This is a genomic window from Pseudomonas subflava (genome assembly GCF_023823685.1).
GTDB classification, from domain to species: Bacteria; Pseudomonadota; Gammaproteobacteria; order Pseudomonadales; family Pseudomonadaceae; genus Aquipseudomonas; species Aquipseudomonas subflava.
Window position 1 is genome coordinate 1 of sequence record NZ_JAMXBF010000002.1, and the last position, 50,535, is coordinate 50,535.

56 protein-coding genes and 1 tRNA gene are annotated in these 50,535 nt (G+C 68.0%); 30 read left to right on the top strand and 27 right to left on the bottom strand.

Features of this window, described 5'->3' with window-relative positions; genetic code table 11:
- Positions 1-1,397, bottom strand: a 1,397-nt coding sequence (locus NF616_RS03160; RefSeq protein ID WP_252271604.1) for a methyl-accepting chemotaxis protein, incomplete at its 3' end; no start/stop codon positions are given.
- Positions 1,398-1,571: 174 nt separating this feature from the next.
- Entirely contained in the window at positions 1,572-2,261 is a 690-nt protein-coding gene (locus tag NF616_RS03165) for a crotonase/enoyl-CoA hydratase family protein (protein WP_252271605.1), read from the bottom strand.
- Between the two features lie 191 nt (positions 2,262-2,452).
- Here NF616_RS03165 and NF616_RS03170 point away from each other — a divergent pair, with 191 nt between their 5' ends.
- The 3 genes from NF616_RS03170 to NF616_RS03180 all read left to right on the top strand — a co-directional run bounded on the left by NF616_RS03170 (position 2,453) and on the right by NF616_RS03180 (position 3,636).
- Positions 2,453-2,647 (top strand): hypothetical protein, encoded by a 195-nt coding sequence (locus tag NF616_RS03170; RefSeq protein WP_252271606.1) that lies wholly within the window; start codon positions 2,453-2,455, stop codon positions 2,645-2,647.
- A 92-nt stretch (positions 2,648-2,739) separates the two neighbouring features.
- Positions 2,740-2,829, top strand: a tRNA-Ser gene (locus tag NF616_RS03175).
- Between the two features lie 315 nt (positions 2,830-3,144).
- Positions 3,145-3,636 carry a hypothetical protein gene (locus tag NF616_RS03180; RefSeq protein ID WP_252271607.1) on the top strand — a complete coding sequence of 164 codons (492 nt, stop codon included), beginning with the start codon at positions 3,145-3,147 and terminating at the stop codon, positions 3,634-3,636.
- A 135-nt stretch (positions 3,637-3,771) separates the two neighbouring features.
- Here the strand turns inward: NF616_RS03180 and NF616_RS03185 are convergent, their stop codons facing one another.
- The 5 genes from NF616_RS03185 to napE are packed head-to-tail and all read right to left on the bottom strand — an operon-like array spanning position 3,772 to position 7,838.
- Positions 3,772-4,371 (bottom strand): cytochrome c3 family protein, encoded by a 600-nt coding sequence (locus NF616_RS03185; RefSeq protein WP_252271608.1) that lies wholly within the window; start codon positions 4,369-4,371, stop codon positions 3,772-3,774.
- Between the two features lie 7 nt (positions 4,372-4,378).
- On the bottom strand, positions 4,379-4,855 hold the full coding sequence (locus NF616_RS03190) for a nitrate reductase cytochrome c-type subunit (RefSeq protein ID WP_252271609.1): 477 nt from the start codon (positions 4,853-4,855) through the stop codon (positions 4,379-4,381).
- A gap of 11 nt (positions 4,856-4,866) precedes the next feature.
- A complete protein-coding gene (gene napA / locus NF616_RS03195; protein ID WP_252271610.1) occupies positions 4,867-7,371 on the bottom strand; it encodes a nitrate reductase catalytic subunit NapA in 2,505 nt (834 codons plus the stop codon).
- The gene (locus tag NF616_RS03200) at positions 7,352-7,663 is read right to left on the bottom strand and encodes a chaperone NapD (RefSeq protein WP_252271611.1); all 312 of its coding nucleotides are present in this window, start codon (positions 7,661-7,663) and stop codon (positions 7,352-7,354) included. The genes napA and NF616_RS03200 overlap by 20 nt, the downstream gene beginning before the upstream one ends.
- Positions 7,664-7,676: 13 nt before the next feature.
- A complete protein-coding gene (napE, locus tag NF616_RS03205; protein WP_252271612.1) occupies positions 7,677-7,838 on the bottom strand; it encodes a periplasmic nitrate reductase, NapE protein in 162 nt (53 codons plus the stop codon).
- Between the two features lie 235 nt (positions 7,839-8,073).
- Between napE and NF616_RS03210 the strand changes: the two genes are divergently transcribed.
- From NF616_RS03210 to NF616_RS03225, 4 genes are all read left to right on the top strand, one after another.
- On the top strand, positions 8,074-8,514 hold the full coding sequence (locus tag NF616_RS03210) for a CopD family copper resistance protein (RefSeq protein ID WP_252271613.1): 441 nt from the start codon (positions 8,074-8,076) through the stop codon (positions 8,512-8,514).
- A gap of 247 nt (positions 8,515-8,761) precedes the next feature.
- Complete coding sequence (locus NF616_RS03215) at positions 8,762-9,253, top strand: hypothetical protein (protein ID WP_252271614.1); 492 nt, start codon at positions 8,762-8,764, stop codon at positions 9,251-9,253.
- A gap of 60 nt (positions 9,254-9,313) precedes the next feature.
- Entirely contained in the window at positions 9,314-9,712 is a 399-nt protein-coding gene (locus tag NF616_RS03220; RefSeq protein WP_252271615.1) for a cupin domain-containing protein, read from the top strand.
- 73 nt (positions 9,713-9,785) lie between these two features.
- Entirely contained in the window at positions 9,786-10,337 is a 552-nt protein-coding gene (locus NF616_RS03225; RefSeq protein ID WP_252271616.1) for a YdeI/OmpD-associated family protein, read from the top strand.
- A gap of 111 nt (positions 10,338-10,448) precedes the next feature.
- Here NF616_RS03225 and NF616_RS03230 read toward each other — a convergent pair whose 3' ends face one another.
- Both NF616_RS03230 and ytfE read right to left on the bottom strand, forming a co-directional pair.
- Positions 10,449-12,728: a nitric-oxide reductase large subunit gene (locus tag NF616_RS03230; protein WP_252271617.1), complete on the bottom strand. Its 2,280-nt coding sequence runs from the start codon at positions 12,726-12,728 to the stop codon at positions 10,449-10,451.
- The gene (ytfE, locus tag NF616_RS03235) at positions 12,721-13,404 is read right to left on the bottom strand and encodes an iron-sulfur cluster repair protein YtfE (protein ID WP_252271618.1); all 684 of its coding nucleotides are present in this window, start codon (positions 13,402-13,404) and stop codon (positions 12,721-12,723) included. The genes NF616_RS03230 and ytfE overlap by 8 nt, the downstream gene beginning before the upstream one ends.
- 137 nt (positions 13,405-13,541) lie before the next feature.
- On the opposite strand from ytfE, the gene norR reads away from it, so the two are divergent.
- Positions 13,542-15,071, top strand: a complete 1,530-nt coding sequence (gene norR, locus NF616_RS03240; RefSeq protein WP_252271619.1) for a nitric oxide reductase transcriptional regulator NorR — start codon at positions 13,542-13,544, stop codon at positions 15,069-15,071.
- A 2-nt stretch (positions 15,072-15,073) separates the two neighbouring features.
- Here the strand turns inward: norR and NF616_RS03245 are convergent, their stop codons facing one another.
- A complete protein-coding gene (locus NF616_RS03245) occupies positions 15,074-15,283 on the bottom strand; it encodes a tautomerase family protein (RefSeq protein ID WP_252271620.1) in 210 nt (69 codons plus the stop codon).
- A 70-nt stretch (positions 15,284-15,353) separates the two neighbouring features.
- Positions 15,354-16,088 carry an SDR family NAD(P)-dependent oxidoreductase gene (locus NF616_RS03250; protein WP_252271621.1) on the bottom strand — a complete coding sequence of 245 codons (735 nt, stop codon included), beginning with the start codon at positions 16,086-16,088 and terminating at the stop codon, positions 15,354-15,356.
- A 116-nt stretch (positions 16,089-16,204) separates the two neighbouring features.
- Between NF616_RS03250 and NF616_RS03255 the strand changes: the two genes are divergently transcribed.
- The 4 genes from NF616_RS03255 (at position 16,205) to NF616_RS03270 (ending at position 19,510) form a co-directional block, all read left to right on the top strand.
- The gene (locus NF616_RS03255; protein ID WP_252271622.1) at positions 16,205-17,131 is read left to right on the top strand and encodes a LysR family transcriptional regulator; all 927 of its coding nucleotides are present in this window, start codon (positions 16,205-16,207) and stop codon (positions 17,129-17,131) included.
- Between the two features lie 200 nt (positions 17,132-17,331).
- Entirely contained in the window at positions 17,332-17,856 is a 525-nt protein-coding gene (locus tag NF616_RS03260) for an HvfA family oxazolone/thioamide-modified RiPP metallophore (RefSeq protein ID WP_252271623.1), read from the top strand.
- Between the two features lie 69 nt (positions 17,857-17,925).
- Positions 17,926-18,771 (top strand): HvfB family MNIO-type RiPP peptide maturase, encoded by an 846-nt coding sequence (locus NF616_RS03265; RefSeq protein WP_252271624.1) that lies wholly within the window; start codon positions 17,926-17,928, stop codon positions 18,769-18,771.
- Complete coding sequence (locus NF616_RS03270) at positions 18,764-19,510, top strand: HvfC family RiPP maturation protein (protein ID WP_252271625.1); 747 nt, start codon at positions 18,764-18,766, stop codon at positions 19,508-19,510. The genes NF616_RS03265 and NF616_RS03270 overlap by 8 nt, the downstream gene beginning before the upstream one ends.
- Before the next feature lie 61 nt (positions 19,511-19,571).
- On the opposite strand, the gene NF616_RS03275 is transcribed toward NF616_RS03270, so the two are convergent.
- From NF616_RS03275 to NF616_RS03290, 4 genes are all read right to left on the bottom strand, one after another.
- A complete protein-coding gene (locus NF616_RS03275; protein ID WP_252271626.1) occupies positions 19,572-20,063 on the bottom strand; it encodes an HvfX family Cu-binding RiPP maturation protein in 492 nt (163 codons plus the stop codon).
- Between the two features lie 7 nt (positions 20,064-20,070).
- Positions 20,071-20,721, bottom strand: a complete 651-nt coding sequence (locus NF616_RS03280; RefSeq protein ID WP_252271627.1) for a ferric reductase-like transmembrane domain-containing protein — start codon at positions 20,719-20,721, stop codon at positions 20,071-20,073.
- Positions 20,722-20,841: 120 nt separating this feature from the next.
- A complete protein-coding gene (locus NF616_RS03285) occupies positions 20,842-22,149 on the bottom strand; it encodes a sensor histidine kinase (RefSeq protein WP_252271628.1) in 1,308 nt (435 codons plus the stop codon).
- A complete protein-coding gene (locus NF616_RS03290; protein ID WP_252271629.1) occupies positions 22,146-22,886 on the bottom strand; it encodes a response regulator in 741 nt (246 codons plus the stop codon). The genes NF616_RS03285 and NF616_RS03290 overlap by 4 nt, the downstream gene beginning before the upstream one ends.
- A gap of 190 nt (positions 22,887-23,076) precedes the next feature.
- Here NF616_RS03290 and NF616_RS03295 point away from each other — a divergent pair, with 190 nt between their 5' ends.
- From NF616_RS03295 to NF616_RS03305, 3 genes are read left to right on the top strand one after another with little or no spacing between them, the layout of a single operon-like run.
- A complete protein-coding gene (locus NF616_RS03295; RefSeq protein ID WP_252271630.1) occupies positions 23,077-23,331 on the top strand; it encodes a DUF2790 domain-containing protein in 255 nt (84 codons plus the stop codon).
- A gap of 41 nt (positions 23,332-23,372) precedes the next feature.
- A complete protein-coding gene (locus NF616_RS03300) occupies positions 23,373-24,131 on the top strand; it encodes an alpha/beta fold hydrolase (protein WP_252271631.1) in 759 nt (252 codons plus the stop codon).
- 58 nt (positions 24,132-24,189) lie between these two features.
- Entirely contained in the window at positions 24,190-25,413 is a 1,224-nt protein-coding gene (locus NF616_RS03305) for a cytochrome c biogenesis protein DipZ (protein WP_252271632.1), read from the top strand.
- Positions 25,414-25,420: 7 nt separating this feature from the next.
- Here NF616_RS03305 and NF616_RS03310 read toward each other — a convergent pair whose 3' ends face one another.
- Positions 25,421-26,446: a hypothetical protein gene (locus NF616_RS03310; RefSeq protein ID WP_252271633.1), complete on the bottom strand. Its 1,026-nt coding sequence runs from the start codon at positions 26,444-26,446 to the stop codon at positions 25,421-25,423.
- A gap of 63 nt (positions 26,447-26,509) precedes the next feature.
- The gene (locus NF616_RS03315) at positions 26,510-27,718 is read right to left on the bottom strand and encodes an NAD(P)/FAD-dependent oxidoreductase (RefSeq protein WP_252271635.1); all 1,209 of its coding nucleotides are present in this window, start codon (positions 27,716-27,718) and stop codon (positions 26,510-26,512) included.
- Positions 27,719-27,844: 126 nt separating this feature from the next.
- Here NF616_RS03315 and pdxR point away from each other — a divergent pair, with 126 nt between their 5' ends.
- The 3 genes from pdxR to NF616_RS03330 all read left to right on the top strand — a co-directional run bounded on the left by pdxR (position 27,845) and on the right by NF616_RS03330 (position 30,381).
- On the top strand, positions 27,845-29,356 hold the full coding sequence (pdxR, locus tag NF616_RS03320; RefSeq protein ID WP_252271636.1) for a MocR-like pyridoxine biosynthesis transcription factor PdxR: 1,512 nt from the start codon (positions 27,845-27,847) through the stop codon (positions 29,354-29,356).
- Between the two features lie 135 nt (positions 29,357-29,491).
- Positions 29,492-30,160, top strand: a complete 669-nt coding sequence (locus tag NF616_RS03325; RefSeq protein ID WP_252271637.1) for an FMN-dependent NADH-azoreductase — start codon at positions 29,492-29,494, stop codon at positions 30,158-30,160.
- Positions 30,161-30,222: 62 nt separating this feature from the next.
- Positions 30,223-30,381 (top strand): hypothetical protein, encoded by a 159-nt coding sequence (locus NF616_RS03330; protein WP_252271638.1) that lies wholly within the window; start codon positions 30,223-30,225, stop codon positions 30,379-30,381.
- A 38-nt stretch (positions 30,382-30,419) separates the two neighbouring features.
- Here NF616_RS03330 and NF616_RS03335 read toward each other — a convergent pair whose 3' ends face one another.
- A complete protein-coding gene (locus tag NF616_RS03335) occupies positions 30,420-30,941 on the bottom strand; it encodes a DinB family protein (protein WP_252271639.1) in 522 nt (173 codons plus the stop codon).
- A gap of 233 nt (positions 30,942-31,174) precedes the next feature.
- Between NF616_RS03335 and NF616_RS03340 the strand changes: the two genes are divergently transcribed.
- Entirely contained in the window at positions 31,175-31,384 is a 210-nt protein-coding gene (locus tag NF616_RS03340) for a hypothetical protein (protein WP_252271640.1), read from the top strand.
- A gap of 18 nt (positions 31,385-31,402) precedes the next feature.
- On the opposite strand, the gene NF616_RS03345 is transcribed toward NF616_RS03340, so the two are convergent.
- Complete coding sequence (locus tag NF616_RS03345) at positions 31,403-31,816, bottom strand: CBS domain-containing protein (protein ID WP_252271641.1); 414 nt, start codon at positions 31,814-31,816, stop codon at positions 31,403-31,405.
- A gap of 190 nt (positions 31,817-32,006) precedes the next feature.
- On the opposite strand from NF616_RS03345, the gene NF616_RS03350 reads away from it, so the two are divergent.
- Positions 32,007-32,966 carry a TIGR03885 family FMN-dependent LLM class oxidoreductase gene (locus NF616_RS03350; RefSeq protein WP_252271642.1) on the top strand — a complete coding sequence of 320 codons (960 nt, stop codon included), beginning with the start codon at positions 32,007-32,009 and terminating at the stop codon, positions 32,964-32,966.
- On the opposite strand, the gene NF616_RS03355 is transcribed toward NF616_RS03350, so the two are convergent.
- Positions 32,938-34,626, bottom strand: coding sequence for an alpha-amylase family protein (locus NF616_RS03355; protein WP_252271643.1), 1,689 nt, complete (start codon positions 34,624-34,626; stop codon positions 32,938-32,940). The genes NF616_RS03350 and NF616_RS03355 overlap by 29 nt on opposite strands.
- Positions 34,627-35,031: 405 nt before the next feature.
- On the opposite strand from NF616_RS03355, the gene NF616_RS03360 reads away from it, so the two are divergent.
- A complete protein-coding gene (locus NF616_RS03360; RefSeq protein WP_434091850.1) occupies positions 35,032-35,211 on the top strand; it encodes a con-10 family general stress protein in 180 nt (59 codons plus the stop codon).
- A 710-nt stretch (positions 35,212-35,921) separates the two neighbouring features.
- Here NF616_RS03360 and NF616_RS03365 read toward each other — a convergent pair.
- Entirely contained in the window at positions 35,922-37,088 is a 1,167-nt protein-coding gene (locus NF616_RS03365; protein ID WP_252271644.1) for a zinc-dependent alcohol dehydrogenase, read from the bottom strand.
- Positions 37,089-37,249: 161 nt separating this feature from the next.
- On the opposite strand from NF616_RS03365, the gene NF616_RS03370 reads away from it, so the two are divergent.
- From NF616_RS03370 to NF616_RS03385, 4 genes are all read left to right on the top strand, one after another.
- Entirely contained in the window at positions 37,250-37,753 is a 504-nt protein-coding gene (locus tag NF616_RS03370) for a hypothetical protein (RefSeq protein WP_252271645.1), read from the top strand.
- A 22-nt stretch (positions 37,754-37,775) separates the two neighbouring features.
- Positions 37,776-38,219, top strand: a complete 444-nt coding sequence (locus NF616_RS03375) for a DUF421 domain-containing protein (protein WP_252271646.1) — start codon at positions 37,776-37,778, stop codon at positions 38,217-38,219.
- A gap of 93 nt (positions 38,220-38,312) precedes the next feature.
- Positions 38,313-40,442: a catalase HPII gene (gene katE / locus NF616_RS03380; RefSeq protein ID WP_252271647.1), complete on the top strand. Its 2,130-nt coding sequence runs from the start codon at positions 38,313-38,315 to the stop codon at positions 40,440-40,442.
- A 148-nt stretch (positions 40,443-40,590) separates the two neighbouring features.
- Positions 40,591-40,800 (top strand): hypothetical protein, encoded by a 210-nt coding sequence (locus NF616_RS03385; protein WP_252271659.1) that lies wholly within the window; start codon positions 40,591-40,593, stop codon positions 40,798-40,800.
- 13 nt (positions 40,801-40,813) lie between these two features.
- Here NF616_RS03385 and NF616_RS03390 read toward each other — a convergent pair whose 3' ends face one another.
- Positions 40,814-41,155, bottom strand: coding sequence for a hypothetical protein (locus NF616_RS03390; RefSeq protein ID WP_252271648.1), 342 nt, complete (start codon positions 41,153-41,155; stop codon positions 40,814-40,816).
- Positions 41,156-41,330: 175 nt separating this feature from the next.
- On the opposite strand from NF616_RS03390, the gene NF616_RS03395 reads away from it, so the two are divergent.
- Positions 41,331-41,732 (top strand): NUDIX hydrolase, encoded by a 402-nt coding sequence (locus NF616_RS03395; protein WP_252271649.1) that lies wholly within the window; start codon positions 41,331-41,333, stop codon positions 41,730-41,732.
- A 14-nt stretch (positions 41,733-41,746) separates the two neighbouring features.
- Here the strand turns inward: NF616_RS03395 and NF616_RS03400 are convergent, their stop codons facing one another.
- Entirely contained in the window at positions 41,747-41,980 is a 234-nt protein-coding gene (locus tag NF616_RS03400) for a DUF2061 domain-containing protein (protein WP_252271650.1), read from the bottom strand.
- A 36-nt stretch (positions 41,981-42,016) separates the two neighbouring features.
- A complete protein-coding gene (locus NF616_RS03405; RefSeq protein WP_252271651.1) occupies positions 42,017-42,526 on the bottom strand; it encodes a ferritin-like domain-containing protein in 510 nt (169 codons plus the stop codon).
- 161 nt (positions 42,527-42,687) lie between these two features.
- Between NF616_RS03405 and NF616_RS03410 the strand changes: the two genes are divergently transcribed.
- Entirely contained in the window at positions 42,688-42,993 is a 306-nt protein-coding gene (locus NF616_RS03410) for a hypothetical protein (RefSeq protein ID WP_252271652.1), read from the top strand.
- Between the two features lie 92 nt (positions 42,994-43,085).
- On the opposite strand, the gene NF616_RS03415 is transcribed toward NF616_RS03410, so the two are convergent.
- From NF616_RS03415 to NF616_RS03425, 3 genes are all read right to left on the bottom strand, one after another.
- Positions 43,086-45,668 (bottom strand): PAS domain-containing protein, encoded by a 2,583-nt coding sequence (locus NF616_RS03415; RefSeq protein ID WP_434091851.1) that lies wholly within the window; start codon positions 45,666-45,668, stop codon positions 43,086-43,088.
- Between the two features lie 92 nt (positions 45,669-45,760).
- Positions 45,761-46,576, bottom strand: coding sequence for an aminoglycoside adenylyltransferase family protein (locus NF616_RS03420; RefSeq protein ID WP_252271654.1), 816 nt, complete (start codon positions 46,574-46,576; stop codon positions 45,761-45,763).
- A gap of 22 nt (positions 46,577-46,598) precedes the next feature.
- Positions 46,599-48,305 (bottom strand): amidase, encoded by a 1,707-nt coding sequence (locus NF616_RS03425; protein ID WP_252271655.1) that lies wholly within the window; start codon positions 48,303-48,305, stop codon positions 46,599-46,601.
- 187 nt (positions 48,306-48,492) lie between these two features.
- On the opposite strand from NF616_RS03425, the gene NF616_RS03430 reads away from it, so the two are divergent.
- From NF616_RS03430 to NF616_RS03440, 3 genes are all read left to right on the top strand, one after another.
- A complete protein-coding gene (locus NF616_RS03430; protein ID WP_252271656.1) occupies positions 48,493-48,879 on the top strand; it encodes a DUF2946 domain-containing protein in 387 nt (128 codons plus the stop codon).
- 51 nt (positions 48,880-48,930) lie between these two features.
- Positions 48,931-49,407 carry a copper chaperone PCu(A)C gene (locus tag NF616_RS03435; protein WP_252271657.1) on the top strand — a complete coding sequence of 159 codons (477 nt, stop codon included), beginning with the start codon at positions 48,931-48,933 and terminating at the stop codon, positions 49,405-49,407.
- A gap of 81 nt (positions 49,408-49,488) precedes the next feature.
- On the top strand, positions 49,489-50,448 hold the full coding sequence (locus NF616_RS03440; protein WP_252271658.1) for an arsenic resistance protein: 960 nt from the start codon (positions 49,489-49,491) through the stop codon (positions 50,446-50,448).
- The last annotated feature ends 87 nt before the right edge of the window (positions 50,449-50,535 follow it).

Genomic DNA, 50,535 nt, shown 5'->3' on the forward strand with positions numbered 1-50,535 from the left:
CTGGTGATCACCGAGAGAATCGACTCGATGTTGTGGCTGAGCTTGGCCAGCTCGTTGATGGCGTGGCCGGTGTCGTCCATCTCGTCGGCCAGGCGCTTGATCGCCGTGGTCGACTGGGACACCACACGCACGCCGTTCTCGGTTTCCTCGTTGGCGGCGATGGCGGCCTGGGCGGCGGCCTGGGCGTTGCGCGCAACTTCCTCGGCGGTGGAGGCCATCTCCTGCATGGCGGTGGCCAACTGGTCGAGCTCCTGCAGCTGCTCGTGCAGGCGGCTGGAGGCCTGGTTGGCCTCGCCCGAGGTCGAAGTGGTGCTTTCGCGCACCTGCCGCGAGCTGCCCATCACGTCGCTGATCAGCGTCTGCAGGCTCTGCAGGAAACTGTTGAATTCGCGCGACACCTCGGCGATTTCGTCGTTGCCGGTGGCCGGCAGGCGCCGGGTCAGGTCGCCCTGGCCGCTGTTGATCTCGCGCAGCGAGGCGTGCAGGTGGTCGAGCGGCTTGAGCAGCCGGACCATCAGCATGCCCAGGGCGATCAGGCTGATGACCACGCCGAGCACGGTGCCGATCACCGCGCGCCAGCTCAGGGTGTCGGCCTCGGCCATGACGATGTCCTTGTCCAGCACCACACCGATGTACCAGTCCATGCCCTGCAGGTTGGGCAGCGGGGTGAAGGACACCAGCAGGTTCTTGTCGCCGCCGCTGAGCTCCTGCAGCTCCTTGTTCAGCGCCGGGCTCTCGCCGTCGAACAGGGTGCTGTAGGACTTGCCGTTGAGGGCAGTGTCCGGGTGGGAAATGATGTTGCCGCTGCGGCTGAGCAGGAAGGCGTAGCCGGCGCCGCCGAAGTCCAGGGTGTTCACCGCGTCGGCCACGGCCTTCAGGCGGATGTCGCCGCCGAACACGCCGAGGAACTGGCCGGCATTACTGATCTTGGCCACGGCGGAGATGAGAATTTCGCCGGTGGTGGAGTCCACGTAGGGCTCGGTCAGCAGCGCCTGGCTGCCGCTCTTGCCGGTGCCGAACCAGGGCCGCTGGCGGCCATCCCAGTCGGCGCTGGGCTGCCAGCTGGGGTCGTTCTTGATCGGCTTGCCGTCGGCCTCCAACGCGCCGAACACCAGGATGAACTCGTTCTTCAGCAGCGGTGCGTCGATGACCTTCTGCATGTTCTCCGGGCTGTAGTCGCTGTCGATGGTCTGCGACATCAGGTCCATCAGCCGCAGCTTGGCGTTCAGCCAGTTCTCGATCTGGCGGGCGAGGGCGTTGCTGGATTCGGAGATGCTCGACTCGACCTGGCTGCGCAATGTGCTGCGTACCTGGCTGACCTGAGCGAGGGAGAGGAGGCTGGTGGTCAGGAACAGCACGGCTGCCGCCGCGATACCGACCTTGTGCGCAATTTTCATGGGTTTGGCTCCTGAACGCGACTACGAAAAACCACGGGAGCGCCACACGTCCATGCCTAGGCGACAGCCGTAAGGTAATACAGCCGGCGGCAAATGCCACGTGAATTGGCCATTATTTCGCCACTAAAACGACGAACCCGGCGCGAGGCCGGGTCCGGTGGGCGTTTCGGCGGCTCAGCCGAGGTGCTTCTGGTCCAGCTCGATGGCCTGGTCCAGGGTCTCCAGCAGCGCCTTGCGCACCTTGAGCTTGGTGTTCTTGTGCGCGGTCATGTTGATCTTCTTCAACTGCTGCGCGGCGGCGATGGCGGTGGCCTGCAGCTGCTCGGCCGGCACCACCTTGTCGAGGAAGCCGGCGTCCATGGCACCCGCCGGGTCGAAGATCTCGCCATTGATCACCGAACGGTGGAAGGCGGACTTGCGCAGGCGGTCACGGGCCAGCTCGATGCCGGCGTGGTGCATGGTCATGCCGATCTGCACTTCGTTCAGGCCGATGTTGAACGGGCCTTCCACGCCGATGCGGTAATCGGCCGACAGTAGGATGAACGCGCCCTTGGCGATGGCGTGGCCCGGGCAGGCGACGACGATGGGGTAGGGGTGGGCCAGCATGCGGCGGGCCAGGGTGGAACCGGCGGTGACCAGGGCCACGGCGTTCTGCGGGCTGGAGGTCATCACCTTGAGGTCGTAGCCGCCGGAGAGGATGCCCGGCTGGCCGGTGATGATCACCACGGCGCGGTCCTGCACGGCCTGATCGAGCGCGGCATTGAACGCGGCGATCACGTCCGGGGAGATGGCGTTCACCTTGCCGTTGTTGAGGGTTAGGGTGGCGATGCCGTCTTCGAGTTGGTAGCTGATCAGGTCGCTCATGGCGGAAATCCTAGTCCTGGTGGCGGGAATTGGCGCTGACGTTACCCAGCGCAGGCCCGAGGGTAAAGCGCTTTGGCTGACCGGAGGGTCACCCGCCCGTCGGTGGCCGGCTATCGTCATCATCGGCATCGCCAATTGGCTGCTATACCGAGCGGTGACTTAGGTTGGTCGCGAACCTGAGGAGCACCGCCATGACCCGTCTCATTCCTTATCTAGCTCCGCTGCTACTGGTCGGCCTGACCCTGCTGGCCGCCAGCCCCTACAGCCGCAGCCAGACCGGCGTGCTGCAGCTGTTCCTGTTCAGCACGTTCGCTTCCCTCGGCTTCCTGCTGTTCGGCGGCCAGCGCTTCGAAACGACCGAGCCGAAGGCCCATCGCTCCGCATAAGCGCATGAATCGACTGAAAAAAAGTTTGCATTCGAGAAAGCCTGCGGCTACATTAGCGCGCCTCGACGGACCAGACTGGTACGCCGAGATCCGGTGAAGTGTCCGAGCGGTTGAAGGAGCACGCCTGGAAAGTGTGTATACGGGAAACCGTATCGAGGGTTCGAATCCCTCCTTCACCGCCAGATCGAATTAACGCAAACCCCTGACTTACTAGCGAAGTCAGGGGTTTGTTGTTTCTAGAGCGGGGGTCAGTTACAAAGAAGCCAGTGTTCCGGGTGTCCTGCTGGCGCCAAGTACCCACCGCGCCTCTTAACGAACCTTCTTCTCACCTCCCGCTGTCCATCGACAGACGAGTCGGGAGGCGCCTGTTGAAAATTGCATGTCTCGGATGGGGTTCCCTGATCTGGAAGCCCGGCATTCTTCCGGTGCGCCGGCCGTGGCGGCGGGATGGGCCGGATCTGCCTATCGATTTCGCGCGTGAGGGCGACGGCGGGGAGTTGGCGGCGGTGCTGTGCGACTCGGCGCCGGTGGCGAGGGTGATGTGGGCGCTGCTCGATGTGCGCTGTGTCGAGGCGGCGCGCGAGCTGCTGCGCCGGCGCGAGCAGATTCCCTCGTCGCAGCCGCGCAGCGTCGGCAGTGTCGAGGGCTGCGCCAATCGCTACGAGTATTCCGCCGTCATTGCGCGCTGGGCGAGGGCGATGCGCCTCGATGCCGTGGTGTGGACGGCATTGCCTCCGCGCATCTTCGGTGAGAACGGCAGGGCGCCGACCATCGAGGAGGCCCTGGCCCATATCCGCGAGCTGCCGGAAGAGCGCCGCCGCCACGCCGAGTTCTACACCCGTTCCGCTCCGATGTTTATCGCAACGCCGATGCGAAGGGCGCTGGAGGAGACCTTCGGCTGGTGGCCCAACGACAACGCGGTGCCCAACCTCCGCACGCGGCTGGGCGCTCCGCAGCCGGGCTCGAGTCGGCGGCGAGTGGAGCAGTGATACCCGCTAACAAGGGCCTGCGCCGCTGAGTACGACGCGATGCAGCATTGCTCGATCAAATCGCCTTGCGAATGGCCAGAAAAAAGCCCCGATCTCGGGGCTTTCGTTTTCTTGGCCATCGATCCGTAGACCACGTCATTCCCACCCCTTCACCCCGCTCATATCCGGCAGGCGGTGGGCGATGCCCTTGTGGCAGTCGATGCAGGTGGCCTGGCCGGAGGCGAGGGCGGTGGAGTGCATCTGGCGTGCGCGCTGGCTCTGGCGGGTGAAGTCCATGAACTCGAAGTTGTGGCAGTTGCGGCATTCCAGCGAGTCGTTGGCCTTGAGGCGGGCCCATTCGTGTTCGGCCAGTTCGCGGCGCTTCTCGAGGAATTTGTCGCGGGTGTTGATGGTGCCGAAGATCTTGCCCCAGACCTCCTTGGAGGCCTGCATCTTGCGCGCGATCTTGTCGGTCCACTGGTGCGGCACGTGGCAGTCGGGGCAGGTGGCGCGCACGCCCGAGCGGTTGGTGTAGTGGATGGTGTCCTGCAGCTCGACGTACACGTTGCTCTCCATCTCGTGACAGGAGATGCAGAACTGCTCGGTGTTGGTCGCCTCCAGCGCGGTGTTGAAGCCGCCCCAGAAGATGATCCCGGCGATGAAGCCGCCGAGCGTCAGGAAGCCCAGGCTGTAGTGCACGCTGGGGCGACGCAGGATGGTCCAGTAGGAGCTCAGCCATCGGAACAGGGCTTTCATAAGCACCTCACTGCTGCTGGCCGGCGCGCTGCACTTCGTCCTGCAGCAGCTGGTCGATGGTGCGGAAGTCGTTGCCCACCAGCGGCTTCACTTCCTGCTGCGGCACGTGGCACTGGGTGCAGAAGTAGCGTCGCGGTGACACCGCGGCCAGAGTCTGGCCGTCGCGGTCCATGTAGTGGGTGATGCTGATCATCGGCGCCTGGGTCTTCGCGCTGTTGCTGCGGCTGTGGCAGGTCAGGCACTTGTTGCCGTTCTTGTCCACCTGGTAGCCGCGGATCGTATGGGGAATGGTCGGCGGCTGTTCGGGGTAGTTGCGCTCGCGCTTGAGGTCCTTGTTTTCGTCCTCGGCCAGGGGCGGCGTGGCTCGCTCCTGACTGAGGGTGCCGCCGGGGCGGCGACCGTCCGGTGCGGGGGCGTCGAGGGGGTAGTCGGCTGCGTGGGCCAGGCTCGCCAGGAGGACCAGCAGCAGGGGCAGGCTTCTCATGATCGGGCTCCTCAGGCCAGGCTGACCAGTTCGATGCGCACGGCGCACTTCTTGTAGTCGGTCTGCTTGGAAATGGGATCGGTGGCGTCCAGGGTGACCTTGTTGATCAGCTTGTTGGCGTCGAAGAACGGCACGAACACCAGGCCGCGTGGCGGCTTGTTGCGGCCGCGGGTCTCGATGCGCGCGCGCATCTCGCCGCGCCGGCTGATCACCTTCACCTCGCTGCCGCGCCGCGCCTTGAGCTCCTTGGCGTCGTCCGGGTGCATGTACACCAGGGCGTCGGGCACCGCGCGGTACAGCTCGTCCACGCGCTGGGTCATGCTGCCGGTGTGCCAGTGTTCCAGCACCCGGCCGGTGCTGAGCCAGAAGGGGAAGTCCTTGTCGGGCGCCTCGGCTGGAGGCTCGTAGGGCAGGGCGAAGATGATCGCCTTGTTGTCCGGGTAGCCGTAGAACTGCACGCCGCTGCCTTTCTCCACATAGGGGTCGTGACCCTCGCGGTAGCGCCAGCGGGTTTCCTGGCCGTCCACCACCGGCCAGCGGAGGCCGCGGGCCTCGTGATAGGTGTCGAAGGGCGCCAGGTCGTGACCGTGGCCACGACCGAAGGCCGCGTACTCCTCGAACAGGCCCTTCTGCAGGTAGAAGCCGAAGGCGGCGGCCTCGTCGTTGGCGTAGCCCTCGGCCATGTCGCTGGTGGGGAACTGGTCGACCTGGCCGTTGCGGAACAGCACCTCGTACAGGGTCTTGCCCTTGTACTGGGGTGCCTGGGCCAGCAGCTCGGCCGGCCACACCTCGTCGGTGGTGAAGAGCTTGGAGAATTCCACCAGCTGCCAGAGGTCGGACTTCGCCTCGCCCGGCGCCTTGACCAACTGATGCCAGAACTGGGTGCGGCGCTCGGCGTTGCCGTAGGCGCCTTCCTTCTCCACCCACATGGCGCTGGGCAGGATCAGGTCGGCGGCCTGGGCCGACACGGTGGGGTAGACGTCGGAGACGATGACGAAGGCCTCCGGGTTGCGCCAGCCCGGGAGGATCTCCTGCATGATGTTGGGGCCGGCGTGCATGTTGTTGCAGACCTGCGTCCAGTACACCTTGAGCACGCCGTCCTTGAGCTTGCGGCTCTGCTCCACGGCGTGGAAGCCGGGCTTCTCCTGGATGGTGCCTGGCGGCAGCTTCCAGATCTTCTCGGCGGTGGCGCGGTGCTTGGGATTGGCCACCAGCATGTCCGCCGGCAGGCGGTGGGAGAAGGTGCCGACCTCGCGCGCGGTGCCGCAGGCCGAGGGTTGCCCGGTCAGCGAGAAGGGGCTGTTGCCCGGTTCGCTGATCTTCCCGGTGAGCAGGTGGATGTTGTAGATCAGGTTGTTGGCCCACACGCCGCGGGTGTGCTGGTTGAAGCCCATGGTCCAGAACGACACCACCTTGCGCTTGGGGTCCGCATACAGCTCGGCCAGGGCCTTGAGGCGCTCGGCCGGCACGCCGGTTTCCTCGGCGGCGCGCTCCAGGGTGTAGGGTTTGACGAAGGCGGCGAACTGCTCGAAGGAGATGTCGCTCCAGGTGTTGGCGTTGGCCGCGTTCTTCGCCTTCTGCTCCAGCGGGTCGGTGGCGCGCAGGCCGTAGCCGATGTCGTCGGCACCCTTGGCGAAGCGGGTGTGACGGCTGACGAAGTCGCGGTTCACCGAGCCGGATTCGATGATGTGATTGGCGATGTAGTTGAGGATGATCAGGTCGGTCTGCGGCTTGAACACCATGGGGATGTCGGCCAGGTCGAAGCTGCGGTGCTCGAAGGTGGACAGCACCGCCACCTTGACCTGCGGCTGGCTGAGCCGGCGGTCGGCGACCCGCGACCAGAGGATCGGGTGCATCTCGGCCATGTTCGAGCCCCAGAGCACGAAGGTGTCGGTGGCTTCGATGTCGTCGTAGCAACCCATCGGCTCGTCCATGCCGAAGCTGCGCATGAAGCCCATCACCGCCGAGGCCATGCAGTGCCGGGCGTTGGGGTCGATGTTGTTGCAGCGCAGGCCGGCCTTCATCAGCTTGTTGGCGGCGTAGCCTTCCCACACCGTCCACTGCCCGGAACCGAACATGCCGACTGCCTGCGGGCCGTGGGCCGTGAGCGCGGCCTTGGTCTTCTCGGCCATGATGGCGAAGGCCTCGTCCCAGCTGATCGGCTGGAACTCGCCCTGCTTGTCGTACTTTCCGCCCTTCATGCGCAGCAGCGGCTGGGTCAGCCGGTCGGTGCCGTACATGATCTTCGACAGGAAGTAGCCCTTGACGCAATTCAGGCCGCGGTTGACCTCGGCCTTGATGTCGCCGTGGGTCGCCACCACGCGGCCGTCGCGGGTCGCCACCATCACCCCGCAGCCGGTGCCGCAGAAACGGCAGGGCGCCTTGTTCCAGTCGAGGCGGGTCATGTCCGCCTCGGTGATCAGGTTGCTGGCGGTGCTGAATGCCGGCAGGCCCAGCGCGGCGGCGGCGATGGCGGCGGCGTTGGCCTTGGCGAATTCACGTCTGCTGAGTTTCATCAGGCATCTCCGGCGAGGAGGTCATCACGGTCGGGAGGGACGAGTCCTGTTCTTCGAGGACTTCGTGGTAAACCAGTGCGGCGTTGATCACGCCGGGCAGGCTCTGGACGGCGCCGAGGGTGGCGACGATCTGCGCCTCGTGCTCCGCCTCGATCACCACCACCAGCTTGCCTTCGGGGCTGTGCTGGTGCAGCTCGACGCCCGGTAGGCGACGCAGGTTGGCGGTCACCGCCGCCATCAGCTGAGGCTGGGCGTGCACGATCAGGCTGGCGATCTGGATGCTGTCTGGCATGTCGGCCCCCAGGCTAGAGAGGGCCGGGTGGGCCGGCGATCAGCTGGATCATCCACACGATGAATCCGTAGCCGCCGACGATGGCCACGGAGAGTATGGGGAACAGACAAATCACAAGGAAGAGGAACAACCGGGTTTCCTTGCCTTTGCTGTCGTCAGACGTTTTCACGGTCATGGCGACGACACCTCCTTCGTTGCGTCCGCTGAGTCTAGACCCGGATCGTGAAGCTTGTGAGAAGCGACCATAGCGCCTCCGAAGCGCGCCCGAATTGACCGGGATCATGGTGGCGCGCCGTGCGGCGGGCATCATGGCGGTGGTTTTTTCGAGGGCTCCCAAGACGCCTTTCGCCGCGGCGATTCACCGCGAGGTCGAGTCCGGTGACTGGCGATGCGAGGGGCGAGGAGGACGCTTGACCTATCTGTTGCTGAAGTTCGTCCACATCACCGCCGCGGCCTTCTTCATCGGCGGGGTGTTCTTCGAGGTGATGATCCTCAGCCGCGCCACCCCGGTGCTGGAAGAGCGGCCGCGCGCCGAGCTGTCACACGTCCTCGGCCAGCGCGCACGCAAGGTCATGCACTGGGTCGTCATGGCGCTGTACGGCGCCGGCCTGGGGCTGGCCTGGCACTACCGCAGCGCGCTGCACGCCCCGTTCGCCAGCAGCTTCGGCACCCTGCTGATCCTGAAGATCTGTCTGGCCCTGAGCATCCTCGGCCACTTCCTGGCGGTCGCCTTCCTGATCCGCCGCGGCCGCATGACCCCCAGGCGCTCGCGGCTGATCCACCTCAGCGTGCTGGTGCAGATGCTGGGCATCCTGTTTCTCGCCAAGGCGATGTTTTTGTTGAGCTGGTGACGGTTCGGGGAGATTGCGTGGCTTGTTGTCAGCCGCAGGAAGGCGCTGAGACTGTGATTGTCCCTGTATGCGGCTTCCCAGAGGCTAATGCCAGTCGTCATCGCGTCCTGTAACAGATTGTCTATGAGACAGAATTCGGATTAACCTCCTAGTCACCATATTCGAGGACTTTGCAGGGCAATACCTATCTTGAAGGATCTATAGATTGTGCAGTTGTACCGCGCAAGCAAATTGTTTGAGGGATTAAATGAAAGCTAAAAATACTTCGCCTTATCTTGGTGATAATAATCGCCTTGGAGATGTTATCGCTGCGATTCAGGTAATGGCTGTTTATAAATTCTACAAACTTCCATTTTCAGATTGGGCTGACCGAATAAATGCTGATGCAGGGCAGGCTGATAAATGGGAGAAGATATTTAAGGAGCATCCAGAGTTTTTTAGATTGGACTCGGAGCGTAAACGAGCATCATTGGTGTGGCGCAGGCAATTTCCTAAGCGCTATGATGTCGATGCTGAAAGGGTTATATCTTTCCAAGATTATAATAGTCTAACAGTGCAACAAAAGTGCCGAATATCTAGGACGCCGTTAACTCCAGGCGACATAAAGGCGTTAATAGATACCGCGGTAAGTTTGCATTCTCGAGCATTGGAACATCAAAAAGATAAGCGATGGTGGACCGCCATCGCTGGTGCTATTGGTGGTTTGGTAGGTTCCATTGCAGGCGCGCTCATAAAATGAGAGCGCTATAGATTTCTTAATGGGATCGTGATGGGCGGTTACATGTCTCGACGGAGCACCATGACTCTCACCGCAGATATCACCGAGACCTACCTGCACTTCACCGAAGACGGCCGGGTCGATCCGGTTCCGGTGTCCGAATCATTCTGGAGCGAGCTGGCGGCGGGAAAGTCGCCCGGGCTGGATCGGGGGCGGTTGATGTCGGCTTTTACTTTCGCCGAGTCGTGGGCGGTGTGGGAGCGGCATCCGGCGGGGGAGGAGTTGGTCATGTTGCTCTCGGGGGCCGCCACGCTTGTGCTGGAGGAGGCCGGGCAGATGCGTGAAGTGGCGGTGCGCACGCCGGGCGCCTATGTGCTGGTGCCGCGCAACGTGTGGCACACGGTCAGGACCGAGGTGCCGACCACGATGCTGTTCCTCACGCCCGGCGCCGGGACCGAGCATCGGCCGGTGGAGGCCTAGCGTTTCACGCCGCCCCGGGCATCAGACGTTACACTCGACGGCCTGCCCATTGCCGATTTCCTGTGGGGTACCCATGAGCCAAGCCGCAACGCATTCTCGCTTCGAGGCACCGCTGCTGCGCCCGGCCAAGTCCGGCGACGAGGAGGGCTGGACCTTCGTGGTGCTGCCCCGGTCCGCGAGCGAGAAGCTCCCGCGGCGCGGCAGGACCAGCGTCGAAGGCACGCTCAACGGTCATCCCTTTCACGCCACGCTGGAGCCGGACGGGCAACTGAGCCACTGGCTCAAGGTCGATCGGGCGCTGCGCGAGGCGGCCGGCGTGGAGGCAGGCGAGGTGGTGACGCTCGAGGTCGCCGCCGTGGCCGAAGAGCCGGAGCCGCAGCTGCCGGCGGACCTGCGCGAGGCGCTTGACGCTTCCCCGCAAGCCAGGGCGGTGTGGGAGACCACGACGACCATCGCCCGCGTCGACTGGATTCACTGGGTCGAGTCCGCCAAGCAGGCGAAGACGCGCCAGGGCCGCGTGGAGAAGGCGTGCGACATGCTGGCGTCCGGCAAGGCGCGGGTCTGCTGCTTCGATCCGTCCGGGTTCTACAGCAAGAGCCTCAGCGCCCCCAAGGCCGACGACTGAATGGCCAGGGCACAACGCTCCGCTCGACAACCGCTTCTGCCGAAATTTCACCCGCCCAAACAAGCGCGGCCCGCGAATGCGGGCCGAGCCTAGCCAAACACATCTGCACACTTAGCCGACCGTCGGGGCACCTCCTTCCGCGCGCTGCGGCACGGTTGTGGCCGTGGGGGAGAAGAAGCCGTTGACGACCTGCCAGGTCATAGCCAGGGCGCCGACGATGAACACCACGTCGCCGAAGGTGCGCACCCAGCGCAGGGTCTGCAGCAGGTCCTGCTGCATAAAGGCCTCGCTGCGGGCGTACCACAGGCCCTGGCTGACGCTGGCGTGGAACTGGATGATGCCGATGGGCAGCAGGCTGGTGGCGATCATCAGCACCAGGCCGCCGTTCAGCCACCAGAAGGCCACCTTCATCAGGCGTTCGCTGAACACCAGCTGCGGGCGGATGTAGCGCAGCACCAGCAGGGTGAAGCCCAGGGCGAGGAAGCCGTACACCCCGAACAGCGCGGCGTGGGCGTGTACCGGCGTGGTGTTGAGGCCCTGGATGTAATACAGCGACACCGGCGGGTTGATCATGAAGCCGAACACGCCGGCGCCGAGCATGTTCCAGAAGGCCACGGCGACGAAGCACAGCAGCGGCCACTTGACCCGCTCCATCCACACCGCGCGGCTCTTCAGGCGCCAGTTCTCCCAGGCCTCGTAGCCGAGCACGATCAGCGGCACCACTTCCAGAGCGCTGAAGGTGGCGCCCACCGCCATCACCGGCGTGGTGGTGCCGGCGAAGTATAGGTGGTGGAAGGTGCCGGGCACGCCGCCGAGCATGAACAGCGAGGCCGACGCCAGGCTGGCGGTGGTGGCCATGCGTCTGGATACCAGGCCCATGCTGGAGAAGATGAAGGCCAGCGCGGTGGTGGCGAACACCTCGAAGAAGCCTTCCACCCACAGGTGCACCACCCACCAGCGCCAGTACTCCATCACCGACAGGTGCGTGCGCTCGCCGTAGGCCAGGCCCGCGCCGTAGAACAGGCCGATGGCGATGACCGAGGCGGACAGCAGCGCCAGCAGGTTCTTGTCACCGGGGCGGCGGAACGCCGGCAGGATGCCGCGCAGCATCAGCAGCAGCCAGAACACCACGCCCAGGAACTTGCCGATCTGCCACAGGCGGCCGAGGTCGACGTACTCGTAGCCCTGGTGGCCGAGCCAGAAATTCCACTGCGCCGGCATGATCTGGGCGATGGCCAGGTAGTTGCCGATGAACGAGCCGAGCACCACGGCGACCAGCGCCCAGAACAGCACGTCGACGCCGAGCTTCTGGTATTTCGGGTCCTTGCCGCCGTTGATCAGCGGCGCCAGGAACAGGCCGGCGGCGAGGAAGCCGGTGGCGATCCAGAACAGCGCGCTCTGGATGTGCCAGGTGCGCAGCAGCGCGTAGGGGAACCACTGCGACAGCGGGAAGCCGTAGAAATCCTGGCCCTCCACCGTGTAGTGGGCGGTGGCGCCGCCGAGCATGACCTGGAAGCTGAACAGCCCGACCACCAGCAACAGGTATTTGCCCAGCGCCTTCTGCGACGGCGTGAGGCCGGCCAGGGTCAGCGGGTCCTGCGGCGGCACCGTCGGCTCGTCCTCCTCATGGTCGCGCAGGAAGGCCCAGGCCCAGACCAGGAATCCTATGCCGGCGATCAGCAGCACCACGCTGGCGATCGACCACATCAGGTTCTCGGTGGTCGGCACGTTGTCGATCAGCGGCTCGTGCGGCCAGTTGTTGGTGTAGGTGGCAGTGGAGGCCGGGCGCTCGGTGGCGGCCACCCAGGCGGTCCAGAAGAAGAAACGGGTCAGCTGCTCGCGCCGAGCGGCATCGGGCAGGGTGTTTTCCTTCATGGCGAAGCTCTTGCGGCTTGGCTGCAGCGCCGGGTCGTTGCCGAACAGCGCGTCGTAGTAGGCGGCGGTCTGCTGCACGGCGGCGACGCGGCGCTCGCTGAGGGTCAGCACCGGGCCCTGCACGTCGTTGTCGCGGTACTCGCGCTTGAGGCGCTGGCGCAGCAGCGCCTGGACGTCGTCATCGAGTTCGGCGAAGGGTTTGCCATAGCCGTCCTGCGCCGCCAGGTCGAGCCAGGCGCTCAGTTCGCGGTGCAGCCAGTCGGCGGTCCAGTCGGGCGCCTGGTAGGCGCCGTGGCCCCAGATCGAGCCGAGCTGCATGCCGCCCACGCTCTGCCAGGCGGTCTGGCCGTCGAGGATGTCTTCGGCGCCGAACAGCGGCGTGCCGTCCGCGCTGACCACCTGCTCGGGGATCGGCGGCGCCTGGCGGTAGACCTCGCGGCCGAACCAGCCGAGCAGGCAGAAGGTCACGCCGAGCACGGCGATCAGCGTCCACCAGAGTTTGCGGTACTCACCCATGGCTCACCTCCCGGCCCAGGGCGCGCGGGAACAGCAGGTTGTTCTCCAGGTGGATGTGCTGCATCAGGTCCACGCGCAGTTCGTTGAGGCCGCGGTACAGCGCCTGCCAGGTGTTGCAGGCGCCGGCCGGCGCGCGGATGTCGTCGGTGAGTTCGGCCAGCCGTGCGAGCGCCTCGCCGTGCTGGTCGTGCTCGAAGCGCATCACGCCGATCGGCCCGCCGGCCATGGCGCCGGCGCCACGCAGGATCATCGGGAACAGCACCTGTTCCTCCTTCTGCATGTGGCTCTCCAGCTCCTGCTGCATGTCCATCAGCAGCTCGGTGAGGCCGGTCGGGCATTCCTCGCGGCGGCCGTGAACCTGCTCCACCCGCGCGGCCAGGCGGATCAGCTCCGGCAGCTGCTGGCGGTGGATGGCGTGGTAGCGGGTCAGCAGGTGGTCGATCAGTTGCGCCGGCGCCGCCTCGCGCCAGCGCTCCTCGCCTTCGGCCTGCGGGTCGAGGGCGAGCAGGCGCTGCTGCACCTCGCGGGCATCGATGCCGCGCTCCAGCGCGGCCTGGCGCAGGCTCTTGGCGCCGCCGCAGCAGAAGTCCAGGTGGAATTCGTGGAAGACGCGGGTGGCGCCGGGGATGGTGCAGGCCAGGTCGCCGAGCGTGTCGTCGAGCAATTGGGTGGCCATGGAGGTTCTCCTTATCGGGCTGGGTCCGATACCTCCATCGCAAGCCGCGTGCCGTCGCCGGAGTTGACGTAAATCAAGGGCTGGCGCGGCGGGCGGGTTTAATTTACCTGCCACGAATCAGGTAATGGATACCCGAAATGGTGGATTTGACCCCGTTGCAGAATGCCCTGCTGGCCGACGTCATCGGCGAGTTGCCGACCGCGATCCGCCTGCAGCGGCTGGTCGTCAGCCTGCGCGAGGAGTTCGCCTGCAGCGCGGTGGTGCTGCTGCGCCTGGATGGCGAGAGCCTGCGTCCGCAGGCGGCGGTCGGCCTGGCCCACGAGGCGCTCGGGCGCAGCTTCCTGCTGGCGCGCCATCCGCGGCTGGCGCAGATCCTGGCCCAGCGCGAGCCGTTGCAGTTCGCCGCCGACAGCGAGCTCGCCGATCCCTACGACGGCCTCCTGGAAGAGAGCCCCGACGAGCCCTTGCCGGTGCACGACTGCCTGGGCATGAGCCTGTACCTGGACGGCCGCTTGTGGAGCGCCATTACCCTCGATGCGCTGACGCCCGGCAGCTTCGCCCGCGCCACCGCGCAGCGCCTGCAGCGCTGGGCGCTGATCATCGAGACCGCGCTGCGGGTCAGCCGCCTGGAAGGCGAGGTGCGCAGCCTGCGCCTGGCCCGCCGCGAGACGGTGGAGAGCGGCAACGAGACCGAGGGCGCCATCCTCGGCGACAGCCCGATGCTGCGCCAACTGCTCGACGAACTGACGGTGGTGGCCGACTCCGATCTGCCGGTGCTGCTGCAGGGCGAGACCGGCGTCGGCAAGGAGCTGTTCGCCCGCTGGCTGCACGCCCATTCGCCGCGGGCGCGCAAGCCGCTGGTCTACGTCAACTGCGCGGCGCTGCCGGAGACCCTGGCCGAGAGCGAGCTGTTCGGCCACATCAAGGGCGCGTTCTCCGGCGCCGGCCAGGACCGCCCGGGGCGCTTCGAGGCGGCCAACGGCGGCACCCTGTTCCTCGACGAGATCGGCGAACTGCCGCTGTCGATCCAGGCCAAGCTGCTGCGCGCCTTGCAGGGCGGCGAGATCCAGCGCCTCGGCGCCGACCAGCCGCGCCATGTGGACGTGCGGGTGATCGCGGCCACCAACCGGCGGCTGTGGGAGGAGGTGAGGGAGGGGCGGTTCCGCGCCGATCTCTACCATCGGCTGTCCGTCTACCCGGTGCACATTCCGCCGCTGCGTGAGCGCGGGCGCGACGTGCTGGTACTGGCCGGGCATTTTCTCGAACTCAACCGGGCGCGCCTGGGCCTGCGCTGCCTGCGCCTGTCGCCGGAAGCCGAGCGCACGCTGCAGGCCTACGCGTGGCCGGGCAACATCCGCGAGCTGGAACACGTGATCAGCCGGGCGGCGCTCAAGGTGCTCAGCCAGGCCGAGTCGCGCACCGCGCTGCTGAGCATCGAGGCGCCCTGGCTCGGGCTGGAGGTGACGCCGAGCGAGCCCAGGGTCGCCGCGGCGCCCCAGGCCGTTGCGCCGCAGGAATCCCTGCAGCAGGCCACGGACCGCTACCAGCGCGACCTGATCCGCAGCGTGCTGGAACAGCACCAGGGCAAGTGGGCCGCCGCCGCGCGGACGCTGCAGATCGACCCGAGCAACCTGCGCAAGCTGGCGCGGCGGCTGGCGCTGGTCTGAGGTCAGCCCTCGGGCAGCCGGCTGCGGTACTCGGTGGTGGTGATGCCCGCGTAGCCCCAGTTATCGGTGTCGACTTCCTCGATCACGATATGGGTGAGTTCGGGTTTCTTGTTGAGTACGCGCTGCAGGGTCTCGGTGATTTCCTTGATGACCTGGGCTTTCTGCTCGCGGGTGACGCCGTCGCGGGTGATGCGGACGCTGACGAAGGGCATGGTGTTGCTCCTGTGGGGTGGGGAAATGTTCAGGCGCGGCGGCGGGTGCCGCCCCGCCAGGTTCAGCCTGTTACCACTTGCCGACGCTCATGCCGCCGTCGACCGGCAACACCACGCCCGTGGTGAAATGGGCGTTGGCCAGGTACAGCACGGCATCGGCGATCTCCTCGACGCGGCCGATGCGCCCGGCCGGCTGCAGGCCGTTGAGGAAGTCGAAGCTGGCCGGGTCGTGCATCGGCGTCTCGATGATGCCGGGGGCGACTGCATTGACCTGGATATTGTGCGGCGACAGCTCCAGCGCCAGGGCGCGGGTGACCTGGTTGAGGCCGCCCTTGATCAGCACCGGCAGCGCGGCGGGCACGGCGAGGTTGGGCTGCAGCGCCACGGCGGCGGTGATGTTGATGATCTGCCCCTGGCGCCGCTCGATCATGTGCGCGGCGGCGGCCTGGGAGGCGTAGACCACGCCCTTGAGGTTGGTTTCCAGCAGGCCGTCGATGTCCTCGGGGCTGTATTCGATGAAGGGCTTGGGCAGGAAGAAGCCGGCGTTGTTGACCAGCACGTCGACCTGGCCGAAGGCCTCGACGCCGGCCTCGATCAGTCGGCGCACGGTGTCCGGCCTGGCGATGTCGCCGGCCACGCCGACGAAGGCGGCGGGATCGCCCAGCTTCGCCCGGGCCTGTTCCAGCCCCTCGGCGGAACGGGCGTTGCCGACCACGTTGAAGCCATTGGCCAGGAAGGCCTGGACCAGGCCGAAGCCGATGCCGCTGGAGGCGCCGGTGATCACTACCGTTCTGCTGTTGCTCATGTCGCTTCTCCCGATGAGGAGGCACCGAGTGGCGCCGTTGGGAGGACTATATTTTTGCCGCCTGGACGGATAAATATGGCTTCGAGAACTTCAGTTGATACACGGTGTAATCAATCATGCAGCGCCAATTCGACGACATCCTGCTCGGCAGCATTGAGCTGTTCTGCCTGGCGGCCGAGCTGGGCAGCTTCACCGCGGCCGGGCTGGCGGCCGGCGTGACGCCGGCGGCGGTCAGTCGCTCGATCGGCCGGCTGGAGGAGCGCCTGGGTTCCCGCCTGTTCGTGCGCACCACCCGCAGCATTCGCCTGACCGAGGGCGGGCGCGGCTACTACGAGCAATGCCGCCAGGCGCTGACCCAGTTGGTGGAGGCCGAGCGCGCGGTGAGCGGCCAGCAGCAGGATCCCTCCGGTACCCTGCGCATCAGCCTGCCCACCACCTACGGTCATCACCGCATCCTGCCGTTGCTGCCGGAGTTCCGCCGGCGCTACCCGAAGGTGCAGGTCGATATCCACCTGGGCAACCGCAATATCGACTTCGTCGGCGAGGGCTACGACCTGGCCATCCGCGTGCGCGCGCAGCCGGACTCGACCCTGATCGCCCGGCCGCTGGAGGATGCCCGCCTGGTGGTGGTGGCCACGCCCGCGTACCTGGCGCGCGCCGGCGTGCCGCAGACGCTGGACAACCTGGCGCGGCACGACTGCATCCAGTTCGAGCTGCCCAGCAGCGGCCGGCGCATCACCTGGCTGTTCAACGAGGACGGGCGCGAGCGGGAGATCCTCACCGAGGGCGGCTACGTCTGTTCGGAGGACGTACTGGGTGGCGTGACCCTGGCCAAACATGGCGCGGGGCTGTTCCAGACCTACCGCTTCATCGTCGAACGGGAGCTGGCCGAAGGCTCGCTGGTCGAGGTGCTGCAGCCGTTCGCCGGCCGCTCGCGGCCCTTCACCCTGCTGTATCCCCAGGGCCGGCACATGCCGCTGCGCCTGCGCGCGTTCGTCGACTTCATCATGGAGCAGCAGCGCCAGTGGGTCGCTGACGCCTGAGCGTCGCCCTGCGTATCACTCTGTATCCGCGTCGCGCCCTGCGGCGCTGGCATACAAAGCGCGCCCGTTGCCGATACGTGCGGGACACACGCGCGCGGCCCAATGGCCCGACCCGAGAGCGGGCCGCGCCACGCGACCTCTCCGGGCCAACCGCCTCACGGCACATCCGCGCGCATCGCGCCCAGCACCGGAGAATTCCCATGTCCCATACCCCCGTTTCCAACAAGACCCGCATCGGCCTGCTCGCTGTCGCCCTGGCCGGCGGCATGAACCTGGCGTCCACTGCCTTCGCCGTCGAACAACTACCCCAGGGCTATCAGCTGGCCGCCGCCGACAAGGCCGGGGAGGGCAAGTGTGGCGAAGGCAAATGCGGCGAGGGCAAGTGTGGCGGCGAAGCCAAGGCGACCCAGGGCGAAGGCAAGTGCGGTGAGGGCAAGTGCGGCGGCGAAGCCAAGGCCACCCAGGCCGAAGGCAAGTGCGGTGAAGGCAAATGCGGCGATGCCTCCTTCGCCCGCACCGACACCGACGACGACGGCCGCGTCTCGCTCAAGGAGCTGCTGGCCGTGGCACCGAAAGGCGCCGGGGAGTTCAAGGCGATCGACAGCAACGCCGACGGCTACCTGTCCGAGGCCGAGGTCTACACCTTCCGCAGCAACCAGTACACCAGCAACGGCAAGCCGGTGCCGACCGAGCTGTTCACCAAGATGAGCCAGGCCAAGGACTGATCCACCTCTTTGTCACCACGCCCTCCCTGTCGCCGACCGGGAGGGCGTTCGTCCATCTGGAGAAGCCTCATGACCACTCTTGCTCCCGTGCACGGCGCCGGCCTCGGCCTGCGCCGCGCCCTGCTGTCCGAGCTGCTGGCGATGGCGCCGGGCAGCGTCGACTTCCTCGAATGCGCGCCGGACAACTGGATCGGCGTCGGCGGCTCCCACGGCGATGGCCTGGCGGCGCTGGCCGAACGCATTCCGCTGACCTGCCACGGCCTGTCGCTGTCGCTCGGCGGCCCGGCGCCGCTGGATCTCGACCTGCTGACGCGCACCCGCAGCTTTCTCGAACGCCATCGGGTGCCGCTGTACAGCGAGCACCTGAGCTACTGCTCGGACGACGGCCAGCTGTACGACCTGCTGCCGCTGCCGTTCACCGACGAGGCCGTGCACCACGTGGCCGCGCGCATCCGCCAGGCTCAGGATGTGCTGGGCCGGCGCATCGCCGTGGAAAACGTTTCCTACTACGCGGCGCCCTACCAGGCACTGAGCGAGATCGAGTTCCTTCGCGCGGTGCTGGAGGAGGCCGACTGCGACCTGCTGCTGGACGTCAATAACCTGTTCGTCAACGCCATCAACCATGGCTATGACGCAGCGAGCTACCTCGCAGCGATTCCCGCCGCGCGGGTGGTGTGCCTGCACGTGGCCGGGCATTACGACGAGGCGCCCGACCTGAAGATCGACACCCACGGCGCCGCCGTGAAGGGCGATGTGTGGGCGCTGCTGGCGCAGGCCTACGCGCGCTTCGGCGAGGTGCCGACGCTGCTGGAGCGGGACTTCAACTTCCCGCCGTTGGCCGAGCTGCTGAGCGAAGTCGAGCAGATTCGCGGCTACCAGCGCGCCGCCCGGCTGCCGGAGGTGCGCCATGGCTGAGGCCCTGTACGAGCAGCTGCTGCGCATGGCCCGCCATGTGCGCGATCCGCAGCGCCACGCGCCGCCACCGGGCATCGCGGCGCGGCGCCTGGCGGTCTACCGGCAGCTGTTCTTCGGCAATCTCGAATCGCTGCTGTCCGGTGCCTTCCCCGTGGCACGGGCGAGCCTGGGTGCAGCGCGCTGGCAGGCGCTGGTGCAGGCTTTCTATGCCGATTACCGCTGCCGCACGCCGCTGTTCACCGAGCTGGCCGGCGAGTTCGTCGACTACCTGGAAGCGGGCGCGGCGCCCGACGCGCCCGAGTGGCTGGCCGAGCTGACCCATTACGAGCGGGTGGAGAGCGTGCTGTTGCTCAGCGACGCCGCGGAGCCGGAGCACGAGCCGCGTGGCGACCTGCTCGAGGGCGTGCCGGTGCTGTCGCCTCTGGCCCTGCCGCTGGCGTATCGCTGGCCGGTGGCGGAGATCGGCCCGGGCCACCTGCCGCAGGCGGCGCCGGAGCAGCCGACGCTGATCCTGGCCCGGCGCGGTGCGGACCGGCGCGTGCACTTCTCGCGCCTGGCGCCGCTGGCCCATGCGCTGCTGCTGTCGTTGCAGGAACGCACTGTCTGCGGCGCTGAGCACCTGGCGCTGCTGGCCGAGGCCATCGGCGTGGCGCCGGAACAGGTCCTGCCGGCCGGGCTGGCGTTGCTGGAGAGCCTGCGCGCCCAGGGCATAGTGCTGGGGACTCGCCCCGGCGCCTGAACGGCAAGCATGAAAAAGCCCGCGCACCTGCCGAGATGCGCGGGCTTTTTTGTGGCGTGGATCAGGCCTTGCGGCGCAGCAAGGCGTCCAGGCTTAGGCGGCCGGCACCGCCGAGCAGCAGCGGCAGCAGGGCGACCAGGTAGATCAGCGGCAGCTTGTAGTTGCCATGGCCATGGTCGCTGATCGAATAGCCCAGGGCCAGCTCCGCCAGGCTCGACCAGTGCGCCGGCCAGTGCACGGCGGCGATGGCGACGACGGTCAGCACGATCAGCGTCGCCGATGCCAGGCGCGTGCCCAGGCCGAGCAGCAGGAGCAGCGGCGCGATCAGCTCGATCCACATCGACAGCTGCCAGTTCAGCTCGGCCGGGAGCAGGTCGAAGGGGAAGGGGAACTGCAGCTGGGCGAACCAGTTCTGCCCGTTCCATTTCTCCAGGCCGGCCTCGAAGAATTCCCAGGCGAGGAACAGGCGCAGCGGTAGGTCGGCGCTCCAGGCGCCGAGGCGGTCGAGGCGGGCGAAGGCGTTTTTCAGCGGGGCGAATGCGGTGGCGTACATGGTGACCTCAGCGGGCAGTGGCAAGCGGTGCGCGGGCCGGCTGCGCCTCGCGGCGCAGACGCTGGGCCAGCTTGGCGACGAGCTTGAGCACGATGGCGGAGAAGATCAGGGCGAAGCCCAGCGCGTACCACGGGCTCATCGGGATGCGCTTGTAGAACGACAGGCAGAAGATCGCCGCCAGCACCCAGGTGCCGGTGCCGTGCAGCAGCTTCCAGCCACGCCCGCCGAGGGCCTTCATCGCCCAGCGGAAGGAGGTGAGGCTGAGCAGCAGGATGAACAGGTAGCCCACCGAGCCGGGGATGTTGGCGGCGGCCGAGCGGCCGTTCCAGAACACCTCCGGGAACAGCTTCGCGTAGGTCAGGATCAGCACGCCGTGGATCAGGTGCGAGAAGGCGAAGGCCAGGCCGAAGTAGCGGCGCTCGCGCAGCAGTGCGCGGGTCGTCGGGCTGGGCAGCAGGAGGGCAAGGGACGAGGCGAGGAAGGCGATCAGGAACAGCGCGAACGAAGTGCGGGCGGTGACGCGGATGGCACTGCGCAGCGCCTCCACCAGCTGCGGTTGCCAGAGCAGGGCCAGCGCGGTGGCGACGAGGACGAGCAGCGACAGCAGGCTGAACAGGCCCCAGCCGTGCAGGCTGGGTGAGGGTTCGGATCGGGTCATGGGCGGGCTCCTTGGAAGGGGCGCGGCGCGTTGTGCGCCGCGTTGCCCGTCATGCTCGCCAGCCGCTTTGTCTCCCGTGTGTCCGTGCGCGGCCGTCCTGTATCGCTCTGTATCCTCGCCTCAGCCCGTTACAGTGAGTGCCAGTTCGGCGCACAGGCCGCCGTGCTCGCGGTTGCGCAGGCTCAGGCGCGCGCCCAGGGCCTGGCTCAGCTGCAGGGCGATGGCCAGGCCCAGGCCGGTGCCGCCGGTGCTGCGGTTGCGCGAGCTTTCCACCCGGTAGAACGGCTTGAACACTTCCTCCAGCTCTTCCTCGGCGATGCCGGGGCCCTCGTCCAGGATCAGCAGGCGCACACCGCGCGCATCGCGCTCCACCTTCAGCTCGGCGCTGCCGGCGAACTTCAGGGCGTTGTCCAGCAGGTTGCTCAGCACCCGGCGCAGGGCGTGGGGACGGGTCTCGATCAGCGCGCCGCTGCGGCCGTCCAGTGTTACCGCCTGGCCGCTGTCCTGGTAGTCGAGCACCAGGCTGTCGAGGAAGGCGTCCAGGTCGACCCGGCACAGCGCCTCGCGGCTGCCGTCCATGCTGCGCGCGTAGGCCACGCCCTCGCGCACCAGGTGCTGCATCTCGTTGAGGTCGCCCCACAGGCGCTCGCGCTCCGGCGACTCGTCCATCTGCTCGACGCGCAGCTTCATGCGTGTGATCGGCGTCTGCAGGTCGTGGGAGATGGCCGCCAGCAGCTGCATGCGCTCCTTCAGGTAGGCGGCGATGCGGCCCTGCAGGGCGTTGAAGGCGCGGGCCGCGTACTGCACCTCGGTCGGGCCGCGCTCATCCAGGGGCGGCGCCGGGCTGTCCGGGTCCAGGTGGTCCACGGCGCTGGCCAGATGGGTCAGCGGGCGAATCGCCGTGCGCACCGCCAGCCAGGTGCAGAGCAGCAGCACCAGCAACTGCACCAGCAGCATCAGCGGCAGCCACTGGGCCACCGGAACGCTGCCGGGGGTGACGTCCAGCACCAGCGGGCGGCCGTCGCTGAGGCGGATATGCACCTGGAAGTGCGGCCGCGGCCCGTCGAGGGTGACGAAGCGCAGCGCATGGCGCTCGCCGATGGCCCGCTCGATGGAGGACACGGCCATCGGTGGGTCGGTCATGTCCATCGGCGTGCCGGGCAGGCCCTGGTCCATGCGGTAGCGGTAGTTGCGCCGTTCCAGCAGCGGCAGCCAGCTGGCGCGTTCGTCGGGCGGCAGGCGGTCGATCAGCGCCACCGAGGTGCTCAGGTCCATCTCCAGGTTGTCGAGCATCACGTCGCGCCCGGTCAGGTAGCGCTCGTAGAACTGCGAGCCGAACGACAGGCCGTAGGCCAGCACCAGGCCGGTGAGGAAGATCAACGTGAGGCGCGCGGCCAGGCTGCGCGGCCAGCGGAGCAGGGACGTCATGGCTTGGGCTCGATCAGTTGCACGGGCAGGGAGAGCACATAGCCCTCGCTGCGCACCGTCTTGATGTAGGCCGGCTCGCGGGCGTCGTCGAGCAGGCGCTGGCGCAGGCGGCTCACCAGCAGGTCGATGGAGCGGTCGAACACGTCGGCCTCGCGGCCCTGGGTCAGGTTGAGCAGCTGTTCGCGGCTCAGTACCCGCTGCGGATGGTCGAGGAACACCCGCAGCAGGCGGTACTCGGCGCCGCTGAGGGCGACCACCGTGTCGGTTTCGTCCAGCAGGTGGCGGGCGCTGGTGTCCAGGCGCCAGTGGCCGAAGCCGATCAGCCGGCTGCTCTCGCTGATCTGCAGGTTGGGCGGCAGCATGCGCGTGCGGCGCAGCACGGCGTTGATCCGTGCCAGCAGCTCGCGGGCGGAGAAGGGCTTGGTCAGGTAGTCGTCGGCGCCCATCTCGAGGCCGATGATGCGGTCGGTCTCCTCGTTGCGCGCGGTGAGCATCAGCACCGGCGTGGCCCTGTGCTTGCCCACGCGCAGCTCGCGGCACAGCTTCAGGCCGTCGTCGCCGGGCATCATGATGTCGAGCACGATCAGGTCCACCGCGTTGCCTTCGAGGAAGGCGCGCATCTGCCGGCCATCGGCGGCCAGGCTCACGCGCAGGCCATTCTTCTTCAGGTAGTTGCCCACCAGTTCGCGGATTTCCCGGTCGTCGTCGACGACCAGGACGTGATCGACATGCTCCATGCCAGCGCCTCGGTAATGGTGACTGCGTGCATTCTATCCAGCGCCGCCGGCAATGCTCGCGCGCTTTGTATTGCACTGTATCCCGCGCGCCACCGACACACGCCCATACCCTGGCGCCCGCGGGCGACACACCGCGGATACCTCCTCGCCGTTGAATGGCCACCGTCAATCAACCACAGAGGACTTCCCCATGAAACTCAATTCCCTCATCGCCTGCGCCGGTCTGCTCGCCACCCTCGGCAGCGCCTCCATCGCCCAGGCCGACAACACCGAGACCTACCGCTACGGCATGGCGCTGGACATCGACAAGGTGCTCTCCATCGAGGTGCCGGCGGCGCCGTACTGCACCGTGGTCACGGCGCACATGACCTACGTCGACTCCCGGGGCGAGGTGCGCGGCCTCGACTACCAGACCCAGGCCGAGGCCTGCGAGGTCAGCGGCTGAACGCCGCCGTCCACCCACCCATCGACTTCAGGAGAACACCCATGAACGGCCTCAAGACCCTGCTCGCCGCCTCCATCCTCGCCACCGCCGGTATCGTGCCGGCCTTCGCCGCCGACAGGCCGGAGGTGGTGCTGGTCCACGGTGCCTTCGCCGACGGCAGCAGCTGGAACAAGGTGATCCCGCTGCTGCAGCAGAAGGGGATCGACGTCATCTCGGTACAGAATCCGCTCAGCTCGCTGGGCGACGACGTGGCCGCGGCGCGCCGGGCCATCGAACAGGCCAGCGGCGATGTGGTGCTGGTCGGCCACTCCTGGGGCGGCACGGTGATCAGCGAGGCGGGCAACGACCCGCGGGTGAAGGCGCTGGTGTACGTCGCCGCCTTCGCACCGGACAGCGGCCAGTCCACCGCCGAGAGGGGCAAGGGCTATCCGACACCGCCGGGCATCGCCCGACTGGCGTCGGGCCCCGGCGGCTACCTGCACCTACCGGCGGATGCCGTGGCGAGCGACTTCGCCCAGGACCTGCCGCCGGCGGAAACGGCGCTGATCGCCGCCACCCAGGGGCCGATCCGCGCGGCCAACTTCGAGGAGAAGATCGGCAGCGCGGCGTGGAAGACCCGGCCGTCCTGGTTCGTCGTCGCCGGCCGGGACCGCATGATCGATCCGCGCCTGCAACGCGACATGGCCAAAGCCATCGGCGCCCGGACCACCGAGCTCGCGACCAGCCACACGCCGATGCTCGCCGAGCCGGCGGCGGTGGCCGAGGTGATCGCCCAGGCGGTGGAACAGGCGGCCCGCTGAGGCGGCCGCTTCCCATCGAATGCCCGGCGCCCTGCCGGGCCTTGCAGAGGAACATTTCATGTTGATCGTCGCCTTTCTCGGCGGGGTGCTGACCCTGCTCAGCCCCTGCATCCTGCCCGTGGTGCCCTTCCTGCTGGCACGCCGCGACCAGCGCCTGCCGACCCTGGCGGGCCTGGCGCTGACCTTCGCCGCCGTCTCCAGCCTGGCGGTGGTCGGCAGCGAATGGGTCGTCCAGGCCAGCCAGTTCGCCCGTCACCTGGCGCTGGCCGGGCTGGCCCTGTTCGCCCTGGCGCTGTTGTGGCCGCCCTTCGCCGAGCGGGCAATGCGTCCCTTCAGCCGCCTGGGCGGTCGCCTGGACGACGCCGGGCGGCGCCGCGCCGGGCCGCTGGGCGGCGTGCTGCTCGGCGTGGCCACCGGCCTGCTGTGGGCGCCCTGCGCCGGCCCCATCCTCGGCCTGATCCTGGCCGGCGCCATGCTCGACGGCGCCAGCGTAAACACCAGTCTCCTGCTGCTGGCCTATGGCGGCGGCGCGGCGGCGGCGCTCGGGCTGATCGCCCTGGCCGGTGACCGGCTGCTGGCGCGCCTGCGCCGCGGCCTGCCGCTGGGCGCCTGGCTGCGACGGGCCACCGGCGTGACCATGCTGGTTGCGGTGGCGGTGATGGCCAGCGGGCTGGATCGCCAGTTGCTGGTGAAGCTGCAGCCGATCGCCACCGACGCTCTGGAGCGCGGTCTGATCGAGCGGGCGCCGCGGCTGCCGCTCGATAACCTGATCGCCCGGGCCGACGCCGCGCCGCTGTCGGCGGCCGAGAGCAGCCCGGCGATGCCCGAGCTGGCCGGTGCGGTGCAGTGGCTGAATTCGCCGCCGCTGGATCGCCAGGCGCTGCGCGGCAAGGTGGTGCTGGTCGACTTCTGGACCTACGGCTGCATCAACTGCCAGCGCACCCTGCCCAAGGTGCAGGAGTGGGCGCGGCGCTACCGCGACCAGGGGCTGGTGGTGATCGGCGTGCACACCCCCGAGTACGCCTTCGAGAAGGTGATCGGCAATGTCCGCGAGGAGGTCGAGCGCCTCGGCATCGACTACCCGGTGGCCATCGACAACGACTACCGGATCTGGAACGCCTTCGCCAACCGCTACTGGCCGGCGCACTACTTCGTCGATGCCGAGGGCAGGGTGCGTTACCTGCACATCGGCGAGGGTGGCCACGCCGAGCAGGAGCGGGTGATCACCGCGCTGCTGGCCGAGGCCCGGCGCACGGCCGAGCCCGTGGCCACGGCGCGCTGAGGCGGGCTCAGCCTAGGCGCAGGCCGGTCATGCCGAGCAGGATCGCCAGCGACACCAGGGCGGCGGCGCCGGCGCCCAGCCACCAGAGCCGGTCGGCGGTGCGCCGCGCCACGCCATGGGCCAGCAGCACCACCCGCAGGCCGGAGCCGAGGTGGGCGAGCACGAAGAACACGCCCAGGGCGTAGTGCGGCAGCAGGCGGATGCTCCACGGGTCCATGATCAGCCCGGTGGGTGCGCCGGTGGCGAAGGCCCAGTCGGTCTCGATGCCGGCCCAGAGGCGGGCGAACACGAACACCGCGTTCAGGTGGCCGAGGATGAACACCGCCAGGAACACCCCGGAGGCGAGCTGGAACATGCGCTGGAAGTCGCCGCCGCGGGTGCTCCAGCGCCAGGCCAGTTGCAGGCCGGTGACCACCTGGAAGAGCAGGGCGATCACCAGCAGCGGCTCGACCAGCGGCGCGCGGTAGACCTGGCGGCCACGCTCCATCAGCACCGCGTGCACCTCCGGCCCGGCCAGGCTGAGCAGGTGATTGAACAGGTGGAAAGCGATGAACAGCGCCACCAGCGCGCCGGACACGCCATGGGCCACGCGCAGCAGCGTCGGCGTCGGACGCTCGGTGCGCGCGTCATGTTCGGCGGGTGTGGCGACGGCCGCCAGCGGGGCCAGCGCCAACCAGGCGAGGGTCCAGATCCAGCCCTCGGCCGTGGCGATGCCGAGCATGTACAGGTTGACGCCGACGAAGCAGTACAGGGTCGGCGTCGCCACCAGCAGCAGGCCCAGGCGCCGCGCGCGTGTCTGCTCGACGCCACGGCCGCTGGCGCGGCAGGCCAGATGCAGGCCCAGCGCCGGCACGGCGAAGGCGGCCAGCAACAGCAGCGCGGCCGCGGGGGTGATATGTCCTTCGCCCTTGACCAGCACATGGAAGGCGTCGAGCAGGTAGGGATAGAAGGCGGCGATCAGCGGCGGCAACCAGAGCGGCCAGCGCTGCGCCAGGGTCGAACGCGGGGTGAGGCTCTCGGATACGTCGAGCATGGTGCGTCTCCTTGCAGGGAAAAACCCGGGGATCGACCCCCCGGGTTTCGCGCGGGCGATGGCTCAGGCCACCACGGGGATCAGCGGGTCGGCAGCGGCCAGGGCGGTTTCGCGCACGGCGACCGGCGGGTAGATCCACTGGGTGTTGATCTGGGTCTTCAGCTCCTTGCCTTCGGCGCGGGTGAGCACCACCTTGCGCTCCCAGCCTTCGGTGTACACCGCGCCCCAGGCGCCGAGGTCGAGGCAGGTCACGTACTTCGGCTGGCTGTAGGGGATAGGGGCCACGCCGAGCAGATCGGCGGCGGCGTTGTTGCCGGCCGAGCGGCCCAGGGCGATGGCGTGCTGGCAGGTCATCAGCGCGTGGTTGCCCAGGTCGTCGGTAGCCGCGTAGGCGGTGTCGCCGGTGGCGAAGATGCTCTCCTGGCCGAGCACCTTGAGGGTGCGGTCGACGTGCAGGCGGCCCTGGCGGTCGCGCTCGCCGGCGACCTGCTCGGTCAGCGCCGAGGCTTTCACGCCCACGGCCCAGACCACGGTTCTGGCATCGATGCGCTCGCCGTCGGCCAGCACCACGCCGTTGGCATCCACCGACTGCACGGCCGAGCCCAGGCGCCAGGTGACGCCCAGCTCGTCGCTGGCCTGGGAGATCACTTCGGCCATGGCCTCGCCCATGGCGGCGCCGACGGCCGCGCCGGAGTCGACCACCACGACGCGGATGTCGGCCCGCTCGCCCAGCACTTCACGCAGGCGCGCCGGCATCTCGGTCGCGGTCTCGATACCGGTGAAGCCACCGCCAACCACCACCACGGTATTGCGCTCGGGGCTGTCGGGCAGTGCGCGCAGGTCCTGCAGGTGGTCGCCGAGCTTCTTCGCCGACTCGTAGCTGTCCACGTCGAAGGCGTGGGCGATGCCGGGGACCGCGGCGGGGCGGGCGACATGGCTGCCGGCGGCGAGGATCAGGCGGTCGAAGGACAGCTCGCGCTGCTCGCCGTGGGCGTCGCGGTAGCTGACGCGCTTGCCGTCGGCGTCGATGCCGGTGGCGCTGCCCTGGATGAAGTTCACGCCCACCGCATCGAACAGCTCGCCCAGCGGGGCGACGGTGGTGGAGATGTCGCTTTCGTAGAAGCGCGGACGCACGCGCAGCTCGGCCTGCGGGGCGAGCACGGTGACGGCGACGTCGAGACGCTGGTGCTGGTCCAGCAGGCGAACGGCGCTGAGGGCACTCCAGAGGCCACCGAAGCCGGCGCCGATGATGAGGATCTGTTGTTGGTTCATGGCTCACTCCGAATCGAAAAAAGGCTGTGGATGGATGTGGGTAGGACGGGAGTGAGTGTGCAACTGATGTGGATCATGGTATTGATCCAGTATCTTCGTAACGTATTGGTCCACTTTGGGTGTCGCATGCCGCTCGATAAACGTCCCTCGCTGATCGTCTCCCTGCCGCTCGGCGCGCCCGCGCCGGGTGTGAGCCTGCAGGCCTGGCTGTACCAGAGCCTGCGCGAATCGGTGCTGGCCGGGCGCCTGCCGGCCGGGGCCAAGCTCCCCAGCACCCGGGCCCTGGCCGAGCACTACGCAATGGCCCGCGGCACGGTGCAGGCGGCCTATCAGCAGCTGTTGTCCGAGGGGTATCTGCAGGCGCGCGTGGGCAGTGGCACCCATGTCAGCGAGGTCTTGCCGGACACCACGCTTCATGCGGGCTACGTGCAGCGCAAGGTCGTGCCCAACGTGGAGCCGCAGCGCGAATCGCCGGCGACGCCCTGGGTCGAGCGGCTGGCGACGATCCGCCCGGTGTTCGGCCGGCGCGCCGTCACGCCGGGCAGCCGGCCGTTCTTCCCCCATCGCGGCGACGTCAGCGCCTTTCCCGTCGACCTGTGGCGCAAGCTGCATATCCAGCAGCTGCGCTCGTCGCGCCTGTCGACCCTGCTCGATTCCGACCCGTCCGGCCTGCCGGCGCTGCGCGAGGCCATCGCCGGCTACCTGGCCATCGCCCGCGGCGTGCAGGTGTCGGCGGAGCGCATCCTGGTGCTCAGCAGCGTGCAGCAGGGCATCGACCTGTGCCTGCGGTTGCTGGTGCCGCAGGGCGAACAGATCTGGCTGGAGGACCCGGCCTACCCGGGCGCACGGCAGCTGATGCAGGTGTCCGGTTGCAGCTGGGTGAACGTGCCGGTGGACAAGCACGGCCTGCGCGTGGAGGAGGGCATCCGCCTGGCGCCGAAGGCGCGGCTGGCCTATGTGACGCCCTCGCGCCAGTTGCCACTAGGCGGCGAGCTTTCACCCGCGCGCCGCCTGGCTCTGCTGCGCTGGGCCGCCGAGAGCGGCGCCTACATCATCGAGGACGACTACGACAGCGAGTACCGCTTCATCGCCAAACCGATTCCGGCGCTGCGCTCGCTGCCGGCGGCGGACAGCTCGGTGATCCTCGCCGGCACCTTCAGCAAGCTGATGTTCCCGGCCGTGCGCCTTGCCTATCTGGTGCTGCCGCCGCAGCTGGTGGAGCCCTTCACCCGCGCCTCGGCATTGACCGCGCGGCATGCCAACAGCCTCAGCCAGGCGGTGCTGGCGTCGTTCATCGCCGACGGCCACTTCGACCGCCATGTGCGGCGGATGCGCAAGCTCTATGCCGCGCGGGCCGATGCGCTGAGCGAGGCGGCGCAGCGGCACTGGCGCGGGCTGATCGAGGTGCCGCCGATCCGCGCCGGCCTGGACATCGCCTGCCGCCTGCAGCTGGACGATGAGGCGAGTGCCTGCGCGGCGCTGCAGGAGCAAGGCATCGACCTGCTGCCGCTGTCCGCCTACTGCCACGCGCCGCGGCCGCCGGGACTGGTGATCGGCTTTGCGCCATACGCGGAGAGTGCGATCTTCGAGGCGGCGCAGCAGGTGCGGAAAATCCTCGAGGCGTTGCCGCGGCACTGATGCCCGGCCGCAGATCCCAGCCCAGATGAACCCGCTCAAATGGGCCAGCCAACACCCCTTCTTGGCACCGGGCGAGCGGGCCATACTGGCCCGGCTTCGCCACGCCGCCCTGACACCTACCGGATGTAGATGACCATGAGCCAACCACTCGCCCCGTCCCACCGTTCGTCCCTCGGCCCGCTGCGCGTCCTGCGGCTCATCGCCAGCCCACGGGGAGCCGAGTCCGAAAGCCTGCGCCTGTCGCAGCAGATCCTCGAGGGCATCGCCGTGCAGTCCGGTGGTCGCGCCATCGACCTCACCGACCTCGACCTCAACCCGCTGCCGCATGTGGACGCCGCCTACGCCCTGGCGCTGGCCTCGCCGGTGGACCTGCCGCAGCCGGGCGATGCCCAGCGCCGCTCGGACGAACTGATTCACCAGCTCGATGCCGCCGACGTACTGCTGATCGCCACGCCGATGCACAACTACACGGTGCCCTCGGCGCTCAAGGTGTGGATCGACCATATCGTGCGGGTACGCGTGACCTTCACGCCCACGCCCCAGGGCAAGGTCGGCGTGCTGCGCGACCGGCCGGTGTATGTGGCACTCTCATCGGGCGGCCTGATCAGCGGCGAGCAGGCGCGCCAGCCGGATTTCCTGCGCCCCTACCTGCAGGCGGCGCTGGCCACGGTCGGGCTGCGCGACCTGCGGTTCTTCACCGTCGAGGGCACCGCGCGCGGCGAGGAGGCGCTGGCCGAGGCCCGCGCGCTGGGCCATGCGGCGGTGAGAGCTCTATTCATGCCGGCAGCCGACGAGAGGGGTTGAACGCCTGCTCGGCATGGTGCCTCGAACCTCGTACGGCCAATTCCGGCCAGTCGAGGTGAACCATGCCACGCGAACAACTGCAGGAAAGACAGAACCCGGTCCCGAACAACACGCCCGTCGAGCGCGGCGAGAACATCCAGGATCGTGCCAGCCCGCGGGACTGGCGCGACCCGATGGAGGGTGTCGAGTTGATTCCACCCCAGGTGGAAGGGCAGCGCTGAAACAGCAACCCGGCCGAGGCCGGGTTTGTTTTGCCCGCTCAGCAGGCCTGCAGCGGGTCGCCGTGCACCTCGGTGAGATAGACGCAGAGGTCCGTCACCGGCGGTGGCGCGGGAATCTCGAAAAACAGCTGGGTGATCCAGCCACGGTGAAAAGTGGCGTGGTTGACCGCGTGCAGGAACATGCTGCCGGCACTCATCACGCCGCACTGCCCGGAGAGAAAGGCGAACTCCCAGGCCTCGCCCAGCGAAGCCTCGGTCTGTTGCGCCGCCCAGGCGACGAACCAGACGTTCATCTCTTCCTGGGCCCGGCGTAATTCGAGCGGATCGGGGAAGGGAATCTCCATGCGCGACTTGATGCCGTGCTCGCCGCGCAGCAGGTGGGCCTGCCAGATGCGGTCGACCACATAGACATGGTTGAGGATGTTGAGAATGCTCTTCAACGGGCCGGCACGCTGCTTGACGATTTCCTCGGAGGGCAGAGCGGCGAGGCTGTCGTACAGCAGCCGGTCGGCCCAGCGCTTGTAGTGCGCCAGCATGCTGGCCGTTTGCGGATTGATCATCGAAAGGCCCTCCATGCGGGGTGACGGCAGCATTGCCGGGCGGATCGGCGGAAGCCTGATATAACTCATATGTCCGGGGCGGTCGAGGCTCGGGCCGTGCGGCGATGCTGTGGTAACCGCAGTGTGCGCCGCTCTGACCGGGACGGCATAGTACCCGACGAGGCGGAGCGGGGCAGCGAACAGGCGAGAACGGGGAGCGTGGGAATACGATGAATGGATGGCGGCGGCTGTGGATGCTGTGTTCCATCCTGTGGACGGGCGTGGTGCTGTTTTACGTCGCGCAGACATGGCAGATGCGGGATCGCGAGAGCCTGCTCAACTGGAACCTGCTGGCCGAGGCGCTGCTCGGCCTGATCGTGCCGATCCTGGGCAGCTACCTGCTCGGCCTGCTGCTGGCCCGGCTGCGCCGGCCCCGGCGCACACCCGGCAAGCACCTGCCGTAGCGCGCCGGGTTCTCGCCATCAGTGCATGCGCGCCACGCCGCGCAGCAGGTTGGCGCTGAGCTTGTCGGCATTGCAGGTGGCGATATTGGCCAGCGAGACGATGCCGACCAGGCGCTTCTCGCGGTTGACCACCGGCAGCCTGCGCTTCTCGATCTGCGCCATGTTCTTGGCGATATGGTCGACCTCTTCGTCGTCGAAGCAGTAGCACACCTCGCCGCTCATCACCTGGCTCACCGGGGTGGACATGTCCAGGCCGTCGGCCACCGCGCGGATGACGATGTCGCGGTCGGTCAGCACGCCGCTCATGCGGTCGTCGTCGTTGACGATCAGCGCGCCGATGTCGACCTTGCGCATCAGCTCGGCGGCCTCGCGCAGGCTGGTGGAGGGGGCGATGGTGCGCACTTCGCGGCTCATGATTTCTCGCACTTTCATGATGGTTCTCCTGGGGCTGGAGTGGGTTCGTTCGCAGCGGTCTGCGAATCCGCGTTACCTAGTGTTGAAGCCCGGGGCCGCGCAGAGTTCGGGTGGATCTCCGAATGGTCGGTGCCGCCCATCCTGCCGGTGGAACTCCGAGCCAGACGGCTTCCTCGATAGAGAGCCAGCCGCATGACCAGGTGACTCCATGCCCGTGATCGGATACCACGCTTCCCACGAACAGTTTCCTCCCGGCGAGCTGCTGCAACTGATGCAGCTCGCGGAACACGCCGGCTTCGACGCCGGCATGTGCTCGGACCATTTCCACCCCTGGAGCGAGGACCAGGGCCACAGCGGCTTCGCCTGGTCATGGCTGGGCGCGGCCCTGCAGGGCACCGGCTTCGACTTCGGCGTGGTCAACACGCCGTGCTTCCGCTACCACCCGGCGCTGATCGCCCAGGCCGCCGCGACCCTGGCCGAAATGTACCCGGGGCGCTTCTGGCTGGCGGTGGGCAGCGGCGAGGCGATCAACGAATCCATCACCGGCGAGCGCTGGCCGATCAAGCCCGAGCGCAACGCGCGGCTGGCCGAGGCGGTGGCGATCATCCGCGCGCTATGGGCGGGCGAGGAGGTGTCGCGCTGTGGCCTGCTGACGGTCGAGCGGGCGCGCCTGTACAGCCTGCCGCAGACGCCGCCGGCGCTCTACGCGGCGGTGCTGTCGGAGGAGACCGCGCGCTGGGCCGGCGGCTGGGCGGACGGCATGATCACCGTCAGCTCCACGGTGGAAAAACAGCAGCGCATCATCGACGCCTTCCGCGAGGGTGGCGGCGAAGGCAAGCCATTGCTGCTGCAGGTCAAGCTGTCCTACGCCGAGGATGACGACGAGGCCCTGCGCGGCGCCCACCAACAGTGGCGGACCAACGTGCTGCCGGGCTCGCTGTCCCAGGAACTGCGCAGCGTGGCGGACTTCGAGGCCGCCGCCGGAACCGTGCGCCCCCAGGACCTGTGCGAGCAGGTGCGCATCGGCAGCGACCTGGCGTGGCACGCGGACCGCCTGCGCCAGGACATCGCGCAGGGCTTCGAGCACATCTACCTGCACAACGTCAATCGCCACCAGCGCGGTTTCATCGAAGCCTTCGCTAGCTCGGTGCTTCCGCAAGTGCGTTAGCCACGCTGGCGCCGCTCTCGCCCGGCGAGAAGATCGAGCCGACCCGCCACCAGGTGCAGCCGTAGGCCGGCAGTTCCACCGTCAGCCAGCCGATGGGGTCGGCGCGCAGCCGGCGCCGGGCGATCAGCTCGTAGCAGTCGCGGTCGGCCATGCCGGGGTGACGCACGCGTACCTGGCGAGCCTGGCGCGACAGGTTGTGCACGCACACCACCTGGCCGTCGTCCAGGCAGTAGCTCTCAGCGAGGACCTCGCTGCCACCGTCGTATTCGATGAACTCGTGCCGCCCCAGGCCGAACTCGGGGCAGGAGCGACGCACCTCGATCAGGCGGCGGGTGTAGTTGAGCTGGGAGTCCGGATCGAGCCACTGGTCGGTGACGTTGAGCCGCGGGTAGCCGTAGTCGCCGTCCTCGATCACCGGGCGGATCAGCTGGTGCTTCTCGGCCCTGGAGAAGCCGCCGTTGGCCTGGGCCGACCACTGCATGGCCGTACGCACCGGAAAGCGGTCCGGCAGTTCCATGGCCTCGCCCATGCCGATCTCGTCGCCGTAGTAGAGCAAGGGCGCGCCGCTGCGGCTGAACAGCAGGCTCAGGGCCAGGCGCACCTTGGCCGGATCGCCCAGCATGGGCGCGAGCCGGCGACGGCAGCCGCGGCCGTAGATGCGCATGTGCTCGTCCGGCGCGAGAACCTCGAGCATTTCCTCGCGGGTGGACTCGTCCGTCCACACCAGGCTCAGCTCGTCGTGGTGGCGCAGGAAGTTCATCCACTGGGCGCTCGGCGGCAGCGGTGGCAGCAGGGCTTCAAGCTCGCGGATCGGCGCGGCATCCTCGCGCGCCAGGGCGAGAAACAGGCGCTCGGCACCGATGAAGTTGAACAGCTGGTTCAGCTGGTCGCCGTTGCCGAAGAAGTCGCCCAGCTCGTGCGGCGCGACGTTGGCTTCGCCCACCAGGAGGGCGCCGTGACCGTAGCGGGTGACGTGGCGCCGCAGCTGGCGCAGGTATTCGTGCGGGTCGGGGTGTTGCTGGGCCGGGCCCTTGGGCTGGACCAGGTAGGGCACGGCGTCGACGCGGAAGCCATCGATGCCCAGCGCCAGCCAGAAGCTGAGGATGCGCATGACCTCGCGGCGCACCTCCGGGTGGCCGTGGTTGAGCGAGGGCTGGAAATCGTGGAAACGGTGGAAGAAGTAGGCGCCTGCCTGCTCGTCATAGGTCCAGACGCTGTCGTACTGGTCAGGAAACATCACCTGGTCGCGGTGGTCGTCGTCGGGCTTGTCGACCCACACGTAATAGTCGCGGAATTTCGAGTCGCGCCGGCGCGAGGCCTGGAACCAGGGGTGCTGGTCGGATGTGTGGTTGACCACCAGATCGAGCATCACGCGGATGCCGCGCACCCGCGCCTCGTCGATGAATTCGCTGAAGTCGCCGAAGGTGCCCAGGTGCGGATCGATGCCGTAGTGGTCGATCACGTCGTAGCCGTCGTCGCGGTCGGAGGAGGGGTGGAAGGGCATCAGCAGCAGGCTGTTGATGCCCAGCTGGCGCAGGTAGTCCAGGCGTGCGGTGAGGCCCGGGAAGTCGCCGATACCGTCGCCGTTGGAGTCGTGGAAGGTGGCCACGTCCAGCTGATAGGACACCGCGTTGTCGTACCAAACGTCGTTCGCTTCCATCGTGGTTCCTTCGTCGCGCAGCTCTGTGGATGGAGCCGGCCGCTTCGCCACAAGTTCCGCCGATCGCCCGGGCTGCGTCGGATGTGGGCCGAGGCACGCGAGGCGGCACGCGACGTGATGGCGATGCGAGGGATGGCCGGCACGGGCGCGTCTGCTGCCGGCGATGGCGCCCGGGACGGCTCGCCGCAGCGCCCATGCACGCCGCAGCGCCATGGGTCGTTGGCCGTGCGCCGAGCCGGATTTGCATCGCGTCGACAAGCGAGCCCGGAGCCCGCGTCTGGCTTGCAGACCGCTCGTCAGCCGCTTGCGAGCGCAGCGTGGAAAGAGACTGAACGTCTGCGGCGCCATTCTTCTCCACAGAACGCAGGGGGCAATAACGCCACTGCAAGTCTGGAGAAATTCAAAATGACCAATCGCAATCCCGGCAACTTTGCCAACGACCGTGAGAAGGCCTCCGAAGCCGGCCGGAAAGGCGGGCAGAACAGTGGAGGCAATTTCGCCAACGACCGCGATAAGGCTTCCGAGGCCGGACGCAAAGGCGGTCAAAACAGCCACGGCGGCGGCCGCCAGGGTGGCCGTCAGTAAGACGTAACGCCGCTCAGGGAGGCCCGCTCGGGCCTCCTCCGCCCGACGCGATCACCGCCCGGTTCGATCCGCGATCTTCAAGGCCGAGCACCTAGGCCGACTCTCCCAGTTCCTTTCTTTCACCCGAACGTCACTATGACGGCATTTGCCGGAGCGTTGTGAAGGGCCCGCAGCGCGTCGCGTAGGGTGCGCGCGCACCAATCGCCCGAGAAGATGCCCTAGGTGCGCACGGCGCACCCTACGGCGATTTGTCAGAGAGCCGTGGAGTATTCCGGCGCGTGCGTAGGGTGCGCCGCGCGCACCAATCGGCGCCTGCGAAGATGCCCCAGGTGCGCACGGCGCACCCTACGGCGATCCGTCATAGATTCGTGAAGGCCTGCGCGTTGCGTAGGGTGCGCCGCGCGCACCAACCGATGCGTGCGAGATGCCTCAGGTGCGCACGGCGCACCCTACGGCGATCCGCCATAGGTTCGTGGTGCCCTGCGCGTTGCGTAGGGTGCGCCGCGCGCACCAACCGATGCCTGCGAAGATGCCCCAGGTGCGCACAGCGCACCCGACGGAGATCCGTCATAGGTTCGTGGAATGCCCTGCGCGTTGCGTAGGGTGCGCCGCGCGCACCAAACGATGCCCGCGACGATGCACAGGTGCGCACGGCGCACCCTACGGCGATCCGTCATAGATTTGTGGAGGCCCTGCCGAAGCCGCGCGGCTCACGGCCGCAGGATGACCTTGCGGCAGTCCTCTTCCATCTTGTCGAAGATCCGGTAGCCCTCGGCGGCCTGTTCCAGGGACATGCGATGGCTGATGATCACGTCGGGCTTGAGCTCGCCGCGTTCGACGTGTTCCAGCAGGGTCGGCAGCAGCGGCTGTACGTGGGTCTGGCCCATCTTGAAGGTCAGGCCCTTGTCGAAGGCGTCGCCGAACAGGAAACCGTGGATGAAGCCGGCATACACCCCCGGCACGCTCACCGTGCCGCCACGGCGCACGGCGGCGATGCACTGGCGCAGGGCCTTGCCGCTGCTGGCCTCGAGCTTGAGGGTGGTGAGGATGGTCTCGGTGGTGCTGCCCTTGGCCTCGAAGCCGACCGCATCGATGGCGGCATCCACTCCGCGGTGGCCGGCGGTGCGTTCGATGATGGCGGCGGCCGGGTCGTCGATCTCGTCGAAGTTGATCGGGATCACGCCGTAGGTCTGGCGGGCGAATTCCAGGCGATAGGGCACCTGATCGACCATGAAGATCTGTTCGGCGCCCAGCAGCCGTGCGCAGGCCGCGCTCATCAGGCCGACCGGGCCGGCGCCATAGATGGCCACGCTGCTGCCCGGGCCGATGCCGGCGTTGACCGCGGCCTGGTAGCCAGTGGGCAGGATGTCGGTGAGGAACAGCACCTGCTCGTCCTGCAGCGTGCCGGGAATCTTCATCGGCCCGACGTTGGCCTTGGGCACCCGCACGTATTCGGCCTGGCCGCCGGGTACGCCGCCGTAGAGGTGGCTGTAACCGAATAGCGCGGCGCCCGGCGGAATCTGCTTCTTGTTGAGGATGGCGCCGCGGCCGGTGTTGGTGGTCTCGCAGGCCGCGTGCAGGTTCATGGCGCAGAAGAAGCAGGTGCCGCAGGCGATGACGAACGGCACCACGACCCGGTCGCCCTTGTTCAGCCCGGTCACGCCGCTGCCGGTTTCCACCACCTCGCCCATGAACTCGTGGCCGAAGATGTCGCCGTCCTTCACCTGCGGAATCTTGCCGCGGTACAGGTGCAGGTCCGAGCCGCAGATGGCGGTGGCGGTCACGCGCAGGATGACGTCGTCGTCGGCCTGCAGGATAGGGTCGGCCACCGTCTCGACGCGGACATCGTGGCTGCCGTGGTAGGTGAGTGCGCGCATCAGTCGTTCCTCGTTCGTGGGGTCGATGAGGTATCGAACGGGCATGATGCGGGCGAGTTCAGGCCGCGGGACGGGTGGTCACCGGGCGGTTTTTCTGCGAACTCGGAGGGCGAGGCACCGGTCACTCCTTGTAACGCGATTGCGCACAGCCGGAGATTGCCATGGGCGCCGACGAGGGCCGCAGCCGCACCTACCCGGTGCGCGAGAACATGCCGTTGCAACGAATGGCCTGGCGCATGGAGCGGCTGGGCTGGTACTGCCTGGTGCTGCTGGCGGTGCTGGCCCTGGCCGGGCTGTTTTCCAAGGGGCCGCTCAGCACCGCGTCGGCGGCGACGGCCGACAACAGCCTGCGGGTGGAGTACCAGCGTTTCGCCCGCAACGGCGCCCAGTCGCAGCTGATGGTCGATGCCCGAGGAACGGGGGATTCGCTGGACATCATCCTGGCCGGCGAACTGCTCGACGGCTTCAGCATCGAGTCCATGCAGCCCGAGCCGCAGCAGAGCATCAGTCACCCGGGCAACGGCCTGCGCCTGCGCATGGCCGCCAACGAACAGGGCCAGGTGCGGGTGCGCATCCAGCTCAAGGCCGACGGTGTCGGGCCCTTCGCCTCGTCCCTGAGCGTCGCCGACCAGCAAGTCGAGCTGCGCCAGTTCATCTATCCCTGACCCCCTTTCTTAGGAGTCCGATATGGACGCCGTGCTGCGCGCCGCCGCCATCTACATTGCCCTGCTGATCCTGTTTAAGCTCGCCGGCCGCCGTTCGCTGGCGCAGCTGACCACCTTCGACTTCGTGCTGCTGCTGATCATCGGCGAGGCCACCCAGCAGGCCCTGCTGGGTGAAGACTTCTCGGTCACCAACGCCGTGCTGGTGATCATGACGCTGATCGCCATCGACGTCGGCGCCTCGCTGCTCAAGCGGCGCTCCGAGCGCATCGCCTACCTGCTCGACGGCTCACCGACCATCGTGGTGGAAAACGGTGTGGCCCTGGAGGAGCGTCTGGCCAAGGCGCGTCTGCGGTTGGACGACATCATGGAGTCGGCACGCGAGAACGGGCTGGAGCGCGTCGAGCAGATCAAGTTCGCCATCATCGAACGCAACGGCAAGATTTCCATCATCCCGCGCGAGCAGTGAGTCGCCGCGCAGCCGACAAAATCCCTAGAACCTCTCGCGCTAGGCTTTCTCATAGCTACAGGGCCCCACCCCTTAGCCATGAGGAGACAGACCATGTCCACCAAGAAACCGAGCCAGGTCGCCGGCAGCAACGCGCTGGACCGCGCCAACAGCAACGCCAAGCTGGAACAACTGGAACAGTGGCGCGAGGACGCCACCGACGAGGCCCTCACCTCCAATACCGGGGTGCGCGTGGCCGACAACCAGAACACGCTCAAAGCCGGCGAACGCGGTCCCTCGCTGCTCGAAGACTTCCTGATGCGCGAAAAGATCACCCACTTCGATCACGAGCGCATCCCCGAGCGCGTGGTGCACGCCCGCGGCTCGGCCGCCCATGGCTACTTCCAGGTCTATGAGCCGCTGAGTGACCTGACCAAGGCCGACTTCCTCAACCACCCGGAGAAGAAAACGCCGGTGTTCGTGCGCTTCTCCACCGTGCAGGGTCCGCGCGGTTCGGCCGACACCGTCCGCGACGTGCGCGGCTTCGCCACCAAGTTCTACACCGACGAGGGCAACTTCGACCTGGTCGGCAACAACATGCCGGTGTTCTTCATCCAGGACGCGATTAAGTTCCCCGACCTGGTCCACGCGGTGAAGCCGGAGCCGCACAACGAGATCCCCACCGGCGCGTCCGCCCATGACACCTTCTGGGACTTCGTCTCGCTGCAGCCGGAGACGGCGCACATGGTGCAGTGGCTGATGTCCGACCGCGCCATCCCGGTCGCCTACCGGATGATGGAGGGCTTCGGCGTGCACACTTTCCGCCTGGTCAATGCCGAGGGCCGCAGCGTGTTCGTCAAGTTCCACTGGAAGCCGGTTTCGGGCGTCTGCTCGCTGGTCTGGGACGAGGCGCAGAAGCTCGCCGGCAAGGACCCGGACTTCAATCGCCGGCAACTGTGGGAAGACATCGAGAACGGCGACTACCCGGAGTGGGAGCTGGGTGTTCAGGTGATCCCGGAGGAGGACGAGCACAAGTACGACTTCGACCTGCTCGACCCCACCAAGCTGGTGCCCGAGGAACTGGTGCCGGTGCGGCCCGTCGGCAAGATGACGCTCAACCGCAACCCGGACAACTTCTTCGCAGAGACCGAGCAGGCGGCCTTCCACATCGGCCACATCGTGCCGGGTATCGACTTCACCAACGACCCGCTGCTGCAGGGCCGGCTGTTCTCCTACACCGATACCCAGCTGCTGCGCCTGGGCGGCCCTAACTTCAACGAGATCCCGATCAACCGCCCGCTGTGCCCGTTTCACAACAACCAGCGCGACGCGCCGCATCGGCAGACCATCAACAAGGGCAGGGCGTCGTACGAGCCCAACTCCATCGACGGCGGCTGGCCCAAGGAAACGCCGCCGGCGGCCAGCGGCGGCGGCTTCGCCTCGTACCCGGAGCCGATGAGCGGAGTGAAGTTGCGCAAGCGCGCGGATTCGTTCGCCGACCACTTCTCCCAGGCACGGCTGTTCTGGAACAGCATGGCGCCGCATGAGAAGGAGCACATGATCTCTGCCTACAGCTTCGAGCTGGGCAAGGTCGAACGCCGCGAAATCCGCGAGCGCGAGGTCAACGAGATTCTCGCCAACATCGACCTGGTGCTGGCCACGCGCGTGGCGGAGAACCTCGGCCTGCCGGCGCCGGTCGGAACCACCGCCGCGCCCGTCACGGCGGCGCTGCAGGATTCGCCGGCGCTGAGCCAGGCCAACCTGCTTCCGGGCAACATCCGTTCGCGCAAGGTGGCCATCCTGCTGCTGCCGGGGGCCGATGCCGGTGATATCAGCCACATCATCGACGTGCTCAACCGCGAGGGGGCGATGAGCAAGCTGATCGGGCCGAGCTCGGCGGCGGTGAGGACCAGCGACGGCAACACGCTGATGCCCGACGCCAGCTTCGCCACCATGCCCTCCATCGCCTTCGATGCGGTGTTCGTACCCGGCGGTGCCGGCGTGGCCGACGCGCTGCGGGCCGATGGCAGCGGCCTGCATTACCTGATGGAGGCCTACAAGCACCTCAAGGCCATTGCCCTGTGCGGCGACACCGGCGCTCTGGCCGGCGAGCTGCGCCTCAAACCGGACGCCGGACTGCTCAGCGCCGCCACGGCGAAGGAACTCTGCGCGGACTTCGTCAAGGCCATGGGGCAGCACCGTGTATGGGCGCGGGAACCCCTGGCCATGGCCATTCCCGCGTAGGCCGTAAGCCGCTGCCGACCCGCCGGAAACGGCGGCGGCAGCGGCTTGTCGCGCGCTTTTCCGCAAGGCGCCGAAAGGTCCGTAAGTAAGTGAAACCTAAAGGAAATATCGAAGGTCTAGAGTTCACATCGGATCATTTGAGGCTTACATCGTGTCGCGTTCTGTCAGGAAGATCATTGATGCCATCGCATCGCGTAACGAGGATGCCGCCGTGTCGGTCATGCGTGCGGCGGAGAGCCTCGGCGACGAGGTATTGCGGCAACAGCTGTATCGGGTGATCCATCGCCTCAACCAGGATGCCGCCGAGCTGCGCCAGGTGCGCGATGCCCTGGTGCTGGATGACCGTCAGCGCGCCTGAGGTGCGCCCGGCCCTAGGCGCTGGCCGCCACCGGCAGGCTCAGCAGCACGCCCTGGTAGCTCGTTGCGTCGAGACGCAGGGTATGCACGGGACGCTGCAACGGGTTGCGGCGCTCCTCGTGAATCAACGCGATGCCACTCGCCTGAAACTGCCCCACGGCAAGCCGACAGTAGCGTTCCGCCTGGCCACGCTCGAGTTTCGAGGGCGACTGCGGCCGGTAGAGCGCCTGAGTGATGCCACGGAAGACCAGGGTGATCAGCAGCACGTGGTCGTCCTGGCAGAGCACTTCGAGATGCAGCGAATCGTTTCCGCGCCAGAGCGGGGCCTCGTAGCTGGCGCAATGGAGACGGTTCATGGGGTTCGATCCTCCGTGGCAGTCATGCGGGCAGGCAGGGCAGCAGCTTAACCCGTCTTTCCCCACGCAGGGCAACCGCGCGATGACCAGAGCCGCGGATGTGAGCCGTTGAACGAATCGAGTCGAACTTTTATCCGGCCGCCGTGGCCCCAAGGTCACAGCGTTTGGAGGATGCATGAGCAAAGCAGCGAAATCGCGCGCCACCGTCATCTGCCATCGGCAGGATCAGGTGCTGCTGGTGCGCAAGCCGGAGGCGAAGTGGACCCTGCCAGGCGGCAAGATCGAGGCCGACGAGGGGCCGACCGAGGCGGCGCTGCGCGAGCTGAGCGAGGAAACCGGGCTGGCCTTCAAGGCCATCGAGTATCTGGCCCTGCATGAGTTCGGGAAGGGCACCCACCACGTCTTTCGCCTGGCGGTCGCCGACTCGCTGACCGCCCGGCCGCAGAACGAGATCGCCGACTGCCGCTGGTGCTCCGTCGACGATCTGGGCCGCCTGCCGGTAAAGCGGCAGATCCGCAAGCTGCTCAGCCTGTATTGCCAGGCTTCCGCCGATGAGCCGGGCCTAGCCGGTGCGTGACGCGCCGGCCCCGCTCAATCCTTCCTGAATACCCGCAGCAGCCCGCCGTGACCACAGCCGTCGTGGCGCGCCTCGGTGTTCTTGCCGAAGCGCTGCCAGGCCTTCTCGTGGAAGAAGAAGGCCACGGTGTTGCAGGCCGGTTCCAGCAGGGCGATGAGCCCGCCGGTGAGAAGGTCGCCGGTGAGCAGATAAGCCACGGTGAAGGCGATGGTGAAGTGTACGATGGCGAAGGTGAGGGTCTTCAGCATTCACTATGAGCGCCGGCACGCCGGCGCTGTCCTCGCTCAGCGTTTGGCTTCGGTATTGGGGGCGGCGGAGCGGGCCAGGAAGGCCTCGGTGATTTGCGGGAGATGGTCGCGCAGCCAGTCGGCCATGGCAATTTCCTGCGGCAGGATCTGCTCGCAGGCGCGTTGCGTTTCGCTATCGCCGACTGCCTTGGCCGCGCTGATCAGCACGGTGTACGCGGCGATCTCCAGGTTCTCGAACACGTAGCCACTCATGGCGCCCTTGACCACTTCGTCGCTCACGGTCATGCCGGCCATGGCCTGACCGAAGGCCATCAGCTTGGCGGACATGTCCTTGATGGTGGATGGGCTGCTACCGAGGCGCTGCAGGCAGTTGCCGAGCAGCTCCTGCTGGCCTTGGGTCTCCACGATGTGCTGTTCGATACGTGCCTTCAGTTCGGGATAGTGCTCCAGCCGCTCGGCCTGGGCCTTCAGCATCTTCTCCGCCTGTTGCTCCATCGCATGGGCATCGCGCAGCCAGTCGAGCAGGTTTTCGGTTGGGGTGGCCATGGGGCTCGCTCCTTTGGTGTGGGGTGACAGAGTTGAGAAGGGCGCTCTGCAACGGGAGTTCAGCCATTACGATGGGCGGCGGCGCGACCGCCGGTCATGCGGGGCGAACCATGTCCGGCGCAGTCCGGACGAACCTGATAGACCCTCACAGGAGTACCTCCATGAAAGCGCTTCCCCAGCTCACCCTCGTCACCACGCTATTGTTCGCCGCCGCGGCGTACTCCCAGGCACCGGCCGGCAGCCCCGAGGCGGACGAGGGCTCCGCGCCGAGCGGCCAGGGCACGCCGACACCGCAGCAGGAAATGGAGACGCACATGGAGGACGGCGAGGTGCGCATCGAGGACGGCCGCCCGGTCAACAGCAACGACGGCGACGCGCGCAACGAAGGAAAGCGTGACGACGCCGGCGAGCATTCGTCGCCCGGTGGCCCGACCGATCCCGCGTCCGACCCCGGCACCCTGGATTGAGTCGGCCTCGTCCCCCGGCAATGAAGCACGAAGTGCCCGGCCGGTAGCTCCGGCCGGGCGTCGATATCGAAGCAGCGCGAGCGCAGGTCAGGTCAGCTGGTTGGATTGACCATCTGCGAGAGATGAGCCGCCAGCTCGGTACGGCGGAAAGGCTTGGCCAGCACCTCGAAGCCATCGATCTGCGCCGGCGAGAGATTGGCATAGCCGGTGATGATCAGCACCGGCAGCTCCGGCATGCGCTGGCGCAGCTCCTGGGCCAGTTGGGCGCCGGTCTTTTCGGCCATGATGTGGTCGGTGACCAGCACATCCGGCTTCAGTCCCTCGTCGATCATGCGCAGGGCGGCGGCCGCGGAAGGCGCCTCGGCCACCTGGTAACCGAGGTCATGCAGCTGCAGCAGGGTGGTGTGGCGCACCATGTCCTCGTCGTCGACCAGCAGCACCTGGGTCGGCCGCGGCGCCAGCGGGGCGTCGGCGGAGTCCTCGCCCTCGTGCTCGGCCGGGGCCTCGGTGGCCGGCAGCCAGATGCTCACCCGGGTGCCCCGACCCGGTTCCGAGGCGATGCCGAGCCCGCCGCCGGACTGCGCCGCCAGGCCCTGCACCATGGACAGGCCGAGCCCGGTGCCCCGGCCCACGCCCTTGGTGGAGAAGAACGGTTCGGCGCAGCGCTCCAGGGTGATCGCATCCATACCGCTGCCGTTGTCGCTGACTATCAGGCGCGCATAGCGGCCGGCCTCCAGGCCGTTCACCGCGCCCTCGGCCACCTCTTCGAAGGCCGCGGCGATTTCCAAGCGGCCGCCGTCTTCCATGGCATCGCGGGCGTTGACCGCCAGGTTGAGGATGGCCAGCTCCAATTGGTGTGGGTCGACCATCACGGACGGCAGGTTGCCGGGAATCTCGACGGCGACCTCGATCATCGGCTCGAGCGAGCGGGCGATGAGGTCGCGCATGTCGCCCACCAGCGCATTGAGCTCCACCGCCTGCGGCTTGAGCGTCTGCCGGCGGGCGAAGGTCAGCAGCCGGCCGACCAGGGTGCGGGCACGATCCGCGGCCTGCAGCGCGCCGTCGATCAGGTTGCGCGAGCGCTCGTCATCGAGGCGGCGGCGGATCAGTTCCAGCGCGCCCATGATCGGCGTCAGCAGGTTGTTGAAGTCGTGGGCGATGCCGCCGGTGAGCTGGCCGATGGTCTCCATCTTGCGCACTTCGTGCAGCTGCGCCACGGCCGCCTCGCGCTGGGCGACCATGGCGGCGACGCGTTCTTCCAGGCCTTCGTTCAGCTCGCGCAATTCCACCTCGGCGCGCACCCGGGCGCTGACGTCCATGCACACGCAGAGCATGCCGGCGGTATTGCCGAGCGGGTCGACCAGCGGGGTGATCTGGTTCTGTACCCAGACCGGCGTGCCGTCCGGGCGGGCGTAGCGCTTGGTGACCTCGTAGGGCGCGCCGCCCTCGAGCGTCAATTCGCACTGCGAGGCGTGGGTGGAGAGGTCGTCGGGGTAGGTGATGTCGTGCATGCGCAGCCCGAGCAGCGCTTCGCGCGGGCGGCCGACGATCTCGCAGTAGCGGTCGTTGACCCGGGTGAAGCGCCAGTGGCGGTCGCACACGGCGATGCCCGCGCTGGCCTGGTCGAACATCGCCGACAGCTGCGCCGAACTGGCGCGCAGTGCAGCCTCGGCGCGGGCGTGGCCGATGGCGCTCCAGGCCAACTTGGCGGCGTCCTCGGCCAGGCGCAGCTCGTGTTCGGTGAAGTGGCGCGGCTGGTCGTAGTGGACCGCCAGCACGGCCTCCAGGGCGCCATGGCGCACCACCGGGATATGGAGCGCGGCGGCGATAGCCAGCTCATCGCTCAGCGCGGTCTCGCCGACACTGCGGCCGGGCTCGGCGGCGAGGTCCTCGCGGATCACGATCTGGTCCTCGCGCAGCGACTTCAGCAGGCGGATGCCGAAGTCCCGATAGCGGTACACGCCGACTGCCGAGCGCACGTCGCGCACATGGTCCTGGCGCACGGTGAAGCTGACCCCGTCGCCGTTGTCCTCGCCATAGAACACGCGGCTCGCGCCGAGGATGTCGCCGAGCCGGTGCAGGGCGACGTCGAGGATCTGGTCGGGTGCCTTGCTCAGCGGCAGGGCCTGGCCGAGGTCGAGCAGGAAGGCCTGGCGACGCTCGAACTGCACGCGCTCGGTGGTCTCGTTGACCACGCACAGCACGCCGCCGATGGAGCCGTCGGTTTCGCGCACCGCGGAGTAGGACACGTCGAAGTAGACGGTTTCGCCCACGCCGTGGCGCTCGATGTAGAAGGGGCGGTCCTTGGCCGAGAAGGTCCTGCCGGTCTCGTACACGCCGCGCAGCAGCGGCTCCAGGTCGTCCCACAGTTCCCGCCAGTTCTCCACCGCCGGCCGGCCGAGGGCTTGCGGGTGCTTGGCGCCGATGCTCGGGGCATAGGCGTCGTTGTACAGGGCGACGAACTCGGGCCCCCAGAACATGACGATCTGAGCCTCGACCGGCAGCATGGTGGCGACCAGGTTCTTGAGGCCGAGCGACCAGGAGGAGGGCGCGCCGAGGGGCGATTGCGCCCAGTCCAGAGTTTGCATCAGGGCGCCGATGGCGCCGCCGTTGGACAGGAAATCCAAGGATTCTTCAGGCATCGGCGTGGGTACGGTCTGGGCAGGCATTTCCATGTCTTTGACTGCGACTGAATACAGGCTTTGTGCCCGGTTGATGTTCCATTACGAAACTAAGAGGGCCGCGGCCGTGATGCGTTCCATCTGTATCACGCGCGGATGTCGTCGGTGTGTCTCGGCGCGTTGCCGAGGCCTTCGATCTCCCGCCTGGCATGTTCGATGAAGGCCGCCACCGCGGCCGGGTCATACTCGAAGGCCCGGTCGGCTGCGCCGAGGTAGGCGGCCCGTGCGGCGGCCAGCAGCGGACGGTGGCGGTCCGGCAAACGCTCCAGCAGCCAGGCCGCGGCGACGTCCTTGGCGACGATCGATCCCGTGGTGAGGGTGAACCAGATGCGCCCGATCGCCAGCACCACGTTGCGCTCGTCGCCCTGCCAGTCGGCCGGCTCCCGCCACTGCGCGACGGTATCGTGCAGCGCCCGGCGCAGATCGGCCGGCGGCACGGCGTCGAGCAGGACCATGGCGGCCGGGCCCAGCAGGCAGGCGCTGCGCTGCCGCGCCTGGGTCAGCAGGATCGCCAGGTCGGGATCGGTCATCGACGGCGGCATCGCTCCGGCCTGGATCTCGGCGCGCAGCCATTCGCCGAACTGCAGCTCGCGCCGGGGCGGATAGCGCCAGGGCCGCAGGTCGTCGCGAACCACCAGCGTCACTTCCAGAGGACGCAGGTCTGCGGTCGCCGGCCAGGCCGAAACCGAGAGGAGATCGCGGAACAGTCGCTGCCGAACCGGCTCGCCCAGCGGCGCGGCCACCGTCACCAGCAGGTCGACATCACTGTCGGGGCACAGCCCGCCATCCACGGCCGAGCCGAACAGGTGCACGGCCAGCAGCGCGTCGACCAGGTGCTGCCGCAGCAGGGCGAGGGTCAGCTCGACCTGCGCTGCGATGGATGAAGGTACCGGCGGAGTCATGCGAAACGGTGCCGCGGGCCGATCAGCCGGCCAGCGGCGGCGTACGCGGCGGCACGCGGCGGCGCGAGCCGGTGGCCTCGAAGGCCGCGGCCAGGCGCAGCAAGGCGGAGTCGTCGTAGGCGCGGCCGGCGAAAGTCAGGCCCACCGGCATGCCGATGTCCGTCATCACGCCCATCGGCACGGTGACGGTGGGCACGCCCAGATGGCGGATGGCGAGGTTGCCGTTGGCCACCCACACGCCGTTGCTCCAGGCGATGTCGGCGGACGCCGGGTTGACGTCGGCGTCCGCCGGGCCGACATCGGCGACGGTGGGGAACAGCACGGCGTCGAGGCCCTGCTGCGCCATCCAGTCCTCTAGGTCGAGCTTGCGGGTCTTTTCCAGGCCGCGCAGGCCGTCGGGCAGGGTGGCGATCTGGTCCCAGGGCTTGATGCCGCGCTTGGCCATGTTCACGTACTCGTCCATGCCGGCGGCCAGGTCGCCTTCGCGGTTGGGCAGCGTGCCCGGGTCGTGCGGGAAGATCTGCGGGCCGTCGACGTCGGCCAGCCGGTTCAGCTCGGGGTCGCCGTTGGCGCGCAGGAAGTCGTCGAAGGCCCAGCCGGACAGCTCCCACAGCTCGTCATGCAGGAACTCCGGGGTGACGATGCCGCGGTTGAACACGGTCGGCGCGCCCGGGCGGTCGCCCTCGCAGTTGGAGACCAGCGGGAAGTCCACCTCCACCACCTCGGCGCCGGCCGCTTCCAGCGCCTTGCGGGCTTCTTGCCAGAGGTCGATCACCGAGGCGCGGGTGTCGATGCGCTGTCCGGTCGGGCCGCCGATGCTGGGGTTGTCGCTGGTGCCCATCTCCGGGTCCCGGTTGATGAACATGCGCGGCACGCCCAGGCGCTTGCCCCGGAGGGCGTCCGGCGCGGCGGCGAGGTCCAGGTAGGATGCCGGGCGCACCTCGGAGGCCTTGGGGATCGGCACCCAGGGCTGCAGGCGCCAGAGGTCGCCGCGGGTGTCGGCGTCGTCGGCGACGATCACGTCCAGCACCTCCAGCAGGTCGGCCATGGTGCGGGCGTAGGGCACGACCACGTCCATGGTCGGCGTCAGCGGCCAGTTGCCGCGCACCGAGATCACCCCGCGCGACGGGGTATAGGCGCACAGGCCGTTGTTCGAGGCCGGGCCGCGGCCGCTGGACCAGGTCTCCTCGGCCAGGCCGAAGGCGGCGAAGCTGGCGGCGGTCGCCGTGCCGGCGCCGTTGGACGACCCGGAGGCGAAGGGCGCGGTCAGATAGGCCGCGTTGTACGGGCTCTCGGCGCGGCCGTAGACGCCGCGCTGCATGCCGCCGTTGGCCATGGGCGGCATGTTGGTCTTGCCCAGGCAGATGGCGCCGGCGGCGCGCAGGCGTTCGATGGTGAAGGCGTCGCGCTGGGCCACCAGGTCCTTGAAAGCCGGGCTGCCGGAGGCGGCGGTCAGGCCCTTGACCAGGTAGCTGTCCTTGGCGGTGTAGGGAATGCCGTCCAGCGGGCCGAGGGCCTCGCCGTGGGCGCGACGGGCATCGGAGGCGCGCGCCTCGTCGAGTGCCTGCGGGTTGCGCACCACCACCGCGTTGAGCGCTGTCGGCGTGCCGGGAGCGTCGTAGGCGTCGATGCGGGCGAGGTAGGCCTGAACCAGTTCGACGGCGGTGGTGCGGCCGGACTCGAGCGCGGCGCGCAGGTCGGCAATGGAAACTTCGGTTACCTCGATCATGCTGTCACCGTGGCGATTGAGGGCCGGCGCGCGGGGTGCGCCGGTCGCGGAAAAATGTCGTGTGGGCCGCCAGTGTACAGCCTGACTCGGCGATGCTCACGGGGTGCACAGGCCGGTGCGTTGGCGCGGCAATCGACCGCGCGCCGTCGCTGTCGCGGCCCGCGCGGCCGGTGGTACAGTCGCCGCCATGCCAATGATCCGTGACCATCGTTCCCTGACCGCCTGGGTGCTGCTCGCCAGCGTCCTGCTGGGGCTGTTTGTCTGCGGCATCCACCAGGGGCAGGCCAGCGGCCTGGGTCTGAGCGGCCTGAATGGCGCGTTCTGCTCGGTGGGAGGCGAGGGCGCTCCCGGCATCGGTGACGACGGTGCGGACGGCGCCGCGCATGGCCTGGCCTGTCCGCTCTGTTCGAGCTTCGCCGCGGCGATCACGGTCGATGTCGGCGTGCACACCTTCGCCGAGGCCGCCGTGGCCGGCGCGCTGGTCCTGCGGCCGCTGCTGCGTGCGGGGCCGTCGCCGCGGCACCTGCGACCCTCGCTGTCGCCACGCGCCTCTCCCGGTCGCTTCCTCGCCTGACCATTCCGCGGCCGTGCGCCGCGTCATCCCGCTATGTTGAGGAAGCCTTTCATGACCATCCGCAAAACCCTGTTCGGCCTCGCGCTGCTCCTGCCTTCGCTGCTGGCCCATGCCGATCCCCAGGTCGCCAATCCGCTGCAGATCGAGGGCGTCTGGTCCCGGGAAATGCCGCCGGTGACCCAGAACGCCGCCGTCTACTTCGTGGTCCGCAACGGCGGCACCGAGGACGACCGCCTGCTCGGCGCCAGCACGCCGGTGGCGGAGAAGGCCGAGCTGCACGAGCACCGGCACGCCGGCGGCGTGATGAAGATGCAGCAGGTGCAGAGCGTGGCGATTCCCGCTGGCGGTTCGGCCGAATTCGCCCCCATGGGCTACCACGTGATGCTGTTCGGCGTGGCCAAGCAGGCCAAGGAGGGCGAGCGCTTCCCGCTGCGTCTGCGCTTCGAGAAGGCCGGCGAGACCGAGGTCGAGGTCACGGTGCGCCGCGAGGCGCCGATGCCGGCCAGCCACGGCGCGCACCATCACTGATGGCGGGCGGCGCGGCCATTCGGCCGTGCCGCTTTCACCTCCGGCTGCGATAATGCCGCGATCTTGACTCGGAGCGTGGGCATGTCGCGGGACTGGCTGGAGCAGCATCAGGTCGTACTGTATTTCCTCGCGGTGGCCGCCGCGGCCGTGGCAGGCGTGGTGTCCGGTGGCTTCGCCGAGCTCGCGGCATTGGCCATCACCCCGGCCATCGCCGTGCTGATGTACGCCATGTTCCTGCAGATTCCCTTCCTCGAGCTGCGCCAGGCGTTCGCCCATCGCTGCTTCGTCGGCGCGCTGCTGCTGGCCAACTTCGTGCTGGTGCCCGCGCTGGTCTGGCTGATCACTTTGCCGCTGGCCGGCAACGTCGCGCTGCTGGCGGGCGCGCTGCTGGTGCTGCTGACGCCCTGCATCGATTACGTGGTGGTCTTCACCCATCTCGGCCGGGGCGATTCGCGCCTGGTGCTGGCGGCCACGCCGCTGCTGTTGCTGCTGCAACTGCTGCTGTTGCCGCTGTACCTGCAGCTCATGCTCGGCGAGCAGGCGGATGCCGCCATCGCCGTGCGACCGTTCGCCGAGGCTTTCCTGCTGCTGATCGTGTTGCCACTGGGCCTGGCCGTCGCCACCGAACTGGCCGGGCGACGTTCGAATCTGGCGAAAGCCTGGAGCGCGGGCTGGGCCTGGCTGCCGGTGCCGGCGATGGCCGCGGTGCTGGTGGCGGTGGTGGGGTCGCAGATCGCCGATGTGGTGCAGCAACTGGCGCTGCTGGCGCCGCTGCTGCCGGTGTACCTCGCGTTTCTGGTGTTCGCGCCGGTGCTGGGGGTGCTGAGCGCCCGGCTGTTCCGCCTCGAGGTGCCCGCGGCGCGGGCCGTGGCGTTCAGTGCCTCGACCCGCAACTCGCTGGTGGTGCTGCCGCTGGCACTGGCGTTGCCCGCGCCCATCGGCGCCTTGGCGGCGACCGCGGTGATCACCCAGACCCTGGTGGAGCTGATCGGCGAGCTGGTCTACCTGCGGGCGATCCCCGCCCTGGTGAAGGACCGCTGAGGCCGCCGGGCCCCAGCGGTGGAACTCAGATGCGGAAGCTGCCGACCAGCTGCTTCAGCCGCGCGGCCTGCTGCTCCAGGTCGCCAC

Coding starts and splice junctions, on each gene's coding strand:
- NF616_RS03285 (WP_252271628.1), bottom strand. CDS start 22,149: ATGACGTCCCTGCTCCGCTGGCCGCGCAGCCTGGCCGCGCGCCTCACG.
- NF616_RS03360 (WP_434091850.1), top strand. CDS start 35,032: ATGACCAATCGCAATCCCGGCAACTTTGCCAACGACCGTGAGAAGGCC.
- NF616_RS03280 (WP_252271627.1), bottom strand. CDS start 20,721: ATGACCCGATCCGAACCCTCACCCAGCCTGCACGGCTGGGGCCTGTTC.
- pdxR (WP_252271636.1), top strand. CDS start 27,845: ATGCCGCTCGATAAACGTCCCTCGCTGATCGTCTCCCTGCCGCTCGGC.
- napA (WP_252271610.1), bottom strand. CDS start 7,371: ATGAAACTCAGCAGACGTGAATTCGCCAAGGCCAACGCCGCCGCCATC.
- NF616_RS03425 (WP_252271655.1), bottom strand. CDS start 48,305: ATGATCGAGGTAACCGAAGTTTCCATTGCCGACCTGCGCGCCGCGCTC.
- NF616_RS03275 (WP_252271626.1), bottom strand. CDS start 20,063: ATGTACGCCACCGCATTCGCCCCGCTGAAAAACGCCTTCGCCCGCCTC.
- NF616_RS03270 (WP_252271625.1), top strand. CDS start 18,764: ATGGCTGAGGCCCTGTACGAGCAGCTGCTGCGCATGGCCCGCCATGTG.
- NF616_RS03355 (WP_252271643.1), bottom strand. CDS start 34,626: ATGGAAGCGAACGACGTTTGGTACGACAACGCGGTGTCCTATCAGCTG.
- NF616_RS03305 (WP_252271632.1), top strand. CDS start 24,190: ATGTTGATCGTCGCCTTTCTCGGCGGGGTGCTGACCCTGCTCAGCCCC.
- NF616_RS03430 (WP_252271656.1), top strand. CDS start 48,493: ATGCCAATGATCCGTGACCATCGTTCCCTGACCGCCTGGGTGCTGCTC.
- NF616_RS03335 (WP_252271639.1), bottom strand. CDS start 30,941: ATGATCAATCCGCAAACGGCCAGCATGCTGGCGCACTACAAGCGCTGG.
- NF616_RS03410 (WP_252271652.1), top strand. CDS start 42,688: ATGAAAGCGCTTCCCCAGCTCACCCTCGTCACCACGCTATTGTTCGCC.
- katE (WP_252271647.1), top strand. CDS start 38,313: ATGTCCACCAAGAAACCGAGCCAGGTCGCCGGCAGCAACGCGCTGGAC.
- NF616_RS03295 (WP_252271630.1), top strand. CDS start 23,077: ATGAAACTCAATTCCCTCATCGCCTGCGCCGGTCTGCTCGCCACCCTC.
- NF616_RS03190 (WP_252271609.1), bottom strand. CDS start 4,855: ATGAGAAGCCTGCCCCTGCTGCTGGTCCTCCTGGCGAGCCTGGCCCAC.
- NF616_RS03440 (WP_252271658.1), top strand. CDS start 49,489: ATGTCGCGGGACTGGCTGGAGCAGCATCAGGTCGTACTGTATTTCCTC.
- NF616_RS03345 (WP_252271641.1), bottom strand. CDS start 31,816: ATGAAAGTGCGAGAAATCATGAGCCGCGAAGTGCGCACCATCGCCCCC.
- NF616_RS03370 (WP_252271645.1), top strand. CDS start 37,250: ATGGGCGCCGACGAGGGCCGCAGCCGCACCTACCCGGTGCGCGAGAAC.
- NF616_RS03170 (WP_252271606.1), top strand. CDS start 2,453: ATGACCCGTCTCATTCCTTATCTAGCTCCGCTGCTACTGGTCGGCCTG.
- NF616_RS03400 (WP_252271650.1), bottom strand. CDS start 41,980: ATGCTGAAGACCCTCACCTTCGCCATCGTACACTTCACCATCGCCTTC.
- NF616_RS03165 (WP_252271605.1), bottom strand. CDS start 2,261: ATGAGCGACCTGATCAGCTACCAACTCGAAGACGGCATCGCCACCCTA.
- NF616_RS03315 (WP_252271635.1), bottom strand. CDS start 27,718: ATGAACCAACAACAGATCCTCATCATCGGCGCCGGCTTCGGTGGCCTC.
- NF616_RS03225 (WP_252271616.1), top strand. CDS start 9,786: ATGAGCCAAGCCGCAACGCATTCTCGCTTCGAGGCACCGCTGCTGCGC.
- ytfE (WP_252271618.1), bottom strand. CDS start 13,404: ATGGCCACCCAATTGCTCGACGACACGCTCGGCGACCTGGCCTGCACC.
- NF616_RS03230 (WP_252271617.1), bottom strand. CDS start 12,728: ATGGGTGAGTACCGCAAACTCTGGTGGACGCTGATCGCCGTGCTCGGC.
- NF616_RS03375 (WP_252271646.1), top strand. CDS start 37,776: ATGGACGCCGTGCTGCGCGCCGCCGCCATCTACATTGCCCTGCTGATC.
- NF616_RS03415 (WP_434091851.1), bottom strand. CDS start 45,668: ATGGAAATGCCTGCCCAGACCGTACCCACGCCGATGCCTGAAGAATCC.
- NF616_RS03340 (WP_252271640.1), top strand. CDS start 31,175: ATGCTGTGTTCCATCCTGTGGACGGGCGTGGTGCTGTTTTACGTCGCG.
- NF616_RS03185 (WP_252271608.1), bottom strand. CDS start 4,371: ATGAAAGCCCTGTTCCGATGGCTGAGCTCCTACTGGACCATCCTGCGT.
- NF616_RS03265 (WP_252271624.1), top strand. CDS start 17,926: ATGACCACTCTTGCTCCCGTGCACGGCGCCGGCCTCGGCCTGCGCCGC.
- NF616_RS03325 (WP_252271637.1), top strand. CDS start 29,492: ATGAGCCAACCACTCGCCCCGTCCCACCGTTCGTCCCTCGGCCCGCTG.
- NF616_RS03260 (WP_252271623.1), top strand. CDS start 17,332: ATGTCCCATACCCCCGTTTCCAACAAGACCCGCATCGGCCTGCTCGCT.
- NF616_RS03390 (WP_252271648.1), bottom strand. CDS start 41,155: ATGAACCGTCTCCATTGCGCCAGCTACGAGGCCCCGCTCTGGCGCGGA.
- NF616_RS03365 (WP_252271644.1), bottom strand. CDS start 37,088: ATGCGCGCACTCACCTACCACGGCAGCCACGATGTCCGCGTCGAGACG.
- NF616_RS03300 (WP_252271631.1), top strand. CDS start 23,373: ATGAACGGCCTCAAGACCCTGCTCGCCGCCTCCATCCTCGCCACCGCC.
- norR (WP_252271619.1), top strand. CDS start 13,542: ATGGTGGATTTGACCCCGTTGCAGAATGCCCTGCTGGCCGACGTCATC.
- napE (WP_252271612.1), bottom strand. CDS start 7,838: ATGACCGTGAAAACGTCTGACGACAGCAAAGGCAAGGAAACCCGGTTG.
- NF616_RS03310 (WP_252271633.1), bottom strand. CDS start 26,446: ATGCTCGACGTATCCGAGAGCCTCACCCCGCGTTCGACCCTGGCGCAG.
- NF616_RS03250 (WP_252271621.1), bottom strand. CDS start 16,088: ATGAGCAACAGCAGAACGGTAGTGATCACCGGCGCCTCCAGCGGCATC.
- NF616_RS03330 (WP_252271638.1), top strand. CDS start 30,223: ATGCCACGCGAACAACTGCAGGAAAGACAGAACCCGGTCCCGAACAAC.
- NF616_RS03255 (WP_252271622.1), top strand. CDS start 16,205: ATGCAGCGCCAATTCGACGACATCCTGCTCGGCAGCATTGAGCTGTTC.
- NF616_RS03395 (WP_252271649.1), top strand. CDS start 41,331: ATGAGCAAAGCAGCGAAATCGCGCGCCACCGTCATCTGCCATCGGCAG.
- NF616_RS03405 (WP_252271651.1), bottom strand. CDS start 42,526: ATGGCCACCCCAACCGAAAACCTGCTCGACTGGCTGCGCGATGCCCAT.
- NF616_RS03435 (WP_252271657.1), top strand. CDS start 48,931: ATGACCATCCGCAAAACCCTGTTCGGCCTCGCGCTGCTCCTGCCTTCG.
- NF616_RS03290 (WP_252271629.1), bottom strand. CDS start 22,886: ATGGAGCATGTCGATCACGTCCTGGTCGTCGACGACGACCGGGAAATC.
- NF616_RS03350 (WP_252271642.1), top strand. CDS start 32,007: ATGCCCGTGATCGGATACCACGCTTCCCACGAACAGTTTCCTCCCGGC.
- NF616_RS03420 (WP_252271654.1), bottom strand. CDS start 46,576: ATGACTCCGCCGGTACCTTCATCCATCGCAGCGCAGGTCGAGCTGACC.
- NF616_RS03215 (WP_252271614.1), top strand. CDS start 8,762: ATGAAAGCTAAAAATACTTCGCCTTATCTTGGTGATAATAATCGCCTT.
- NF616_RS03245 (WP_252271620.1), bottom strand. CDS start 15,283: ATGCCCTTCGTCAGCGTCCGCATCACCCGCGACGGCGTCACCCGCGAG.
- NF616_RS03200 (WP_252271611.1), bottom strand. CDS start 7,663: ATGCCAGACAGCATCCAGATCGCCAGCCTGATCGTGCACGCCCAGCCT.
- NF616_RS03220 (WP_252271615.1), top strand. CDS start 9,314: ATGACTCTCACCGCAGATATCACCGAGACCTACCTGCACTTCACCGAA.